At 73.1% G+C, this 57671-nt stretch carries 49 protein-coding genes, 1 pseudogene and 1 riboswitch (2 of these 51 cut by a window edge); of the genes and pseudogenes, 31 read left to right on the top strand and 19 right to left on the bottom strand.

What is annotated here, in order from left to right:
* Both IO29_RS14935 and IO29_RS14930 read left to right on the top strand, forming a co-directional pair.
* Positions 1-369, top strand: partial view of an S-adenosylmethionine:tRNA ribosyltransferase-isomerase gene (locus tag IO29_RS14935; protein WP_030378930.1) — the end only. 738 nt of this gene lie to the left of the window's left edge; the window shows 369 of its 1107 coding nt (coding positions 739-1107); its start codon lies off the left edge, out of view; its stop codon occupies positions 367-369.
* Between the two features lie 406 nt (positions 370-775).
* Positions 776-1531, top strand: coding sequence for a transglycosylase SLT domain-containing protein (locus IO29_RS14930; RefSeq protein WP_030378931.1), 756 nt, complete (start codon positions 776-778; stop codon positions 1529-1531).
* Between the two features lie 129 nt (positions 1532-1660).
* Here the strand turns inward: IO29_RS14930 and IO29_RS14925 are convergent, their stop codons facing one another.
* On the bottom strand, positions 1661-4210 hold the full coding sequence (locus IO29_RS14925) for an ABC transporter ATP-binding protein/permease (protein WP_030378932.1): 2550 nt from the start codon (positions 4208-4210) through the stop codon (positions 1661-1663).
* A gap of 438 nt (positions 4211-4648) precedes the next feature.
* Between IO29_RS14925 and IO29_RS14920 the strand changes: the two genes are divergently transcribed.
* Positions 4649-6598, top strand: a complete 1950-nt coding sequence (locus IO29_RS14920; RefSeq protein WP_030378933.1) for a streptophobe family protein — start codon at positions 4649-4651, stop codon at positions 6596-6598.
* Between the two features lie 114 nt (positions 6599-6712).
* Complete coding sequence (gene serB, locus IO29_RS14915; protein WP_030378934.1) at positions 6713-7924, top strand: phosphoserine phosphatase SerB; 1212 nt, start codon at positions 6713-6715, stop codon at positions 7922-7924.
* Positions 7925-8014: 90 nt separating this feature from the next.
* Here the strand turns inward: serB and IO29_RS14910 are convergent, their stop codons facing one another.
* The 4 genes from IO29_RS14910 to IO29_RS14900 form a co-directional block, all read right to left on the bottom strand.
* A complete protein-coding gene (locus tag IO29_RS14910) occupies positions 8015-8533 on the bottom strand; it encodes a SixA phosphatase family protein (RefSeq protein WP_030378935.1) in 519 nt (172 codons plus the stop codon).
* Positions 8534-8588: 55 nt separating this feature from the next.
* Positions 8589-8798 (bottom strand): hypothetical protein, encoded by a 210-nt coding sequence (locus IO29_RS14905; protein WP_030378936.1) that lies wholly within the window; start codon positions 8796-8798, stop codon positions 8589-8591.
* 159 nt (positions 8799-8957) lie between these two features.
* Positions 8958-9074: an SGM_5486 family transporter-associated protein gene (locus IO29_RS40035; RefSeq protein ID WP_106969796.1), complete on the bottom strand. Its 117-nt coding sequence runs from the start codon at positions 9072-9074 to the stop codon at positions 8958-8960.
* 154 nt (positions 9075-9228) lie between these two features.
* Complete coding sequence (locus tag IO29_RS14900; RefSeq protein ID WP_030378937.1) at positions 9229-10557, bottom strand: CynX/NimT family MFS transporter; 1329 nt, start codon at positions 10555-10557, stop codon at positions 9229-9231.
* An 88-nt stretch (positions 10558-10645) separates the two neighbouring features.
* Here IO29_RS14900 and IO29_RS14895 point away from each other — a divergent pair, with 88 nt between their 5' ends.
* Positions 10646-11338, top strand: a complete 693-nt coding sequence (locus IO29_RS14895) for a FadR/GntR family transcriptional regulator (RefSeq protein ID WP_030378938.1) — start codon at positions 10646-10648, stop codon at positions 11336-11338.
* A 78-nt stretch (positions 11339-11416) separates the two neighbouring features.
* Here IO29_RS14895 and fabI read toward each other — a convergent pair whose 3' ends face one another.
* The 3 genes from fabI to IO29_RS14880 all read right to left on the bottom strand — a co-directional run bounded on the left by fabI (position 11417) and on the right by IO29_RS14880 (position 13443).
* The gene (gene fabI, locus IO29_RS14890) at positions 11417-12184 is read right to left on the bottom strand and encodes an enoyl-ACP reductase FabI (RefSeq protein ID WP_030378939.1); all 768 of its coding nucleotides are present in this window, start codon (positions 12182-12184) and stop codon (positions 11417-11419) included.
* Positions 12185-12189: 5 nt separating this feature from the next.
* Positions 12190-12894, bottom strand: a complete 705-nt coding sequence (gene fabG, locus IO29_RS14885; protein WP_030378940.1) for a 3-oxoacyl-[acyl-carrier-protein] reductase — start codon at positions 12892-12894, stop codon at positions 12190-12192.
* Positions 12895-13110: 216 nt separating this feature from the next.
* Positions 13111-13443, bottom strand: coding sequence for a hypothetical protein (locus IO29_RS14880; protein ID WP_158709325.1), 333 nt, complete (start codon positions 13441-13443; stop codon positions 13111-13113).
* A gap of 202 nt (positions 13444-13645) precedes the next feature.
* On the opposite strand from IO29_RS14880, the gene IO29_RS14875 reads away from it, so the two are divergent.
* From IO29_RS14875 to tyrS, 3 genes are read left to right on the top strand one after another with little or no spacing between them, the layout of a single operon-like run.
* On the top strand, positions 13646-15169 hold the full coding sequence (locus tag IO29_RS14875) for a TldD/PmbA family protein (RefSeq protein WP_030378942.1): 1524 nt from the start codon (positions 13646-13648) through the stop codon (positions 15167-15169).
* A complete protein-coding gene (locus IO29_RS14870; protein ID WP_030378943.1) occupies positions 15166-16560 on the top strand; it encodes a TldD/PmbA family protein in 1395 nt (464 codons plus the stop codon). Before IO29_RS14875 ends, IO29_RS14870 begins: the two co-directional genes overlap by 4 nt.
* Before the next feature lie 57 nt (positions 16561-16617).
* Positions 16618-17889 (top strand): tyrosine--tRNA ligase, encoded by a 1272-nt coding sequence (gene tyrS, locus IO29_RS14865; RefSeq protein ID WP_030378944.1) that lies wholly within the window; start codon positions 16618-16620, stop codon positions 17887-17889.
* 96 nt (positions 17890-17985) lie between these two features.
* Here the strand turns inward: tyrS and IO29_RS14860 are convergent, their stop codons facing one another.
* On the bottom strand, positions 17986-18270 hold the full coding sequence (locus IO29_RS14860) for a GlsB/YeaQ/YmgE family stress response membrane protein (protein ID WP_030378945.1): 285 nt from the start codon (positions 18268-18270) through the stop codon (positions 17986-17988).
* A gap of 252 nt (positions 18271-18522) precedes the next feature.
* Between IO29_RS14860 and IO29_RS14855 the strand changes: the two genes are divergently transcribed.
* Positions 18523-18918 carry a DUF3099 domain-containing protein gene (locus tag IO29_RS14855; protein ID WP_030378946.1) on the top strand — a complete coding sequence of 132 codons (396 nt, stop codon included), beginning with the start codon at positions 18523-18525 and terminating at the stop codon, positions 18916-18918.
* A gap of 224 nt (positions 18919-19142) precedes the next feature.
* Positions 19143-19445: a hypothetical protein gene (locus IO29_RS14850; RefSeq protein ID WP_234307465.1), complete on the top strand. Its 303-nt coding sequence runs from the start codon at positions 19143-19145 to the stop codon at positions 19443-19445.
* Here IO29_RS14850 and moaA read toward each other — a convergent pair.
* From moaA to IO29_RS14835, 3 genes are all read right to left on the bottom strand, one after another.
* Positions 19428-20417 (bottom strand): GTP 3',8-cyclase MoaA, encoded by a 990-nt coding sequence (gene moaA / locus IO29_RS14845; protein ID WP_030378948.1) that lies wholly within the window; start codon positions 20415-20417, stop codon positions 19428-19430. The genes IO29_RS14850 and moaA overlap by 18 nt on opposite strands.
* A gap of 189 nt (positions 20418-20606) precedes the next feature.
* Positions 20607-22244, bottom strand: a complete 1638-nt coding sequence (locus IO29_RS14840; RefSeq protein WP_030378949.1) for a solute symporter family protein — start codon at positions 22242-22244, stop codon at positions 20607-20609.
* On the bottom strand, positions 22241-22597 hold the full coding sequence (locus IO29_RS14835; protein ID WP_030378950.1) for a DUF485 domain-containing protein: 357 nt from the start codon (positions 22595-22597) through the stop codon (positions 22241-22243). Before IO29_RS14835 ends, IO29_RS14840 begins: the two co-directional genes overlap by 4 nt.
* 334 nt (positions 22598-22931) lie before the next feature.
* On the opposite strand from IO29_RS14835, the gene IO29_RS14830 reads away from it, so the two are divergent.
* The 7 genes from IO29_RS14830 to IO29_RS14800 all read left to right on the top strand — a co-directional run bounded on the left by IO29_RS14830 (position 22932) and on the right by IO29_RS14800 (position 30919).
* Positions 22932-24446, top strand: a complete 1515-nt coding sequence (locus IO29_RS14830) for a S8 family peptidase (RefSeq protein WP_030378951.1) — start codon at positions 22932-22934, stop codon at positions 24444-24446.
* A gap of 83 nt (positions 24447-24529) precedes the next feature.
* A complete protein-coding gene (locus IO29_RS14825) occupies positions 24530-25951 on the top strand; it encodes a CoA transferase (protein WP_030378952.1) in 1422 nt (473 codons plus the stop codon).
* Positions 25952-26029: 78 nt separating this feature from the next.
* Positions 26030-27043, top strand: a complete 1014-nt coding sequence (locus IO29_RS14820) for a DEDDh family exonuclease (RefSeq protein ID WP_030378953.1) — start codon at positions 26030-26032, stop codon at positions 27041-27043.
* Between the two features lie 113 nt (positions 27044-27156).
* The gene (locus tag IO29_RS14815; RefSeq protein ID WP_078618191.1) at positions 27157-27390 is read left to right on the top strand and encodes a hypothetical protein; all 234 of its coding nucleotides are present in this window, start codon (positions 27157-27159) and stop codon (positions 27388-27390) included.
* Between the two features lie 54 nt (positions 27391-27444).
* Positions 27445-28260 (top strand): SURF1 family cytochrome oxidase biogenesis protein, encoded by an 816-nt coding sequence (locus IO29_RS14810; RefSeq protein ID WP_030378955.1) that lies wholly within the window; start codon positions 27445-27447, stop codon positions 28258-28260.
* Positions 28261-28345: 85 nt separating this feature from the next.
* Positions 28346-30148: a glycoside hydrolase family 15 protein gene (locus IO29_RS14805; protein WP_030378956.1), complete on the top strand. Its 1803-nt coding sequence runs from the start codon at positions 28346-28348 to the stop codon at positions 30146-30148.
* Between the two features lie 15 nt (positions 30149-30163).
* Positions 30164-30919: an SDR family oxidoreductase gene (locus tag IO29_RS14800; RefSeq protein WP_030378957.1), complete on the top strand. Its 756-nt coding sequence runs from the start codon at positions 30164-30166 to the stop codon at positions 30917-30919.
* Positions 30920-31070: 151 nt separating this feature from the next.
* On the opposite strand, the gene IO29_RS14795 is transcribed toward IO29_RS14800, so the two are convergent.
* The 3 genes from IO29_RS14795 to IO29_RS14785 all read right to left on the bottom strand — a co-directional run bounded on the left by IO29_RS14795 (position 31071) and on the right by IO29_RS14785 (position 34249).
* Positions 31071-31874 (bottom strand): enoyl-CoA hydratase/isomerase family protein, encoded by an 804-nt coding sequence (locus IO29_RS14795; protein ID WP_030378958.1) that lies wholly within the window; start codon positions 31872-31874, stop codon positions 31071-31073.
* 141 nt (positions 31875-32015) lie between these two features.
* On the bottom strand, positions 32016-32237 hold the full coding sequence (locus tag IO29_RS14790) for a helix-turn-helix domain-containing protein (protein WP_030378959.1): 222 nt from the start codon (positions 32235-32237) through the stop codon (positions 32016-32018).
* Positions 32238-32650: 413 nt separating this feature from the next.
* On the bottom strand, positions 32651-34249 hold the full coding sequence (locus IO29_RS14785) for an ABC-F family ATP-binding cassette domain-containing protein (protein ID WP_030378960.1): 1599 nt from the start codon (positions 34247-34249) through the stop codon (positions 32651-32653).
* A 303-nt stretch (positions 34250-34552) separates the two neighbouring features.
* Between IO29_RS14785 and IO29_RS14780 the strand changes: the two genes are divergently transcribed.
* Positions 34553-34966, top strand: a complete 414-nt coding sequence (locus tag IO29_RS14780) for a VOC family protein (protein WP_030378961.1) — start codon at positions 34553-34555, stop codon at positions 34964-34966.
* Between the two features lie 82 nt (positions 34967-35048).
* Here the strand turns inward: IO29_RS14780 and IO29_RS14775 are convergent, their stop codons facing one another.
* The 3 genes from IO29_RS14775 to IO29_RS14765 all read right to left on the bottom strand — a co-directional run bounded on the left by IO29_RS14775 (position 35049) and on the right by IO29_RS14765 (position 39016).
* On the bottom strand, positions 35049-36518 hold the full coding sequence (locus IO29_RS14775; RefSeq protein WP_199806858.1) for a hypothetical protein: 1470 nt from the start codon (positions 36516-36518) through the stop codon (positions 35049-35051).
* A 379-nt stretch (positions 36519-36897) separates the two neighbouring features.
* On the bottom strand, positions 36898-38040 hold the full coding sequence (locus IO29_RS14770) for an alpha/beta hydrolase (RefSeq protein ID WP_030378963.1): 1143 nt from the start codon (positions 38038-38040) through the stop codon (positions 36898-36900).
* A 256-nt stretch (positions 38041-38296) separates the two neighbouring features.
* Positions 38297-39016: a class II aldolase/adducin family protein gene (locus IO29_RS14765; RefSeq protein ID WP_030378964.1), complete on the bottom strand. Its 720-nt coding sequence runs from the start codon at positions 39014-39016 to the stop codon at positions 38297-38299.
* A gap of 197 nt (positions 39017-39213) precedes the next feature.
* On the opposite strand from IO29_RS14765, the gene IO29_RS14760 reads away from it, so the two are divergent.
* From IO29_RS14760 to cobI, 10 genes and pseudogenes are all read left to right on the top strand, one after another.
* Entirely contained in the window at positions 39214-39942 is a 729-nt protein-coding gene (locus tag IO29_RS14760; RefSeq protein WP_030378965.1) for a lysozyme, read from the top strand.
* Between the two features lie 150 nt (positions 39943-40092).
* The gene (locus IO29_RS14755) at positions 40093-41373 is read left to right on the top strand and encodes an inorganic phosphate transporter (RefSeq protein WP_030378966.1); all 1281 of its coding nucleotides are present in this window, start codon (positions 40093-40095) and stop codon (positions 41371-41373) included.
* Between the two features lie 12 nt (positions 41374-41385).
* Positions 41386-41601, top strand: a complete 216-nt coding sequence (locus IO29_RS14750) for a hypothetical protein (RefSeq protein ID WP_030378967.1) — start codon at positions 41386-41388, stop codon at positions 41599-41601.
* A gap of 131 nt (positions 41602-41732) precedes the next feature.
* A riboswitch (cobalamin riboswitch) is annotated at positions 41733-41875 on the top strand.
* A gap of 98 nt (positions 41876-41973) precedes the next feature.
* A complete protein-coding gene (locus tag IO29_RS14745; RefSeq protein ID WP_030378968.1) occupies positions 41974-42954 on the top strand; it encodes a cobalamin biosynthesis protein in 981 nt (326 codons plus the stop codon).
* Complete coding sequence (locus IO29_RS14740; RefSeq protein WP_030378969.1) at positions 42951-44477, top strand: cobyric acid synthase; 1527 nt, start codon at positions 42951-42953, stop codon at positions 44475-44477. The genes IO29_RS14745 and IO29_RS14740 overlap by 4 nt, the downstream gene beginning before the upstream one ends.
* A complete protein-coding gene (gene cobN, locus IO29_RS14735) occupies positions 44474-48130 on the top strand; it encodes a cobaltochelatase subunit CobN (protein ID WP_030378970.1) in 3657 nt (1218 codons plus the stop codon). The genes IO29_RS14740 and cobN overlap by 4 nt, the downstream gene beginning before the upstream one ends.
* The gene (locus IO29_RS14730) at positions 48127-50166 is read left to right on the top strand and encodes a putative cobaltochelatase (protein ID WP_030378971.1); all 2040 of its coding nucleotides are present in this window, start codon (positions 48127-48129) and stop codon (positions 50164-50166) included. The genes cobN and IO29_RS14730 overlap by 4 nt, the downstream gene beginning before the upstream one ends.
* Positions 50166-50765: a cob(I)yrinic acid a,c-diamide adenosyltransferase gene (gene cobO / locus IO29_RS14725; protein WP_030378972.1), complete on the top strand. Its 600-nt coding sequence runs from the start codon at positions 50166-50168 to the stop codon at positions 50763-50765. The genes IO29_RS14730 and cobO overlap by 1 nt, the downstream gene beginning before the upstream one ends.
* Positions 50766-50767: 2 nt before the next feature.
* Positions 50768-52414: pseudogene (locus IO29_RS36620) on the top strand (cobyrinate a,c-diamide synthase); the annotation flags it as partial.
* Positions 52411-53151 carry a precorrin-2 C(20)-methyltransferase gene (cobI, locus tag IO29_RS14715; protein WP_030378974.1) on the top strand — a complete coding sequence of 247 codons (741 nt, stop codon included), beginning with the start codon at positions 52411-52413 and terminating at the stop codon, positions 53149-53151. The pseudogene IO29_RS36620 and the gene cobI, both read left to right, overlap by 4 nt.
* Before the next feature lie 20 nt (positions 53152-53171).
* Here cobI and IO29_RS14710 read toward each other — a convergent pair whose 3' ends face one another.
* Positions 53172-53900 carry a ZIP family metal transporter gene (locus IO29_RS14710; RefSeq protein WP_030378975.1) on the bottom strand — a complete coding sequence of 243 codons (729 nt, stop codon included), beginning with the start codon at positions 53898-53900 and terminating at the stop codon, positions 53172-53174.
* Between the two features lie 182 nt (positions 53901-54082).
* On the opposite strand from IO29_RS14710, the gene cobM reads away from it, so the two are divergent.
* The 3 genes in view from cobM to cobJ are tightly spaced (each overlapping or abutting the next) and all read left to right on the top strand, a layout consistent with a single transcriptional unit that may run on beyond the window.
* On the top strand, positions 54083-54901 hold the full coding sequence (gene cobM, locus IO29_RS14705) for a precorrin-4 C(11)-methyltransferase (RefSeq protein WP_030378976.1): 819 nt from the start codon (positions 54083-54085) through the stop codon (positions 54899-54901).
* Positions 54898-56181, top strand: a complete 1284-nt coding sequence (gene cbiE / locus IO29_RS14700; protein WP_234307464.1) for a precorrin-6y C5,15-methyltransferase (decarboxylating) subunit CbiE — start codon at positions 54898-54900, stop codon at positions 56179-56181. The genes cobM and cbiE overlap by 4 nt, the downstream gene beginning before the upstream one ends.
* Positions 56178-57671, top strand: the 5' portion of a protein-coding gene (cobJ, locus tag IO29_RS14695) for a precorrin-3B C(17)-methyltransferase (RefSeq protein WP_030378978.1). Its footprint extends 189 nt past the window's final position; only the first 1494 of its 1683 coding nucleotides appear in the window; it begins with the start codon at positions 56178-56180; the stop codon falls past the right edge of the window. The genes cbiE and cobJ overlap by 4 nt, the downstream gene beginning before the upstream one ends.

Genomic DNA, 57671 nt, shown 5'->3' with positions numbered 1-57671 from the left:
CACGAGCCGCCGTACCCGGAGCGGTTCGCGGTGCCGGAGGCCTCGGCGCGGCTGATCAACGCGGCCCGGGCGGGGGGCGGCCGGGTGGTGGCGGTGGGGACGACCGCGGTGCGGGCGGTGGAGTCCGCCGCCGGCGTGGACGGGGTCGTGCGCGCGCGTGCCGGGTGGACGGACCTGGTGGTGACGCCCGGGCGGGGGGTGCGGGTGGTGGACGGGCTGCTGACCGGGCTGCACGAGCCGGAGGCCTCGCACCTGCTGATGCTGGAGGCGGTCGCGGGCCGGGAAGCGGTCGAGCGGGGGTACGAGGCGGCCCTGGCGGGCCGCTACCTGTGGCACGAGTTCGGGGACACCCACCTCCTGCTGAGGTAGCGGAGGGGCGGGTCCCGGTCCTCGCGGAAAGGGCGGATCCCGGTCCGCACGAAAAGGGCGGGTCCCGACCCTCACGGAGCGCATTGCTCTCGCAACCAACTGTGAGAGAAGGGTGGAGCCCGTGTGAGCCCGCACATAGGGCACACATCACGTACGAAGCGGATTAGGAGGAACGGAAAGGGCTCTTGAGCGGGGCGGATCGGGCGATCTACCCCGCTTTGCCGTTCCTGTGTCCACTACCCGGGATCGTACGTCACACCTTTGCCTGGCGTTTTTGCGGCAGCTAAGAATTGCTCCCGTCGCTCGGCGCCGCCCGTTCTACCCACGGCGTCCGGACCGGAAACATCCCTTGTCCGTCCCCGGCCCGGGAGCGACCTCCGCGCTATTCGAAGAGGTCCATCCACCCATGCCCAAGTACACCGCCTTGCTTCGCGGCCGCGCCCTGGCCACGTCCCATCGCGCCGGCATCGCCGGTGTCGCCGCGCTCGGTGCAGCCGCCCTCGCGATCTCCGCCGCCCCGAGCAGCGCGCAGACCACCACCACGACCGACGAGGCCGCCACCTCCGCCCCGGTGAGCTACAGCACCCACCGGATCGAGGACGTCAAGGTCCGCGTCACCGACCAGCTGGCGGGCCAGCGGCTGAAGGCCGAGGCCATCGAGGCGAGGAAGCAGGCCGACGACGACGCGGCCGCCAAGAAGCGGGACGCGGCCGAGGCCCGGCAGGACGCGGCCCGCAAGGCCGGGGAGCAGGCGGCGGCCAAGGCCGCGCGGAGCCGCGGCGGCGACGACTCGGCGAGCCGTTCCGCGCACCGCCCCTCGGCCCCCGCCGGGAAGTCGTACGCGAACAACCTGGACGGCTGGATCCGCCAGTCGCTGGACATCATGCACAAGCACGGCATCCCGGGTTCCTACAGCGGTCTGCACCGCAACATCATGCGGGAGTCCTCGGGCAACCCGCACGCCATCAACGACTGGGACATCAACGCCATCAACGGCATCCCCTCCAAGGGGCTGCTCCAGGTCATCCCGCCGACCTTCGAGGCGTACCACGTGGCCGGCACGTCGTGGAACATCTACGACCCGGTCGCCAACATCACGGCCGCCTGCAACTACGCGGCGCACCGCTACGGCTCGATGGACAACGTCGACAGCGCGTACTGAGGCCGACCCCGGCTCCGCGAGGAGACAGGGCGAAGGGCGGCACCCCACCGACGGGGGTGCCGCCCTTCGCCGTACGCGCGTGAACGGGCGTACGTGCCGGACGCGCGGGCGTGCGCGCCGGAGCGGACGCTACTTGCGCATGACCTCCGGCTCGTGGCGGCGCAGGAAGCGGGCCACGAAGAAGCCGCAGATCACGCCGAGGACGATCAGCGCGGCCATGTCCATGCCCCAGGCGGAGACGTCGTGGTTCCACAGCGGGTCGGTGCTGGTCGGGTCGTCGCTGTTGGGCGCGATGTTGTTGAAGTCCAGCGTCGTGCCGGCGGCGGCCACCGCCCAGCGGGACGGCATCAGGTACGAGAACTCGTTGACGCCGACCGTGCCGTGCAGGGTGAACAGGCAGCCGGTGAACACCACCTGGACGATGGCGAACATGACCAGCAGCGGCATGGTCTTCTCGGCCGTCTTCACCAGGGAGGAGATGACCAGGCCGAACATCATGGAGGCGAAGCCGAGCGCCATGATCGGCAGGCACAGCTCGAACAGGGTGTTGCTCTTGAGGACGAGGCCCTGCCCGGGGATCTCACGGCTGGAGAAGCCGATCAGGCCGACCAGCAGGCCCTGCAACACCGTGACGGCGCCGAGGACGACCACCTTGGACATCAGGTACGCCGACCGGGACAGCCCCGTCGCGCGTTCCCGCTCGTAGATGACCCGTTCCTTGATCAGCTCGCGGACGGAGTTGGCGGCGCCCGCGAAACAGGCGCCGACGGCGAGGATCAGCAGGACCGTGGTCGCCGTGCCGTTCGGGAAGGGCACGCCGGTCTGCGGATTGACCCGGTTGACCAGCAGCCCCTTGTCCGCGTCGATCAGCAGGCTGACCGCGCCGAGCACCGCGGGCAGGATCACCGTCAGCGCGAGGAAGCCCTTGTCGGAGGCGATGACCGAGACATAGCGCCGGATCAGGGTGACGAGCTGGGACATCCAGCCCTGCGGCTTGGGCGGCCTGATCGCCTGCGGAGGCGGCATGTGCACCGACTGCGGCGCCACCGCGTCGATGTCGGCCGCGTACATCTGGTAGTGCTGCGAGCCCTTCCAGCGGCCCGCCCAGTCGTAGTCGCGGTAGTTCTCGAAGGCGGAGAAGACGTCGGCCCAGGAGTCGTAGCCGAAGAAGTTCAGCGCCTCCTCGGGCGGCCCGAAGTAGGCGACCGAGCCGCCGGGCGCCATCACCAGGAGCTTGTCGCAGATCGCCAGCTCGGCCACCGAGTGGGTGACGACGAGGACCGTGCGGCCGTCGTCGGCGAGGCCGCGCAGCAGCTGCATGACGTCGCGGTCCATGCCCGGGTCGAGGCCGGAGGTCGGCTCGTCCAGGAAGATCAGCGACGGCTTGGTGAGCAGCTCCAGGGCGACGGAGACGCGCTTGCGCTGGCCGCCGGAGAGGGAGCTGACCTTCTTGTCCTTGTGGATGTCGAGCTTGAGCTCGCGCAGCACCTCGTCGATGCGGGCCTGGCGCTCGGCGCGCGTGGTGTCGGCGGGGAAGCGCAGCTTGGCCGCGTACTTCAGGGCCCGCTTGACGGACAGCTCCTTGTGCAGGATGTCGTCCTGCGGCACGAGTCCGATGCGCTGGCGCAGCTCGGCGAACTGCTTGTAGAGGTTCCGGTTGTCGTAGAGGACGTCGCCCTGGTTGGCGGGGCGGTAGCCGGTCAGCGCCTTGAGCAGCGTCGACTTGCCGGAACCGGAGGGGCCGATCACCGCGATCAGCGACTTCTCGGGAACGCCGAAGGAGACGTCCCGCAGGATCTGCTTGCCGCCGTCGACCGTGACGGTCAGGTGCCGGGCGGAGAAGGAGACCTCACCGGTGTCGACGAACTCCTCGAGCCGGTCGCCGACGATCCGGAACGTCGAGTGGCCGACGCCGACGATGTCGGCCGGGCCGAGCTGGACCGAGCCGCCCTTGGGGACCGGATGGCCGTTGACGAACGTGCCGTTGTGCGAGCCGAGGTCGCGGATCTCCAGGCGGCCGTCGGGCGTGGCGTGGAACTCGGCGTGGTTGCGGGAGACCTGGAGGTCGGAGACGACCAGGTCGTTCTCCAGGGCACGGCCGATGCGCATCACACGGCCTATCGAGAACTGGTGGAACGTGGTCGGGCTGCGGTCGCCGTAGTGCGACGCCGCCCCCGCGCCGTCGCCCGGGCCCGGCTGCGCGGGGCTCCCGGCGGGGCCGTGGTTCTGCTGCTGCGGAATCTGTGGCTGCTGCGATTGCGGCGGGACGGGCGGGGCGGCCTGCTGCGCGTGGCCGCCGGGCGCCTGTTGTCCCCAGCCGGGGCCCGCGCCCTGGGCGGCGTACGGCTGCTGCTGGGGCCCCGCCTGCGGGGCGGCGACGGCGGCCTCGGCGGCGGACAGGGTCAGCCGCGGCCCGTCGGTCGCGTTGCCCAGGTTGACGGCCGTGCCGGAGGCGAGCTCCACGCGGTCCACCCGTTGCCCCTGCGCGAACGTGCCGTTGGTGCTGCCGTGGTCCTCCAGCACCCAACTGCGGCCGTCGAAGGCGATCGTGCCGTGCCGCCAGGAGACCCTGGCGTCGTCGAACACGATGTCCCCCTGCGGATCACGGCCGAGGGTGTATGACCTGGACGGGTCGAGCGTCCAGGTCCGTCCATTTGTTTCCAGTACGAGTTCTGGCACTCCATGCCCCACTGAGTTGTCCCCCGAATTACCCCCGTCGCGGGGAGTCTAGGGATGTCGAACATCGTGGGGAACTATTTCAGGCGGGCACCCCTGACCGAAAGTCGGGCCTTGTGAAGACCGTGTACGACGGCGTAGGGCGGCGTACGGCGGCGGCTTCGCACGTGCGGGTGTCTTTGCCGCCGCCGGGGGTTGGAACCGGGCCGGAAAGTGGTAAACCACGCGAGGGGGACATCCGCCGGGCCGGCCCGTACCGGGGCACGTGACGGCGGGTGCGCCGCGACGCGAAGGACGCGGATCGGGGGATCTGCCATGGGTGCTGGGCCGGCCGAACGGGCCGGGGACGGAGCGGGGGCCGGGGCGCGTGGCCCCGGGGGCGGTACGGGTGGCCCGGGAAGCGGTACGGGTGGCCCGGGGGCCGGGGTGCGTGGCCGGCGGGTGCCGTGGCGGGATGTGCTGCTCGCCGCGCTCGCGTGCGTCGGCTGGGCGGTCGTCGGGATGGCGGGCACGGCCGCGCTCGGACTGCATCTGCTGGAGGCGGACTCGACGGCCTCGCTGGGGCCGATGACCGCGGCGGTGGTGGCGCTCGGCGCGGGTGGATCGGTCGAACCCGCCGGTGACGTCTCGGTGTTCGGGCTGAAGGGGACCGAGGCGACGACCGCATTGCAGATCACGCCGCTGGGTGTCGGGCTGGTCGGTGCGCTGCTGCTGTCCTGGTTCTTCCTGCGGTCCCTGCGCGCGGCGGGAGTTGTGCCGGCGCCGGGTGAACTCCTCGCGCGGGCCGGGGCGGTCGTCGCGCTGTTCGTGGCGGTGCTGGGCGGGCTGGCCTGGGCGGGACACGACGTCATCACGATGGACGGGGGTGCGCTGGGGCTCGATGCGCTGCCGGGCATGGGGGCGGGGGGTTCGGGGACGGGGTCAGGGGGTCCGGGGGACGGTGGGCTGGAGATACCTGGGTGGAGCGGCCTGGGGGATCTCGGGGACCTGGGGGATCTCGGCGGGTCGCTGCCGGACCGGATCGGCGACCTCGTGCGCGCCAGGGCCGCGGTCGGCTTCACCGTCGACACCGGGCCCACGCTGCTGGGCGGTGCCGTGTGGGCGGCCGGGGTGCTGCTGATCGCGCTGCTCGCCTCCCGCCGGACCCCACTGCCGCGCGGCTGGGACGTCGTGCACCGGGTGGTGCGGCCGGCCGTGTCCGCGCTGGTGACGGTGTCGCTGACGGCGGTGGCGGCGGGCCTCGCGGCGGCGGCGTACGCGGCGGTCGGCGACCCGCACCCGAGGCGGATCGCGGGCGCGGCACTGCTGGGCGCGCCCAACGGGGTGTGGATGGGTGTGCCGATCGGCCTGTTCGTCCCGTGGGACGGCAGGGCGACGGGGGCGCTCGCGCGGCTCCTGCCCGACCCCGTGAACCGCCTGCTGAGCACGGGGTCCGACGAGCCCGTCACCCTGCGGCGGCTGGCCGAACTGGACGGGCGGGTGTGGCTGTTGGGGGTGGCGGCGGCCCTGATGATGCTGCTGGCCGGGGTGTTGACGGCGGTACGGACGCCACCTTCGACGGCGTACACCGTGCCGTCGGCCGGGATGGCGGGTACGGCGGCTGTGGGAGGGGGCGCTGCCGGGCGTGGCCCGGGGAGGGGTGGTTCGGTCGTACGGGAGCAGGGTCCGTTCGGCTTCGCGGGGCGCTGCGCACTGCGGCTGGGGGTCGTGACGGCGCTTGCACTGCCCTTGCTGGCCCGGCTGACGGACGTGTCGGTGGACGCCTCGCTGTCGGTGCTCGGCTTCGACGCCTTCGGGGCGGGCATAGTGCTGCACGGACACCTCGGTACGGCACTGCTGCTGGGCGCCGCGTGGGGCGCGGGAGCCGGGGCGGCGGGTGCGCTGCTGGCGTGGGGGTTCGGGGCGGCGGGGCGGGGGGCTGTGCCCGGGGGTGCGCCGCCGGGGGCCGCGCTGTCCGGGGAGGGGGCGCCGCCTGGCGGGGCAGTGCCGCCGGGCGGGACCGTACCGCTGGGCGGGGCCGCCGGCCCCCACCGGCCGGCCGTGTCCCCTCGGGCACCGGCCCCCGGCACCGGTCCGTATGCGCGAAAGCCGGACGGCGCGGGCGGTGCGTGGGAACCGGAGGACGCGCGGCCGCCCGGGTTCGAGGAGCCGGCACCGGGTGTGCACGGGGCACCCACGGTCGTGGGACCCCTGCCGCCCCCTTCCCCGGCCCGCTCACCGGGGCCGGGGGTGCCCCCGCGGCCGACGGTGCCGCCCCGGCCCGTCGCACCCCCGCCACCGCCGGGACGTCCTCCGGAGGCACCACCCGGGCCACCGCCGGGACGTCCTCCGGGGGCACCGCCCGAGCCACCCCCGGAACCGCCCCGCGGACGGCGGACCGAGCGGGGGTGAGAGTGTTCGCCTCTGGTCAACGGCCGGTTCAGCCGGCCGTCGCGTACTGTTCCGTGTCCGTCAGGCGGACCGCGCGGGCGCGGGGCACTGCGTGCCGGATACGGTGGAAACACCATGAGCGCATCGCACACCACCGACACGCCCACTCTCCTTGTCAAGATCTTCGGCAAGGACCGCCCCGGCATGACGGCCGGGCTGTTCGACACCCTCGCCGCCTACTCCGTCGACGTGGTCGACATCGAGCAGGTCGTCACCCGTGGCCGCATGGTGCTCTGCGCGCTCGTGACGCAGCCCACCGCCGGGACGGAGGGTGACCTGCGGGCCACCGTCCACAGCTGGGCGGAGTCGATGAAGATGCAGGCGGAGATCATCTCCGGCACCGGCGACAACCGTCCGCGCGGCTCGGGGCGCTCCCTGGTCACGGTGCTCGGCCATCCGCTCACCGCGGAGGCCACGGCGGCGATCGCCGCGTGGATCTCCGGCACGGGCGGCAACATCGACCGTATCTTCCGGCTCGCCAAGTACCCGGTGACGGCGGTGGAGTTCGCCGTCTCCGGTGTCGAGACCGAGCCCCTGCGGACCGCGCTGGCGACCGGAGCCGCGGCACTCGGTGTCGACGTCGCCGTCGTCTCGGCCGGGCTGCACCGGCGGGCGCAGCGGCTGGTGGTCATGGACGTGGACTCCACGCTCATCCAGGACGAGGTCATCGAGCTCTTCGCCGCGCACGCGGGGTGCGAGGCGGAGGTCGCCGAGGTCACCGCCGCCGCGATGCGGGGCGAGCTCGACTTCGCGCAGTCGCTGCACGCGCGGGTCGCGCTGCTGAAGGGGCTCGACGCGTCCGTGGTGGACAAGGTGCGCAGCGAGGTGCGGCTCACCCCGGGGGCGCGCACGCTGATCCGTACGCTGAAGCGGCTCGGCTACCAGGTCGGGGTCGTCTCCGGCGGCTTCACCCAGGTCACCGACGATCTGCGGGAGCGGCTCGGGCTGGACTTCGCCCAGGCCAACACCCTGGAGATCGTCGACGGCAGACTGACCGGGCGGGTCACCGGGGAGATAGTCGACCGGGCGGGCAAGGCGCGGCTGCTGCGCCGGTTCGCGGCGGAGGCGGGGGTGCCGCTGGCACAGACGGTGGCGATCGGCGACGGGGCGAATGATCTGGACATGTTGAACGCGGCGGGCCTGGGCGTGGCGTTCAACGCGAAGCCGGTGGTGCGGGAGGCCGCGCACACGGCGGTGAACTTTCCCTTCCTGGACACGGTGCTGTATCTGCTGGGGGTCACCCGGGAAGAGGTCGAGGCGGCGGACACGCAGGACGACTCCCTGTAACCGCGGGCGCCGGCCACCGGGCAGGGCCATGGACCGGGGGTGGGCCATGGCCCCTCCCGCGGAGGACCAGGGACGGGACAGCGGGGGCCGTTACTCGGTGGGGGCCCAGTAGTCGTCGAGCACAGCCGCGCCGGGCTCCAGGGTCTTCCAGGGGCCGTCGAAGGTGAGGACGGCGAACGCGGCGGCGGGGAAGCCACGGCGGGTCATGCGGTCGCGGGCCTCGGGGTCGGACCGGCCCGAGAGCACCTCGGCGGCGCCCTGGACCCCGGGGTTGTGGCCGATGAGGACGAGGTTGCGGACGTCGTCGGGGGTTTCGTTGAGCACGGCGATCAGTTCGCCGGGCGAGGCATCGTAGACCCGCTCCTCGTAGACGGTTTTCGGCCGGTGCGGCAGCTCGTGGACGGCGAGCTTCCAGGTCTCCCGGGTCCGGGTCGAGGTGGAGCAGAGGGCCAGGTCGAAGGCGATGCCCGAGTCGGCCAGCCGGCGGCCGGCGACGGGGGCGTCCTTGCGTCCCCGGTCGGCGAGCGGGCGCTCGTGGTCGGCGACCGGGGGCCAGTCGGCCTTCGCATGGCGGAGGAGGACGATCCTGCGGGGTTCTGCGACGCTCATGTGTCCCAGCTTCGCACGAAACAGGCCAGTGGGCTCAGGGAGTTGGCCGAGCCGCCTACGAGTGGTGGATCAGCTGCGCCGCGTGTTCGACGACGTGGGTGAGACCCGTGTCCGCACCGGCCGTGCCCGCGTGGGCGGGGTTGAGTATGAGGGTCAGCAGCGTGAGGAAGGCGAGCACCGGCAGGGCCAGCGCCCACCAGGGGAGCCGGATGTCGATGCCACCCGTGGACGCCGGGCGGGGCGGGGTGTGCGCGCGGGCCGGCATGACGCCTCCAGGGTCTCCGTGCCGTCGTGGCCGCGGTGTGCGGTCACGATTCGAAGGTACGGAGTCGGAGGGGCCGGGCCCATCCGGTGATCCACCCACTTGACCCTGACACTCGCCCCCTAGGGGACAGGGGGGACAGCCCCACCACGCAGGGTGGGGTCAGGGCGCGGCGATGGTCGCGATGACGGCGATGACCACGAGGATGGCGAGGAACGCGCCGAAGACGAGCAGCATCTTCTTCTGGCCGTTCTGCGGGTTCGGTTCGAGGACGGGCATGGGGACAAGTCTCGCACTTCCCCCGCGCCCGCCCTCGTGCGGGGGCGTCAGTCGTGCCCGTCCTCGCGCCGGGGCGCCGGCCGTGCCCCGTACCCGCCCTCGCGCGGGGGCCGCGCCGGCAGTGCCGTACCCGCCCCCGTGCGGGGGGGGCGCGTCAGCGCGCCGCCGCTTCGTCCTCCACGGTGCGGTCGCGGCCCGCCAGGATGCCGACGAGGATCTGCGGGACCATCAGGACGGCCATCAGCGCCAGCGGCTGCCCCCAGCCGCCGGAGTGCTGGTAGAGGACGCCGACCAGGAGCGGCCCGGGGATCGAGATGAGGTACCCGGTGCTCTGCGCGAAGGCGGACAGCTGGGCCACGCCCGCGCCGGTGCGGGCCCGCATGCCGACCATGGTCAGCGCGAGCGGGAACGCGCAGTTGGAGATGCCGAGCAGGAACGCCCAGGCCCAGGCGCCGCCCGCGGGGGCGAGGTAGAGCCCCGCGTACCCGGCGAGGCCGCAGATGCCGAGGACGACGGCGATGGGCCCCTGGTGGGGCAGCCGGGTGGCCACCCGGGGGATGACGAAGGCGAGGGGGACGCCCATCACCATGGTGAGGGCGAGCAGCAGTCCCGCCGTGCCGGCGGAGAGGCCGGCGTCGCGGTAGATCTGCGCCATCCACCCCATCGTGATGTACGCGGCGGTCGACTGGAGCCCGAAGAAGACGGCCAGCGCCCAGGCGATGCGGCTGCGGGTGATGCGCAGGCCGCTCCCCCCGATGCGGGGCGCGGCGGGGGCGGGCTCGGACGGTTCGGCGCCGCGGGCGCGCAGCAGCGCCAGCCAGGGCAGGACGGCGACCGCGGCGAGCCCCGCCCACACGGCGAGCCCGGAGTGCCAGTCGCCGCCCAGGGCGTCGGTCACGGGGACGGTGACGGCGGCGGCCAGGGAGGTGCCGAGCGCGAGGGCCATCGAGTACAGGCCGGTCATGGGGCCGACCCGGTCGGGGAACCAGCGCTTGACGATGACCGGCATCAGGACGTTGCTGACGGCGATGCCCATGAGGGCGAGGGCGGTGGCGGCCAGGAAGCCCACCGTGTTCCCGGCGTAGGGCCGGACGAGCAGTCCCGCGGTGATCGCGACCATGCCGGTGCAGACCACGGCGGAGAGCCCGAAGCGGCGGGCCAGCCGGGGTGCCATGACGCCGAAGACGGCGAAGCACAGGGAGGGCACGGAGGTCAGCAGTCCCGCGACGCTGCCGCTCATGCCGAGGCCGTCGCGGACCTCCTCCAGGAGGGCGCCGAGGCTGGTGACGGCGGGGCGGAGGTTGAGGGCGGCCAGGACGATGCCTATAGGGAGGAGCCGCATCGCCCACGCGCGCGTGGAGGACGATTTCGGGCCGGCCGGGGTCCCGTCGGCCGCCGCGGTCGCGCCGCTGCCGGCCACGGAGCCGGTCTCCGTGCCGGATATGGGGCGGGGTGTCGTCGTGCGGGAGTTGTCGCTGGCCATGTCCCCCATCATAGAATCATGGGATGATTGGTTGTCCACTCTTGTCCCGGGCCCCCGGGGTGACCAGGCGCCCGCCCGGAGGTCCCCCATGCCACTGAGTCATCCCCGCCGTTCGGCGCTCTCCGAGCAGGTCATCGCGGCGCTGCGGGCGCAGATCACCTCGGGCGAGTGGCCGGTGGGCTCCCGCATCCCGGCCGAACCGGAGCTGGTCGAGCAGCTCGGCGTCGCGCGCAACACGGTGCGGGAGGCCGTGCGCGCGCTCGCGCACAACGGACTGCTGGACATCCGCCAGGGCTCGGGCACGTACGTCGTGGCCACCAGCGAGCTGGCGGGGGTGATGCACCGCCGGTTCGCCGGTGCGGACGCCGGTCACATCGCGGAGCTGCGCTCGGCGCTGGAGTCGGCGGCGGCCCGGCTGGCCGCCGAGCGGCGCACGGAACGCGATCTGAAGCAGCTGGAGACGCTGCTGGTGCGCCGGGAGGAGGCGTGGCGGTCCGGGGACCCGGAGGCGTTCGTGGCGGCCGACGCGACGTTCCACCTGGGGGTCGTGGCCGCGTCCGGCAACGAGGTCATGACGGCGATGTACGCGGACCTCAGCGAGGTGCTGCGGGACTGGCTGCGCGGCGACGTGGGCACGGAGCTCACGCCGGAGACGTACATGGACCACGACACGCTGCTCGACGCGCTGCGGGACGGGGACGCGGCGGCCGCGGCGGCCGCTGCCGCGAGCTACCCGGTGATGTGCCGCCCGGGGCGGGCCACGCTGCCGTCCGCCGGCTGACACCCTCCGCACGCGCGGATGTCCCGCCCCCGGAGCGAGCAGGGGGCGGGACATCCGTGCGGCGTGCGGAGCGGGCGGTCAGGCGCCGATCGCGTGCAGCCCGCCGTCGACGTGGACGATCTCGCCGGTGGTCTTCGGGAACCAGTCGCTCAGCAGGGCGACGATGCCCTTGCCGGCCGGCTCCGGGTCCTTGAGGTCCCACTCCAGCGGGGAGCGGCTGTCCCAGACGGCGGCCAGGTCGCTGAAGCCCGGGATGGACTTGGCGGCCATGGAGCCGATCGGGCCGGCGGAGACCAGGTTGCAGCGGATGTTCTGCTTGCCCAGGTCGCGCGCCAGGTAGCGGCTGGTGGCCTCCAGGGCGGCCTTGGCCGGGCCCATCCAGTCGTACTGCGGCCAGGCGTACTGCGCGTCGAAGGTGAGGCCGACGACGGAGCCGCCGTTCTGCATCAGCGGCAGGCAGGCCATGGTCAGCGACTTCAGGGAGTACGCCGAGACGTGCATGGCGGTGGCGACGGACTCGAACGGGGTGTTGAGGAAGTTGCCGCCGAGGGCGTCCTGCGGGGCGAATCCGATGGAGTGCACGACGCCGTCGAGGCCGCCCAGCTCCTCGCCGACGATGTCGGCGAGCCGCCCCAGGTGCTCGTCGTTGGTGACGTCGAGCTCGACCACCTTGGTGGGCTTCGGCAGCTTCTTGGCGATGCGCTCGGTCAGCGTGGGGCGCGGGAAGGCGGTCAGGATGATCTCCGCACCCTGCTCCTGGGCCAGCTTGGCGGCGTGGAAGGCGATGGAGGACTCCATCAGCACACCGGTGATCAGGACGCGCTTGCCCTCGAGAATTCCGCTCATGGTGATCAGTGACCCATTCCCAGTCCGCCGTCAACGGGGATGACGGCTCCAGTGATGTACGAGGCGTCGTCCGAGGCGAGGAAGCGCACCGTCGCGGCGATCTCCTCCGTCCGCGCGTACCGGCCGAGCGGCACCTGCGCGAGGATCTTCGCCTGCTGGTCCTCGGTGAGCTCCCGGGTCATGTCGGTGTCGACGAAACCGGGCGCGACGACGTTGAAGGTGATGTTGCGCGAGCCCAGCTCACGGGCGAGGGAGCGCGCGAAGCCGACCATCGCGGCCTTGGAGGCGGCGTAGTTCGCCTGCCCCGCGGAGCCGAGCAGGCCGACGACGGAGGAGATCAGGACGACCCGCCCCTTCTTGGCCCGCAGCATGCCGCGGTTGGCGCGCTTGACGACCCGGAAGGTACCGGTGAGGTTGGTGTCGACGACGGACGTGAAGTCCTCCTCCGACATCCGCATCAGCAGCTGGTCCTTGTTGACGCCGGCGTTGGCGATCAGGACCTCGACGGGACCGTGCGTCTCCTCGATCTCCTTGTAGGCCTGCTCCACCTGCTCGGGGTCGGTGATGTCGCACTTGACGGCCAGGAACCCCTGGGGCGGCTCACCCGAGCGGTATGTGATCGCGACCTTGTCGCCGGCGTCGGCGAAAGCGCGGGCGATGGCGAGGCCGATGCCCCGGTTGCCTCCGGTGACGAGAACCGAGCGGCTCAACGGATCACCCTTTCGATAGCGGTCTGGAGCCCCTGCGAGACAGGCGCCTTCACCCGGAAACCTATCGGTCCGCCCTCGTACGCGAGGAATCGGGCACCGACAGTGGCGCGGGGCACGTCCTGTCGGGTCCCTACAGTCGACGCGGCGCACGGGGCGACCGACGCCGACGGGCGGGCACGGGAGTCGCTCCCGTACCCGCCCGCCTCACCGCTCGGCTCAGTACACGTCGCGGGGGTACCAGGACCGGCTGTCGAAGAAGAAGTGGTCCACGGCGAGCCAGTGCCCACCGTCGTAGTAGGCGTACACCACGGCCTCCTCGTTGGCCTGGCCGTTGTCCAGGCTCGTGCTCAGGCAGGTGCCGGGGTTGATGATGAAGGTGGTGAAGCCGCCCCGCCGCGGGAACTCCACGTCGATGGCCTGCGCGCGGTGGTTGCAGGCCGACAGCCCGCCGCTGGTGATGGGCCCGGAGGCCATCGCGGCGGGGGCGGACAGGGCCGTGAGGAGACCAGCGGTCGCGGCCGCCAGGGCGGCCACACGACGCATACGCATACGCACTCCTTGGGTCGGGCGGTCCGGTGGTCGTCCGGACCGGCGCGTCCGACCGTACGGGATCTCCGTACGCGATCAGTTACGGAACGTATAACATTTGGTCAACAGTCACCCCCCGCGGCCCGTCACGCCCCCGGGACACTGCATGGTTCACTGCTCACGAATGAGCACATCTCGCGATGGTGACAAGGGGAGGCCGCTCGTGGCCCACGAGGTCGATCAGTCATTCCTGGCGCTGCCGTTGCGCGCGCTCGCCGACGCCGCGCTCGCCCGGGCGCGGGCGCTCGGGGCCGAGCACGCGGACTTCCGGTTCGAACGGGTGCGCAACGCGGCCTGGCGGCTGCGGGACGCACGGCCCGCCGGGGCCTCGGACACCACCGACCTCGGGTACGCGGTCCGGGTGGTGCACGGCGGGACCTGGGGGTTCGCCTCCGGGGTGGACCTGACCATGGACGCCGCCGCGAAGGTCGCCTCGCAGGCCGTCGCCATGGCGAAGCTGTCGGCGCGGGTGAGCGCGGCCGCGGGGTCGGACGAGAGGGTGGAGCTCGCCGACGAGCCCGTGCACGCCGAGCGGACGTGGGTGTCGTCGTACGGGATCGATCCCTTCTCCGTGCCCGACGAGGAGAAGGCCGGGCTGCTCGCCGAGTGGAGCGCGCGGCTGCTGGCGGCCGACGGTGTCAGCCACGTGGACGCCTCGCTGCTCACGGTGCACGAGAACAAGTTCTACGCCGACACCGCGGGGACCGTGACCACCCAGCAGCGGGTGCGGCTGCACCCGCAGTTCACCGCCGTCGCCGTCGACGAGTCGACCGGGGAGTTCGACTCGATGCGCACCCTCGCGCCCCCGGTGGGACGCGGCTGGGAGTATCTGACGGGCACCGGCTGGGACTGGGAGAGCGAGCTGGCCGGGATTCCGGAGCTGCTCGCCGAGAAGATGCGGGCGCCGAGCGTCGAGGGCGGGGTGTACGACCTCGTCGTCGACCCGTCGAACCTGTGGCTGACCATCCACGAGTCGATCGGGCACGCCACCGAACTCGACCGCGCGCTGGGCTACGAGGCCGCCTACGCCGGCACCTCCTTCGCCACCTTCGACCAGCTCGGCAAGCTCAGGTACGGCTCGGAGCTGATGAACGTCACCGGCGACCGCACCGCCGAGCACGGGCTCGCCACGATCGGGTACGACGACGAGGGCGTCGAGGCGCAGTCCTGGGACCTGGTGAAGGACGGCACCCTGGTCGGCTACCAGCTCGACCGGCGGATCGCGAGGCTGACCGGCTTCGAGCGGTCGAACGGATGCGCGTACGCCGACTCCCCCGGCCATGTGCCCGTGCAGCGCATGGCCAACGTGTCGCTGCGGCCGGACCCCGCCGGGATGTCGACGGAGGACCTGATCGGGGGCGTGGACCGGGGGATCTACGTGGTCGGCGACCGGTCCTGGTCGATCGACATGCAGCGGTACAACTTCCAGTTCACCGGACAGCGCTTCTTCCGGATCGAGAACGGGCGGATCACCGGGCAGCTGCGGGACGTCGCCTACCAGGCGACGACCACCGACTTCTGGGGCTCCATGGCGGCTGTCGGCGGCCCGTCCACCTATGTGCTCGGCGGCGCGTTCAACTGCGGCAAGGCCCAGCCCGGCCAGGTCGCCTCGGTGTCGCACGGCTGCCCGTCCGCCCTCTTCAGGGGAGTCAACATCTTGAACACCACTCAGGAGGCCGGTCGATGAGCGCCCGCACCAACAAGCCGCACGAGATCGTCGAGCGGGCCCTGGAGCTGTCCCGGGCGGACGGCTGCGTCGTCGTCGCGGACGAGCACTCGACCGCCAATCTGCGCTGGGCGGGCAACGCGCTGACCACCAACGGCGTCACGCGCGGGCGCACGGTCACCGTCGTCGCCGTCGTCGACGGCAAGGAGGGCACGGCGTCCGGCGTGGTCTCCCGCTCGGCGGTGACCGCGGACGAGCTGGAGCCGCTGGTGCGGGCCGCCGAGGACGCCGCGCGCGGCGCCGGACCGGCCGAGGACGCGCAGCCGCTGGTCGCGGACGTGCCGGTCTCGCCCGACTTCACCGAGGTGCCCGCCGAGACCTCCTCGGCCGTCTTCGACGGCTTCGCGCCGGCCCTGGGCGACGCGTTCGCCCGCGCCCGGGCCGGCGGCCGGGAGCTGTACGGTTTCGCCAACCACGAACTGGTCTCCAGCTACCTGGGCAGCTCGACCGGGCTGCGGCTGCGGCACGACCAGCCCACGGGCACCCTGGAGCTCAACGCCAAGTCACCGGACCGCACGCGCTCGGCGTGGGCCGGCCGCGCCACCCGGGACTTCACCGACGTGGACCCGGCGGCACTCGACGCCGAACTCGCCGTACGCCTGGGCTGGGCGGAGCGACGGGTGGAGCTGCCCGCGGGCCGCTACGAGACGCTGCTGCCCCCGACGGCCGTGGCGGACCTGCTGATCTACCAGCTGTGGTCGGCGGCGGCCCGGGACGCCGCCGAGGGCCGTACGGTCTTCAGCCGGACCGGCGGCGGCACCCGTGTCGGCGAGAAGCTCGCGGAACTGCCGCTGACGCTGCGCAGCGACCCGCACGAGCCGGGCCTGGAGTGCGCCCCGTTCGTCCTCGCCCACTCCTCGGGGGACGACCGCTCGGTGTTCGACAACGGGCTGCCGCTGACCGCCACCGAGTGGCTCTCCGACGGCGCGCTGAAACACCTGACGACCACCCGGCACAGCGCCGGGCTGACCGGGCTGCCGGTCGCCCCGGCGATCGGGAACCTGATCCTGGACGGGGGCACCGACCGTTCCCTGGAGGAGATGGTCGCGGACACGGAGCGAGGGCTTCTGCTGACCTGCCTGTGGTACATCCGCGAGGTCGACCCGGCGACGCTGCTGCTGACCGGGCTGACCCGGGACGGCGTCTACCTGGTCGAGAACGGCCAGGTCACCGGCGAGGTCAACAACTTCCGCTTCAACGAGTCGCCGGTGGACCTGCTGGGCCGGGCGACCGAGGCGGGGCGCACGGAGAAGACCCTGCCGCGGGAGTGGAGCGACTGGTTCACCAGGGCCGCGATGCCTCCGCTGCGGGTGCCGGACTTCAATATGAGCTCTGTCAGTCAGGGCGTATAACCTCGTAGCCGACCTCACCCATGAGCACCACCGCATCACCAAGGAGACGCGAGAACCGTGACGGACATCGTCGACGAGCTGAAGTGGCGTGGGCTGTTCGCCCAGTCCACTGACGAGGACGCTTTGCGCAAGGCGCTCGCGGACGGTCCCGTCACGTTCTATTGCGGCTTCGACCCGACCGCCCCGTCCCTGCACGTGGGGCACCTGGTCCAGGTGCTCACCGTGCGCCGGCTCCAGCAGGCGGGGCACCGGCCGCTGGCGCTGGTCGGCGGGGCCACGGGCCAGATCGGCGACCCGCGGCCGACGGCGGAGCGCACGCTGAACCCGCCGGAGACCGTCGCGGGCTGGGTCGAGCGGCTGCGTGGCCAGATCGAGCCGTTCCTGTCCTTCGAGGGCGAGAACGCGGCCGTCATGGTCAACAACCTGGACTGGACCGCGGGGCTGTCCGCGATCGAGTTCCTGCGGGACATCGGCAAGCACTTCCGCGTCAACAAAATGCTGACCAAGGACTCCGTCGCCCGGCGCCTGGAGTCCTCCGAGGGCATCAGCTACACCGAGTTCAGCTACCAGCTCCTCCAGGCGATGGACTTCCTGGAGCTGTACCGGCGCTACGGCTGCACGATGCAGCAGGGCGGCAGCGACCAGTGGGGCAACCTCACGGCCGGCCTCGACCTGCTGCACCGGCTGGAGCCGGACGCCGGCGTGCACGCCTACGCCACGCCGCTGATGACCAAGGCGGACGGCACCAAGTTCGGCAAGACCGAGGGCGGCGCGGTCTGGCTGGACCCGGAGATGACGACGCCGTACGCGTTCTACCAGTTCTGGCTGAACGTGGACGACCGGGACATCTCGGGCTACATGCGGATCCTGTCCTTCAAGTCCCGCGAGGAACTGGAGGAGCTGGAGCGGCAGACCGCGGAGCGGCCGCAGGCGCGGGCGGCGCAGCGGGCGCTGGCCGAGGAGCTGACGGCGCTGGTGCACGGCCCGGAGCAGGCGGCCGCGGTGATCGCCGCGTCGAAGGCGCTGTTCGGGCAGGGCGAGCTGGACGGTCTCGACGAGGCCACGCTGGCGGCGGCCCTCTCCGAGCTGCCGCATGTGAAGGTCGCCGAACTCGCCCCGGTCGTGGACCTGTTCGCGGAGGTCGGCCTTGTCGCCAGCAAGTCCGCCGCGCGACGCACGGTGAAGGAGGGCGGCGCGTACGTGAACAACGCCAAGGTCACGGCGGAGGACGCGGTCCCCGCCACGGAGGACCTGCTGCACGGCCGGTGGCTGGTGCTGCGGCGCGGGAAGCGCAACCTGGCGGCGGTAGAGTTCACGGCCGGAGTCTGACGGCGGCGGAGTGCACGGCCGGGGCCCGATGCCCCCGTAGGCCGCGGCCGCGGGCCGGCAGGGGCGGCGTGAGCGGCAGGGGCGGCGTGGGCGGAGTCAGATCCGCTCGCGCTGCCTGCGCCTGCCCCGCATGGCCATGTAGAGCATCTCGCCGAAGAAGACGAGGACGACCGCCGCGGCGAGCTGGAGGAAGTGGCGGCCCCAGTCGATGCCGCGGGTCGAGCCGATGCCGATGCCCCGGGCGATCGCGTTGCCGACGATGCCGCCGATGATGCCCATGACGGTCGTCAGCCAGAGCGGGCTGTGCTGCTTGCCCGGAAGGATCAGCTTGGCGAGCAGTCCGAGCACGAATCCGACGATGATCGCCCACAACCAGCCCATGATGTCCTCCTTGTACGGCCCGCCCCGAGCAGTACGACCAGGTTGAGGTGGTCCCCCGGACGGTGCACGCGGGACGGGGCCGACCGTGTGACGGCTTCGCGACGGCACTCCCCCGTTCCGCCCGGCCTGCGCCGACCCCCTCTCGTGGCCTGGGCGGACGGGGCGTACCGTTGAGATGTTCGGAGCGGGGCCCGACCGGGTTCGCACCGGTACGGGCCGGGCGGGCAGTGGGGCAGGTGGGCGGTGGAAGTGATGGCGAAGCGGAACGGCGGCGGCAATGCCCAGGTGTTCCGGATCACCGGCGCCCGGCAGGGTCTTGCCGACGATGTGCGCGGGCGGCAGCGGCGGTACGTCATCTCCATGGGGCTGCGCACCGTCGCGGTGATCCTCGCCGCCTCTCTGTGGAACGTGGAGCGGTACGTCGCGATTGTCGCCCTGGTGCTCGGTGCGGTGCTGCCCTACGTCGCCGTGGTGATCGCCAACGCGGGCCGGGAGAACGCTCCGGGGCTGCCGTCCACGTTCGTGCGGATGCCCACGCGTCCGATGATCCCGCCGCCGGCCGCCGACCGTGCCACGGGTTCGGGCGCCGACGATCCGCTGCCCGGGGCGGCCGCGGGACCGCGCGGCGAGTCGCGCGAACGGGCCTGACCACGGCGGATCCGCGGAACCGGAACCACCCCTTGCGCAGCCCCCGCGGGGGAGCCGAAGAATCCTCAGATCAATCGTGCTGTTCCGGTGCCGGGCGACGGGCTACCCGTGACATACTTCGTACGCGCTCCGCATCCCCCGTCGGAGCGACAGACCGACGCCGGGCAGCTCCCCCCGTGGCTGCTCGGCGTCGCCTTGTGACCGGCCGGTATTGTCGCGGTGTGATGGTCCCCGATGATCCCGCCACCCCGATCTGCTCCGCCAAGGGCTGCCGTGCCGCCGCCGTATGGGTCCTGGCCTGGAACAACCCCAAGCTGCACACCCCCGAGCGCCGCAAGACCTGGCTGGCCTGCGGCGAACACCGGGAGCATCTTTCCCAGTTCCTGGGCGTGCGGGGGTTCCTGAAGGACGTCGTACGGCTGGAGGAATGGGAACCGGCCGACGAAACCCCGCACCCCGGCGGCGACGCCCCGCACCCCGGCGGACCGGCCGCCGGGCAGGGTGACGGTTCAGCCGCCGATCGCTGACATCGGGCGGTCCGGCTGGAGGAACGTGGGGTCGTCCAGACCGGATCCGGCCTTCTTTCCCCACATCGCCACGCGCCAGATGCGGGCGATCTCCTCGTCGGGCGCGCCCGAGCGCAGCGCCTCGCGCAGATCCGTCTCCTCCCGCGCGAACAGACACGTCCGTATCTGCCCGTCGGCCGTCAGCCGCGTACGGTCGCAGGCGGCGCAGAACGGGCGGGTGACGGAGGCGATCACGCCCACGCGGTGCGGGCCGCCGTCCACGATCCACCGCTCGGCGGGGGCGGCGCCGCGTTCCTCCGCGCCCTCCGGGGTCAGTGTGAAGCGGGTGCGCAGCGCGGTGAGGATGTCCCCGGCGGTGACCATGCCCTCGCGCTTCCAGCCGTGCTGGGCGTCGAGCGGCATCTGTTCGATGAAGCGCAGCTCGTAGTCGTGCTCCACGGCCCAGGCGAGGAGGTCGGGGGCCTCGTCCTCGTTGAGGCCGGGCATCAGCACGGTGTTGACCTTGACGGGGGTCAGTCCGGCGGTGCGGGCGGCGTCGAGACCTTCGAGGACGTCCTTGTGGCGGTCCCGGCGGGTGAGGGTCTTGAAGACCTCGGGGCGCAGCGTGTCCAGCGAGACGTTGACCCGGTCCAGGCCCGCCGCCTTCAGGGCCGTCGCGGTGCGCTTGAGGCCGATGCCGTTGGTGGTGAGGGACATCCGGGGGCGCGATTCGAGGGCCGCGACCCGTTCGACGATGCCGACGAGCCCGGGGCGCAGCAGGGGCTCGCCGCCGGTGAAGCGGACCTCGGTGATGCCGAGGGTGCCGGTCGCGATGTCGATGAGGCGGACGATCTCGTCGTCCGTGAGCAGGTCCGGCTTGGCCAGCCACTGCAAGCCCTCCTCGGGCATGCAGTAGGTGCACCGCAGATTGCAGCGGTCGGTCAGCGAGACGCGCAGGTCGGTGGCCACCCGGCCGTAGGTGTCGATGAGCACGTGGGCCCCCTCCCTCGGGTCACTGCGTAATTCTTCCCGACAACTGCGAGCCTACGTGACGCCACCGACAACGGCCGAGGCGTCTCTGCCGCGAATCCGCGAATCCTGTACGTCCCCCAGCGCCCCCGCACACACCGGGGCCGCGCCGTGCGGTGCACGACGCGGCCCCGGCGGGGGTCGATCAGGTGCTCAGTGCGCTCCCGTGCCGGTCAGGGACCGCACCTCCAGCTCCGCGTACTTGCCCTCGTCCGGCTTCTCCTTCGACAGCAGCGTGCCGATCACGCCCAGCAGGAAGCCGACCGGGATGGAGATGAGCCCCGGGTTCTCCAGCGGGAACCAGTGGAAGTCGACGTCCGGGAACATCGACGACGGCTTGCCGGAGACCACCGGCGAGAACAGCACGAGTCCGACCGCGGTGACCAGGCCGCCGTAGATCGACCACAGCGCCCCGGAGGTGGTGAACCGCTTCCAGAACAGGCTGTAGAGGATGGTCGGCAGGTTGGCGGAGGCGGCGACCGCGAAGGCGAGCGCGACGAGGCCGGCCACGTTGAGGTCACGGGCGAGGGCGCCCAGCACGATGGAGACGGCGCCGATGCCGACGGTCGCCCAGCGGGCCGCGCGCAGCTCCTCCTTCTCGCCCGCCTTCCCCTTCTTGATGACGTTGGCGTAGATGTCGTGCGCGAACGACGAGGAGGAGGCCAGGGTGAGCCCCGCGACGACCGCGAGGATCGTGGCGAAGGCGACCGCGGAGATGGAGGCGAGCAGGACCGCACCCCAGGTGGAATCCACGCCGCCCAGATGAAGGGCGAGCAGCGGGGCCGCGGTGTTGCCCGCCTTGTTGGAGGCGATGATCTCGTCCGGTTTGATCAGCGCGGCGGCGCCGAAGCCGAGGGCGAGGGTCATCAGGTAGAAGCCGCCGATGAGGCCGATGGCCCAGTTGACGGACTTCCGGGCGGTCTTGGCGGTGGGCACCGTGTAGAAGCGGATCAGGATGTGCGGCAGTCCGGCGGTGCCGAGGACCAGGGCGACGCCCAGGGAGATGAAGTCCAGCTTGGTGGTGCCGGTGGCACCGTACTTCAGTCCGGGTTCGAGGAAGGCGGAGCCCTTGCCGCTGTTCTCGGCGGCCTTGCCGAGCAGGTCGGAGATGTTGAAGTCGAACTTCAGCAGCACCAGGAAGGTCAGCAGGATGGCGCCGATGATCAGCAGCACGGCCTTGACCATCTGCACCCAGGTGGTGCCCTTCATGCCGCCGATGGTGACGTACACGATCATCAGGAGGCCGACCAGGGCGACGATCGCGATCTTGCCGCCGTCGCTGGTGATGCCGAGCAGCAGCGAGACGAGGACGCCGGCGCCGGCCATCTGCGCCAGCAGGTAGAAGATCGACACGACGATCGTGGAGGTACCCGCGGCGGTGCGCACCGGGCGCTGCCGCATGCGGTACGCCAGCACGTCGCCCATGGTGTAACGGCCGGAGTTGCGCAGGGGTTCGGCGACCAGGAGGAGGGCGACGAGCCAGGCGACCAGGAAGCCGATGGAGTACAGGAAGCCGTCGTAGCCGGCCAGGGCGATGGCGCCGGCGATGCCGAGGAAGGAGGCGGCGGACATGTAGTCGCCGGAGACTGCGAGGCCGTTCTGGAAGCCGCTGAACTGGCGGCCGCCGGCGTAGAAGTCGGCGGCGTCCTTGGTCTGCCGGCCCGCCCAGACGGTGATGACGAGCGTGGCGGCGACGAACACCGCGAACAGGGTGATGATCAGCGTGCGGTGCTCGCCGGCCTCTCCGGCGGCGAGCAGGGTGGTGTGTGCTGCGGGGTGTGCGGGGCTCATGCGCCGCCCTCCATCCGGGCCTTGATGGCGTCCGCCTTGGGGTCGAGCTTGGCGGCGGCGTGCCGCGAGTACCACCAGGCGATGAGGAACGTGGTGAGGAACTGGGCGAGGCCGAGCACCAGGGCGACGTTGATGTTGCCGAAGAGCTTGGTGCCCATGAAGTCGCCCGCGTAGTTGGACAGCAGGACGTAGAGCAGGTACCAGGCGGCGAAGGCGATGGTCAGCGGGAAGGCGAACGACCGGTGGGCGCGGCGCAGTTCACCGAACTCGGCGCTCTGCTGCACCGCGGTGAACTCCTCGGTCGACGGGAGCCGGGGTTCGGCCTTCGAAGGGGGAGGTGCGTCGGTGGCCACGAAGTCTCCTCGCGTTGCTGGTGCGTACGGGTGGTGACGACGGTGAACGAGGAGGGTGTGTTCCCGGTCACTCTCCCGTTCCCTGCACAAGGTCACGGACCGGCCCGCCGACCGGTTCAACATCCGCGGCGGCTTTCCGGGGACGTCTTCCGTACCCGCTTCGGCACCCGCTTCGGCGCTCCGCCGAGACATCATCAATCCGGGTGATTTTGCGAACTCATTGCTGACCAGCGAGGACGCGGGATAGCGTCACCCTGCACCACCCGTCATGTACCTGCCCGGGCCGTCCACCCGCGTCCCGGGCTTTCACGCTTACGGATGATGTGGAGATCCCATGCCTCGTCTGCGCTCGCGCCGCGTCATAGCCCTTCCGCTCGGAATGGCCATGGCCTCCGCCCTCGCCTTCCTGCCGAACACCGGCGCCTTCGCCGCCGAGGGGACGCCGGGGGCCGCCACGGCCGACGGCACCCCGCTCAGCTACGTCGTCAACGTCACCCCGGGGCACGGCAGTTCGGCCCGGGTGCAGCGGGCCATCAGCAGGGCCGGCGGCACGGTCGTCACCTCGTACGACAAGATAGGCGTCATCGTCGTCCACTCCTCGAACGCCGACTTCGCGAGAACCGTCCGCCGGGTGCCCGGCGTCCAGTCGGCCGGTGCGACCCGTACCGCCCCGCTGCCCGCGCAGTCCACCACCGACGTCGGCACCCCCAAGGCGCTCTCGGCGCAGGAGGTGGCGGGCGCCCAGGCCGTCGACGGCCAGGACCCGCTGGAGCCGTTGCAGTGGGACCTGCCCGCCATCAAAGCGGACAAGGCGCACGAGAAGACGCTCGGCAGCCGCAAGGTGACGGTCGCCGTCATCGACACCGGCGTCGACGACACCCACCCGGACATCGCGCCCAACTTCGACCGCCAGGCCTCCGCCAACTGCGTCTCCGGCAAGGCGAACACGGCCGACGGCGCCTGGCGGCCCACCGCCGAGGAGAGCCCGCACGGCACGCACGTGGCGGGCGAGATCGCGGGCGCCAAGAACGGCGTCGGCATCACCGGTGTCGCGCCGGGCGTGAAGGTGGCCGGCATCAAGGTCGCCACGACGGCCGGCTTCTTCTACACCGAGGCGGTGGTGTGCGGCTTCATGTGGGCCGCCGACCACGGCGTCGACGTCACCAACAACAGCTATTACACCGACCCCTGGTACTTCAACTGCACCGACGACCCGGACCAGAAGGCGCTCGTCACGGCCCTGACCCGGGCCACCCGGTACGCGGAGCACAAGGGCACGGTCAACGTCGCCGCCGCCGGCAACGAGAGCTACGACCTGGCCGCGGACGAGATCACCGACCCCTCCTCCCCCAACGACACCACCCCCGGGGACCGGGTGATCGACACCTCCAAGTGCTACGACATCCCGACCCAGCTGCCGGGTGTCGTCACCGTCGCCGCGACCGGCGCCAAGGGCATCAAGTCGTCGTTCTCCAACTACGGCCTCGGCCAGATCGACGTCGCCGCGCCCGGCGGTGACTCGACGGCCTACCAGACCCCGGCCCCGCCCGCCAACAGTGGCCTGATCCTCGGCCCACTGCCGGGCGGCGGCTGGGGCTACATGGCCGGTACGTCGATGGCGAGCCCGCACGTCGCCGGTGTGGCCGCGCTCATCAAGTCGACGCACCCGCACGCTTCCGCCGCGCTGGTGAAGGCCCTGCTGTACGCCGAGGCCGACGCCACGCCGTGCACCAAGCCGTACGACATCGACTCGGACGGCAAGGTCGACGCGGTGTGCGAGGGCTCGAAGAACCGCAACGGGTTCTACGGGTGGGGCACCGTGAACGCGCTCAAGGCGGTCACGCGGTAGTCCCGTTCGGCAGGTGAGGGGCCGGGCGCGCCTGTGGCGCACCCGGCCCTCTCGTGCGCCGCGCGCCCGCGCATACTGCGGTCATGACCGACATCGACATGGCGTGGGCGGCGCTGGGCGGGGACGCGTCGCTGGTCCCCCGGGTCTCGGCCGTCGTACGGGAGGGGGCGCTCGCGGCTCGGCTGCCCGTGCGGGAGCTGGCGCGGGCGTGCGTGGGGGCGTGCGCGCTGGCCGGCGCCGAGTGGCAAGCGCGGCGGGCCGGGCTCGTACAGGTGCCCGAGGTGCGGGTGGACGACGGGGCCGTCGCGACCGCCTTCCACAGCGAACGGCAGCTGCGGGTCGAGGGGCGCGCGCCGGAGACGTTCGCGCCGCTGTCGCGCTTCTGGCGCACCACGGACGGCTGGGTGCGCACGCACGCCAACTACCCGCACCACCGGGCACGCTTGCTCGGCGCGCTGGAACTGACGGCCGACGCCACCGCGGAGACGGTCGAGGCGGTACTCGCCGAACGGTCCGCCGCCGAGGTGGAGGAGGCGGTGTACGCGGCCGGGGGGCTCGCGGTGGCGATGCGCACGCCCGAGGAGTGGGCGGCGCACGCGCAGGGCAGGGCGCTCGTCACGCACCCCCTGGTGGAGCGCGAGCGCCTGGACGACGCGCCGGCGCGCACGCCCGTGCCGCTCACGGGTGCGCCCCTGCTCCCGATGGCGGGGCTGCGGGTCCTGGACCTCACCCGGGTCGTCGCCGGACCCGTGGCCACCCGCACGCTCGCCCTGCTCGGCGCCGACGTGCTGCGGATCGACAGCCCCGGGCTCCCCGAACTCCCGGACCAGCACCTCGACATGGACTTCGGCAAGCGGTCCACGGCGCTCGACCTGATGGCGCCGGGCGACCGCAAGGCGTTCGAGGAGCTGCTGACCGGCGCCGACGTGGTCGTGACGGGGTACCGGCCCGGCGCGCTGGACCGCTTCGGGCTCTCCGCCCGGGCGCTCGCCGAGCGGCGGCCGGGGCTGGTCGTGGCGCAGTTGTCGGCGTGGGGCGCGTACGGCCCCTGGGGCGGGCGCCGAGGCTTCGACAGCCTGGTGCAGGTCGCCACCGGCATCGCGGTGACCGAGGGGGCGGCGGGCCGGCCTGGGGTGCTGCCGGCGCAGGCCCTGGACCACGGCACGGGCTATCTGCTGGCGGCGGCGGTCCTGCGGTCCCTCACCGAGCAGACGGAACGGGGCGGCTCCCGCGTCGTACGGCTCGCCCTGGCGCGGACGGCGGCGTGGCTGACGGGGGCGGGGCTGACGGAGGCGGGGCTGACGGAGGCGGGGACGCCGGGTACCGGGACGGCCCCGTCGGCGCCGGGGGCGCCGTACGAGGACGCCTCGCCCTGGCTGGCGGAGACGGGCAGCGGGGCGGGCCGGCTGCGGTACGCCCTGTCGCCGGTCCGCTTCGCGGACTCCCCGGTGACCTGGGAGCGGCCGCCGGGGGCGTGGGGCGCCGACGCGGCCCGGTGGCGGTGAGGGGGCGTCAGCCCTCGTGGGGCCAGGTCCGGACGGGGCCGTCGGCGCTGTCAGTAGGAGGCCGTATTCTCATTGACCATGCTCGAAGACCCTACGATCGCAGCGCCCCCGGCATCCTGGCCGGCCGCGTATCCGCAGGGGTACGCGGTCGTCGACGTGGAGACCACAGGTCTGGCCCGGGACGACCGCATCATCTCGGCGGCCGTCTACCGGCTGGACGCGCGCGGTGAGGTCGAGGACCACTGGTACACGACGGTCAACCCGGAGCGCGATCCCGGCCCCGTGTGGATACACGGTCTGACGAGCGAGGCGCTCGAGGGGGCGCCCCTGTTCCAGGAGGTGGCCGAGGAGTTCGCGGCCCGGCTGGCGGGCCGGGTGCTCGTCGCGCACAACGCGGTCTTCGACTGGTCGATGATCGCCCGGGAGTACGCGCGCGTGGGCCACGAGCCGCCGGTCCGTCAGCGGCTGTGCACCATCGCGCTCTCCAAGGCGCTCGCGCTGCCGCTGCCCAACCACAAGCTGGAGACGCTGGCCGCCCACTTCGGCGTCGTCCAGCAGCGGGCGCACCACGCGCTGGACGACGCGCGCGTGCTGGCCGAGGCGTTCCGGCCGAGCCTGCACGCGGCGGCGCGGGACAACGTCCGGCTGCCGCTCCTGGAGTGCCTGCCGCTCACCGAGTGGTCCGCCACGCCGCGCATCGGCCGCCAGGCCACGCCCGCCGGGGGCTACCGGCCCGGGAGTTGGCGCCAGTCCCGCAAGCTGCCGCCGTGCCCCTACCCCAACCCCGGCAGGTACGAGGAGGGCCGGCCGCTGAAGCAGGGGATGCGGGTGGCGTTCTCCGGGGACACCTCGGTCGACCGCGAACTGCTGGAGGACCGCGCGGTCGACGCCGGGCTGCACGTGGCGACGAGCCTGTCCCGGCTCACCAGCCTGCTCGTCACCAACGATCCCGACTCGGGCACCTCCAAGGTGGTCAAGGCCCGGCAGTTCGGCACGCCGGTGGTCGACGAGGCGGCCTTCGGCCAGCTCCTCCAGAACGTGGCACCGGCGACGGCGACGGGCGAAGCGAAGGGCGCAAGCAGCCGCAAATGACCACAAGAGGAAACAGACAGACTTGGAACGCATACCGGACGTACGGGTGACGGTGCGGCGACGCGCCCGGCGGTCGCTCGCCCGGCGCGGGGCGGCACCGCACCCTGTCCCCCATGGCACGTTGCGAGGTCTGCGGAAACGACTACGGCATGACGTTCGAGGTGCACGCCCAGGGTGCGGTGCACGTCTTCGACTGCTTCTCCTGCGCGATCCACCGGATGGCCCCGATCTGCGAGCACTGCCGCGTGCAGATCATCGGCCAGGGCGTCGATGTGGACGGCCACTGGTACTGCGGGGCGCACTGCGCCCGCGCGGAGGGGAGGGTGGGCATCACGGACCGGGTCTGACGCCGGGGGACCCCTACGCGTCGGGCGCCCGCGCGCAGGAGGTACCGTCATCGGGTGTACCGCTTCCTGTTGTCCCGGCAGTGGGTGATCCTCACCCTCATCGCACTCGTGCTCATCCCGACGATGATCGAGCTGGGCTTCTGGCAGCTGCACCGGCACGAGCACAAGGTGGCGCTGAACAAGGTGATAGGCGACTCGCTGGCCGCGAAGCCGGTGCCCGCCGAGTCGCTCACCTCCCCGGGCGGCCAGGTCAAACACGTCGACCTGTACCGCAGGGTGACCGCGGAGGGCCGCTTCGACACCGCGCACGAGGTCGTCGTCCGGCGCCGTACGAACACCGACGGCGAGGTCGGCTATCACGTGCTGACCCCGTTCGTCCTGGACGACGGCAAGGTACTGCTGGTCAACCGGGGCTGGGTCCCGGCGGACGGCGCGCAGACCGAGTTCCCGAAGATCCCGGCGCCCGCGCACGGTGAGATCACCGTCACCGGGCGGCTGATGCCGGACCAGACGACCGCCGACAGCGGCATCAAGAACGTCAAGGGCCTCCCCGACCGCCAGGTCATGCTGATCAACAGCAAGGAGGAGGCCGACCGGCTCGGCAAGCAGGTCCTCGGCGGCTATGTGGAGCTGACGGCGCCGGAGCCGAAGGGCGGCAGCCCGGAGCTGATCCCGGACCCCAACCACAGCGACATCGGCCCCCACATGGCGTACGCCGTCCAGTGGTGGCTGTTCTCGGCAGGCGTTCCGGTGGGCTGGGTCGTCCTGGCCCGGCGGGAGGCCCGCGACCGGGCGGGCGCGGAGCGCGAGAACGGCGAGAACGACGGGAACGGCGACACGGCGGAGTCGCGGGAACCCGCCACGGCGTAAGGCCCGTCCCGGGGGGCTTTCGATGCCTCCGTGCGCCCCGGGCCTGCGTGATTGCGCCGGTCCCGTTCCGGGAACCCGCAGCCGCATGGAGTTGCGCATCGAGGACTACGCCCTCATCGGTGACGAACAGACCGCCGCGCTGGTCAGCAGAGCCGGTTCCCTCGACTGGCTCTGTCTGCCCCGCTTCGATTCCGGGGCCTGCTTCGCCGCACTCCTCGGCGACAGACAGAACGGCCACTGGCGCCTCGCGCCCAAGGGGGCCGAGACCTGCGCCCGGCGGGCCTACCGGCCCGACTCCCTGATCCTGGACACCGAGTGGGACACCCCGGAGGGATCGGTCCGCGTCACCGACCTGATGCCGCAGCGCGACCGCGCCCCCGACGTCGTCCGCATCGTCGAAGGGCTGTCCGGTGCCGTCACCATGCGCGGCGCGCTCCGGCTGCGTTTCGACTACGGCTCGATCGTCCCCTGGATGCGGCGCACCGACGGCCACCGCGTGGCGGTCGCGGGGCCCGACGCCGTCTGGCTGCGCAGCGAGCCGCATGTGCGCACCTGGGGCGAGGACTTCTGCACACACTCGGAGTTCACCGTGCGGGAGGGCGAGAAGGTCGCCTTCGTCCTCACCTGGCACCCCTCGCACGAACCGCGCCCCCCGCTCGTCGACCCGTACACCGCCCTGCGCACCAGCCTCGCGGACTGGCAGGACTGGGCGGCCAAGTGCCGCTACGACGGGCCGCACCGGGACGCCGTCGTGCGCTCCCTGATCACCCTCAAGGCGCTCACGTACCGGCCGACCGGCGGCATCGTCGCCGCGCCGACCACCTCACTGCCCGAACAGCTGGGCGGGGTCCGCAACTGGGACTACCGCTACTCCTGGCTGCGCGACTCCACGCTCACCCTGAACGCGCTGCTCGGCGCCGGCTATCTGGACGAGGCCGAGGCGTGGCGGGACTGGCTGCTGCGCGCGGTCGCCGGCGACCCCGCCGACCTCCAGATCATGTACGGCCTCTCGGGCGAGCGGCGGCTGCGCGAGGTGGAGCTGCCCTGGCTCTCCGGCTACGCCGGCTCCTCCCCCGTACGGATCGGCAACGACGCGGTGACCCAGCTCCAGCTGGACGTGTACGGCGAGGTCATCGACTCCCTCTCGCTCGGGCTCAGCGCCGGGCTGCCCGCCAAGCCGCACATGTGGCAGGTGCAGCGGGCCCTGATGGACTTCCTGCGCACCGCCTGGAAGCAGCCCGACGAGGGGCTGTGGGAGGTGCGCGGCGGCCGCCGGCACTTCGTCTACTCCAAGGTGATGGCGTGGGTGGCCGCCGACCGCGCGGTGCGCGCGCTGGAGGAGAATCCCGAGCTCGACGGCGATCTCGACGGCTGGCGGGCGATGCGGGACGAGGTGCACCGGGAGGTGTGCGAACGGGGGTACGACCCGAAGCGGAACACGTTCACCCAGTTCTACGGCTCGCAGGAGCTGGACGCCTCGCTGCTGCTCATCCCCCGGGTCGGCTTCCTGCCGCCGGAGGATCCCCGGGTGGTCGGCACGGTCGACGCGGTCCGCGCGGAGCTGGGCCACGAGGGCTTCGTACGCCGCTACAGCACGGCCGGCCCCAACGTCGACGGGCTGCCCGGCGACGAGGGGACGTTCCTGGTCTGCTCCTTCTGGCTCGCGGAGGCGCTGCATCTGACGGGCCGCACGGAGGAGGCCAGGGAACTGTTCGAACGGATCGTCGCCCTCGCCAACGACGTCGGGCTGCTCGCCGAGGAGTACGACCCGGTCGACGGCCGTCAGCTCGGCAACTTCCCGCAGGCGTTCAGCCATCTGGGCCTGGTCAACACGGCGCTGTGCCTGTACGGCGGCAAGGGGGCCAGCCCCGCGTTCCCGCAGCAGTGAGGGCAGGATAGGCGTATGGATCTTGGACTGAAGGACCGTGTGTACGTGGTCACCGGGGCGACCCGGGGGCTGGGCAACGCCGCCGCGCGGGAGCTGGTGGCCGACGGGGCCAAGGTGGTGCTCACCGGCCGGGACGAGAAGGCCGTGGCCGAGGCCGCGGCGGAGCTCGGGCCGAACGCGGTGGGGGTGGCCGCGGACAATGCCGACCCGGAGACGCCGGCCCGGCTGATCGCCGCCGCGCGTGAGCACTTCGGCGGCTTCCACGGGGTGCTGGTGAGTGTGGGCGGGCCGCCGCCGGGGTTCGTCGCCGACACCACGGACGAGCAGTGGGGGGCCGCGTTCGAATCCGTGTTCCTGGGGGCGGTGCGGATGGCGCGGGCGGCCGCGGCGGAGCTGGCGGAGGGCGGGGTGATCGGGTTCGTGCTGTCGGGGTCGGTGTACGAGCCGGTGCCGGGGCTCACGATTTCGAACGGGCTGCGGCCGGGGCTGGCGGGGTTCGCGAAGTCGCTGGCGGACGAGTTGGGGCCGCGGGGGATCCGCGTGGTGGGGTTGTTGCCGGTACGGATCGATACGGACCGGGTGCGGGAGCTGGACGCGTTGTCCGCGGATCCGGAGGCGACGCGGCGGGCGCAGGAGTCGCGGATTCCGTTGCGGCGGTACGGGTTGCCCGAGGAGTTCGGGCGGGTGGCGGCGTTCGTGCTGTCGCCGGGGGCGTCGTATCTGACGGGTGTGATGCTGCCGGTGGACGGGGGCGCGCTGCGGGGGTTCTGAGGGGCTGCGCCGGCGGGCCCCCTGAAGATGCGCAGTTCCCCGCGCCCCTCGAAGGGGCGCGGGGAACTGCGCGAGCAGCCATGAACCCACCCGCAGTCGCCCGACGACACGCACTCCCGAGCTGTGAGGCTCCCCGCCCCGGAGGGCCGAGTCAGTCGGACAGGCCCGCCAGGTCGCGGAGGCGGCGGGCCTGGGCGGCGCGTTCGGCCGCGCGCTGCGCGTCGTACGTGCGGTCGGCCGCCCCCCGCAGCAGCGCCTTCGTCTCGACGACGGCGTCCCTCGGGGCCGCAAGCAGCGCGTCCACGAGGTCCCGCACCGCGTCGTCGAGCTGCGCGCCGGGCACCGCCGCGTTGGCCAGACCGGTGCTCACCGCCTCCTCCGCGTGGACGAAGCGGCCCGTCGCGCAGATCTCCAGGGCGCGGGCGTAGCCGACCAGGCCGACGAGCGGGTACGTACCCGTGAGGTCCGGCACCAGGCCGAGGCTGGTCTCACGCATGGCGAACCGCACGTCGTCCGCGACGACGCGCAGGTCACAGGCGAGCGCCAGCTGGAATCCGGCACCGATGGCATGGCCCTGAACGGTGGCGATCGACACGAGGTCGTTCCGCCGCCACCAGGTGAACGCCTCCTGGTACGCGGCGATCGTCGCGTCCAGCTCGGCGTCGTCGCTGCGCGCGAGACCGAGGAACGAGGGCTCGCCGGGGATTCCCTCGGGCGTGAGCATCTGCTGGTCGAGCCCCGCCGAGAAGGACTTGCCCTCGCCGCGCAGCACGACCACCCGCACCGAACCCGGCAGCAGCCGGCCGACCTCGATCAGCGCGCGCCACAGAGCGGGGCCCTGGGGGTTGCGCTTGGCGGGGTTGGTCAGCGTCACCGTGGCGACCGCGTCGTCCACGGTGAGACGTACGCCGTCCTTGTCGAATACCGGTTCGAGGTCCAGTCCGAGCGAAGCCATGGGGTACCTCCGAGGGGTGCGGTCGTCGGGGACGCCGTACGCCGGCATCCCAAGTGACTGCACAGTAACCACCCGGTCGGTCACCCGACCGCCCGGGTGGTCACCATCGGAGAACCGATGGCCGCCCAGGGCTCGAGGGCCTCAGGCGGAGGTGGACTTCTTTCCCCGGGTCGCTCCGCCGCGTCCACGCAGCGTGACGCCCGACTCGCTGAGCATCCGGTGCACGAAGCCATACGAGCGGCCGGTCTCCTCGGCCAGCGCCCGGATGCTCGCACCGGAGTCGTACTTCTTCTTCAGGTCTGCCGCGAGCTTGTCGCGCGCGGCGCCGGTCACCCGGCTGCCCTTCTTCAGAGTCTCGGCCACCCGTGCCTCCTCATGGGAAGTGCGCTCTGGTCCTCTCATGATCACCCCTCCGGGGCGGGTTGGCCACCCATTCGGCAAGGTCGATGAGAGACGGTTTTGACGACAGGAGCGGGTCCCCACAAGCGGAAGGATGTATTCCGATCGGTGGCGTTCCGTACGTCCGAACGAGTGCTTCCGCGAAGCAGCAGGTCACGGACGTGCGACGGCCGGGCCCCCGCGGAAGGGGGGCCCGGCCGGAAGAGCGGCGTGCGACGCACCGCGGTACGAGGAGATCTCACACAGATGGTGGATCACTGATGGGCCGAATGATCCATGAGTAATGGATCATCGCCTCGGACCGGCGTCGGCATCGACGCCGGTTTCCCTGTCGACCCGGGGTCGGTCTCCACGCCGACCCGGGTGCCGGGACCGGCTCAGGCGAGGGCGACGAGGTCCGCGTAGTCGGAACCCCACAGGTCCTCGACGCCGTCCGGGAGCAGGATGATCCGCTCCGGCTGCAACGCCTCCACCGCGCCCTCGTCGTGGGTGACCAGGACGACCGCGCCCTTGTACGTGCGCAGGGCGCCGAGGATCTCCTCGCGGCTGGCCGGGTCGAGGTTGTTGGTGGGCTCGTCCAGGAGCAGCACGTTGGCGGAGGAGACGACGAGGGTGGCCAGCGCGAGCCGGGTCTTCTCACCGCCGGAGAGGACCCCGGCGGGCTTGTCGACGTCGTCGCCGGAGAAGAGGAACGAGCCGAGCACCTTGCGGACCTCGACGAGGTCCATGTCGGGCGCGGCCGAACGCATGTTCTCCAGCACAGTGCGGTCGGCGTCGAGGGTCTCGTGCTCCTGCGCGTAGTAGCCGAGCTTGAGGCCGTGGCCGGGGACGACCGCGCCGGTGTCGGGCTGCTCGACGCCGCCGAGCAGCCGCAGCAGCGTGGTCTTGCCGGCGCCGTTGAGGCCGAGGATGACGACCCGGGAGCCCTTGTCGACGGCCAGGTCGACGTCGGTGAAGATCTCCAGGGAGCCGTACGACTTCGACAGTCCCTCGGCCATGAGCGGGGTCTTGCCGCAGGGGGCCGGCTCGGGGAAGCGGAGCTTGGCGACCTTGTCGGACTGACGGACCGCCTCCAGACCGGCGAGCAGCTTGTCGGCGCGGCGGGCCATGTTCTGCGCGGCGACCGTCTTGGTGGCCTTGGCGCGCATCTTGTCGGCCTGCGAGTGGAGCGCGGCGGCCTTCTTCTCGGCGTTCTGCCGCTCCCGCTTGCGGCGCTTCTCGTCCGCCTCGCGCTGCTGCTGGTACAGCTTCCAGCCCATGTTGTAGACGTCGATCTGGGAGCGGTTGGCGTCCAGATAGAACACCTTGTTGACGACCGTCTCGACCAGGTCCACATCGTGGGAGATGACGATGAAGCCGCCGCGGTAGGTCCTGAGGTAGTCGCGCAGCCAGATGATCGAGTCGGCGTCGAGGTGGTTGGTGGGCTCGTCGAGCAGCAGGGTGTCCGCGTCGGAGAACAGGATGCGGGCCAGCTCGATACGGCGGCGCTGACCGCCGGAGAGCGTGTGCAGGGGCTGGCCGAGCACGCGGTCGGGCAGGTTGAGCGCGGCGGCGATGGTGGCGGCCTCGGCCTCGGCGGCGTACCCGCCCTTGGTGAGGAACTCGGTCTCCTGGCGCTCGTACTGCTTCAGCGCCTTCTCCCGGGTGGCGCCCTGGCCGTTGGCGATGCGCTGCTCGTTCTCGCGCATCTTGCGCAGCAGTACGTCGAGGCCGCGCGCGGAGAGGACGCGGTCGCGGGCGAGCACGTCGAGGTCGCCGGTACGGGGGTCCTGCGGGAGGTAGCCGACCTCGCCGGAGCGGGTGACCGTGCCGGCGGCGGGGATGCCCTCGCCGGCCAGGACCTTGGTGAGGGTGGTCTTGCCGGCGCCGTTGCGCCCGACCAGCCCGATGCGGTCGCCCTTGGCGACGCGGAAGGTGGCGGACTCGATGAGGATGCGGGCACCGGCGCGCAGCTCGATGCCGGAAGCGGAAATCACGGACAGACTCCAGTAAGCGGGAGAGGGCGGGACGGGCGGCTGGGGGCGTTCCCGCTGTCTAATGCGCGAGGAGAATGGCCATGGGCCAAGTCTAACGGGGGTGCGCAAGCGGTTTTGCCCCGTGCGAAGCCCTGCGGGCGCGCTTCCCACCGCGTCCCGTGCGCGCCGCCGGCGTACTCCTCCTGGGTAGGGCCCTGCCGGTTCCGGCCGCGTTGTCAGTGGGGGGTGCAAGACTGTGAAGCAGGCCACATTCCGGCCGTGGAGGGCGCGGGATGCGAAGGCCGTGAAGGGAGCGTGATCGGCATGGCAGGCACGGGCGGCGGACGTCCGAGCGTCTTCCCGACGCTGTTGTACGCGGACGCGTCGGCGGCGTTCCGCCAGCTGACCGCGGCGTTCGGCTTCTCGGAACGCGCGGTGTACGAGGGCGAGGACGGCAAGGTGGTCCACGCCGAACTGGTGCAGGGCAACGGCGCGGTGATGCTCGGCTCCAAGGGCCGGGGCGGCCGGTTCGACGAGGCGATGAAGGGCGGGGGCCCGTCGGGCGTCTACGTGGTGGTGGACGACGTCGACGCGCACCACCGCAGAGCCGTGGAGCACGGCGCGGAGATCCTCATGCCCCCGACGGACCAGGACTACGGCTCGCGGGACTACATGGCCCGGGACGTGGAGGGCAACATCTGGAGCTTCGGGACGTACGCGCCGGAGACCGGTTCCTGAGCGGGGACCAGTACCGGGACCAGTACCTGACCGGGGCCCGGTCGCCGGGCCGGGCGGCCGGGCCGGGGGATGGCTCGTGGGGTCAGCCGCCGGTGTGGACCTGGAAGGCGGCTCTGCGGACGGCTCTGGCCAGCGCCGGGTCGGGGTGCGCGGCGGCGAGGGCGACGAGCACCTGCACCGTGCGCGGATGGCCGACGGCGCGCACCTCGTCCAGGAGCGCGGGCACGGTGGGCTGCACGGCGGACTCCAGGTGGCGTACGAGGAGCGGCGCCTCCCCGTGGTCGGCGACGGCGGCGGCGGTGTCGACCCACAGCCAGGTGGCCTCCTCGCGGGTGAGCACCTCGTGGGCGTCCTCGGGGTCGACGCCCTCCTGCTCGGCGAGCCAGAGCAGGGCGTAGGGGCGCAGTCCGGCCTCCTCGGCGGCGCTGCGCACCTCGGGTTCGGCGGGGGCGCCGACGACGCGCAGCGCCTCGAAGGCCAGGCCGCGCAGCAGGGCGTCCTCGCCGCGGGCGGCCTCGAGGAGTTCGGTGACGGCGGCGCCGACGGGGCGGGCGGCGAGCCAGGCGCGGTACTCGGCGCGGGCGGCGTTGGGGCGGAGCTGGGCGCAGCCGCGGAGCATGTCCTCGGCGGCGACCTCGATGTTGCCGGCGGGGCTCTGCGCGGCCACGCAGATCTGCTCCAGCTTGACCCACACCGCCCAGTTGCCGAGCGGGGTGAGGGTGGCCTGGCCGTCGCCGTAGGTCAGCGCCCCGACGGAGGCGAGCGCCCGCAGCGCCCAGTCGAGGAGGGGGGCGAGGGTGCCGGCGTCGGCGGGTTCGGGAGGGGCGGGAGGAACGACGGGGGAAGGAGGTTCGACGGCCCTCAGGCCGCCCTGGGAGCCGCCGTTCGACGGGGCGAGGGGCTCGGGCGCGGGGCCGTAGGGGACCTCGCAGCGTTCGGTGCGCAGCTCGGTGACGCGCTGGCGCAGCAGGTCCAGGAGCTGTTCCACGGGCACGGGGCCGGCGGAGAGCTGGAGGAAGGAGAGGAGCTGGGGCATCGCGGAGACGACCTCGGCGACGTCGGCGTGCTCCCGGTCCGACGGCTCCGGTGAGGCGAGCGACCAGGCGTCGAACAGGGCGACCCAGCCGCGCAGGACGGCGCTGTCGTCACGGTCCCAGGCGCGCAGCCGCCAGCCGGAGCGGGCGCTGTTGCCGTGCACCTCGACGAGGCCGGCGAGCCGGGCGGTGTCCCAGTCGGCGCGCACCTGAGCGACGGTCAGCCGCAGTTCGTCCGCCGCGTGTTCGGCGGTCCGGTCGGACAGGGTGCCTCCGCCGTCGGAGCCCGCGCCGTCACGGCCCGGGCGCAGTGCGGTGTCGGCCCACCGGGCGATCGTGGCGGCCCCGGCCAGCCGGGCGCGGGCCATGCGGGCCAGTTCCGCCGGTGGCGGGGTGCCCTCCGGCGGCCGGGGCGCGGGGCGGCGCGTGCGGTGCTGGTTCACCGCCCGGGGAGCGGCGGCCAGGGGCCGCGGGCGGACGAGTCGGAGCCTGGAGTCGCGCGGGGTACGGGACGTCACAGGTGCAGTCTTCCGGTTGACGGTCCGAAAACCCAAACGGAATGCGGACGCCGGGCCCTCTCGATACGGCGGGGGCAGCGCAACCGCCACTCACCACGCCACGAACCGGAACGAACCCGCGCCCCGTAAGGGGCACGGGGCCGTACTGGATCCGCGGCTCCGCCGCGCGGGCGTGGGCGACCGCGCCCGCTCGGGGGCGTGGGACCGTGCGAATCCGCGGTGAGCGCCACGCGAGCGCGAGAAGTTCCCCCACCCGCCCCGCAACCGCCCCCTGGCCCCGCCTGCCCCCGAGCTCTCCCGCGCCCGGGGGGGCCTGGGAGCAGAGCCCCCAGGTGAAGGACGGGAGGACAGGGGCGGCGGGGGCGAGAGAACCCCCAGGTCACACCAGCGGCGTCAAGAAGCGCCCCAGTGCCTCCTCGTACCCCTCGGGGTCCGCGTTCCACATCGCCCCGTGCACCCCCTCCCGCACCTCGTGCAACGCCACCAAACCCTCTTTCGCCTCCGCCAAGCGCCGCGACGCCCCCCACGGCGCGACGGCGTCCCGCGGCCCATGAAAGATCAGCGTCGGCTTCGTGAGCCGCCCTGGATCCACCACCCGCCGCAACCGCTCCGCGTCCCACCGCGCCTTCCCCTGCGCCGCCCGCACCGCCAACGGCAGCAACACCCCCGGTGTGTGCCGCGCCGCCGCCAGCGCCCGCACCGTCGCCTCCCGGTCGAGCACCGGCGAGTCGAGCACCAGCCCCACGACACGATCCCGCAGCTCGGAGCGGACCGCGGCGGTCAGCGCCATGGTCGCGCCGGTCGACCAGCCGTGCAGCACCACCTGCCGGGCACCATGGCGCACGGCGTACTGGATCGCCGCGTCCACGTCCCGCCACTCGGTGTCCCCGAGGTGGTTGAGGCCGTCCGGCGAACGGGGCGCGCCGGCGTCGCCCCGGTGGGAGAGGGCGAGCACGGTGAGGTGGTTGCGGTTCCAGAACCGCATCAGGTTCATCGCGTGCTCGCGGGTCGCGCCGAGCCCGTGCACGGCGATCACCCACATGTCGCGCACGCCCGGCACGAACCACGCCGGCAGCGGGCCGAGTTCGCCGGGCACGTCCACGTCGGTGTAGTCGAGGCCGAGGGCGGTGCCCGGGTCGCCGATGTGGAGGCTGGGGGTGAGCCAGACCCTGTCGCCGGTCTCCAGGGTGCCGTGGGTGACACGTTCGAGCCGGCGGACGACCGTGTCGGCGGAGTGCGGGGTTCCGGTGAGGACCTGGCCGACGACCGCGTGGGAGCCGTGGCCGGCGAGACCGTAGGTGCCGGGGCGCCGGGAGGCGAGGGCGCGGGTGAGGGTGATGCGGCCGGCGGCCGTGGCGTGGACGGTGAGGCGGGGTTCGGTGGGGAGGGGGCGGCCGGGGGGCGCCTTGAGGGCGGCGTCGGCGGCGAGGCGGCCGGCGGCCAGGCCGGTGGCGCCGGCGAGGCCGGCGGCGAGGGCCAGGGCTGTGGTGACGGTGGTGGGGGTCGGCCTGACGGTACGCACCGGTCCAGTGTCGTGGGTGCGGGGGGCTTCGGCCAGCGGGCCTCCTGATTGGGGTGGGGTGCTGTGGTTTGTCTCGCCCCCGCCGCCCCTGCCCTTCCCCTCCCTTTCAAGGGGCTCCGCCCCTTGAACCCCGTGGGGTGCGTCGTCGGCCGACCGCCGGTGGGGCTTCTCGCGCAGTTCCCCGCGCCCCTTCCGGGGCACGGAGAGTACTCGCGCCCCGGCGGCGGAGCCGCGCACCCGACTCAGCCCCGCGCCCCTACCTAGCGCTTCGCTGGCCGTATGCCCTCAATTGGGTCCGCACCTCGTTCAGTTGGTCGGGTGTCAGGAGGGTGGGTGGGCCTGCCGACGTCGATGTCGCTGTGAGCCAGACGTGGCACATCCATTCGAGTTGGGCGGTGTGGTCGTAGGCCTGGTCGAGGGTGGTGCCGTAGGCGAGGGTGCCGTGGTTCTGGAGGAGGCAGGCGGTGCGGTCGGTGAGGGCGTGGAGCACGTTGTCGGCCAGTTCGGGTGTGCCGTACGTGGCGTAGGGGGCGACCCGGACGGGGCCGCCCATGGCCGCGGCCATGTAGTGGATCAGCGGGAGCTCCCGGACGAGCGTGGAGACCGCCGTCGAGTGCACCGCGTGGGTGTGCACGACCGCGCGTGCGCCGGTGGCGCGGTACACCGCGAGGTGCATGGGTAGTTCGCTGGTCGGCCGCAGCGTGCCGAGCACCTGGCGGCCGTCGAGGGCGACGCCGACCACGTCGTCGGGGCTCAGCCTGTCGTACGGCACTCCGGTGGGGGTGACCAGCACCGTGTCCCCGACCCGTACCGACACGTTGCCGGAGGTGCCGACGACCAGTCCGTCGGCGACCGTCCGGCGGGCGGTGGCGACGAGCGCCTCCCAGGCGCCGGCCACCCCGTCCCCGGCCGTCTCCCGCTCCCGCGCCCGCTGCCGCTGTCGCTCCCGTTCCGGGTTCTGCCGCTGCTCAGCCATGGCGCGATCATGCCAGGTACGCCGTGCGCGCCCGGCGCTCGCACCGGCGCATAAGCCCGCGAACGCGCCCATATGAGCCGATTGGATGATGATTGGCAGTTTTCCTCCGGTCTTCTACTACTCTCTGGGGCTCCTGCGGGACCGTCCGTGCGCGGCGGTTCCCGCGCCCACGTGTCCACCGTCCCCCGGGGGGATCCATGACCTCACGTCACGCCGCCCGCACCCTGACGCTCGCGCTCTGTGGCGCGCTGCTCGCCACGGGCGCGGCGGCGCCCGCCCGGGCCGTCGCCGCGGGCAAGCCGAAGGGGCACGACGTCTCCTCGCACCAGGGCGGCGTCGACTGGGCGAAGGCCAGGGCGGACGGGGCGGCGTTCGTCTACGTCAAGGCGACCGAGTCCACCGACTACCGCAGCCCCACCTTCACGAAGCAGTACGACGGGGCGCGCGCCGCCGGGATCCTGCGCGGCGCGTACCACTTCGCCGTGCCGGACCGGTCCTCCGGCACCACGCAGGCGGCGTACTTCGTGCGCAACGGCGGCGCCTGGCGCGCGGACGGCCGGACCCTGCCGCCCGCGCTGGACATGGAGTACAACCCCTACGGCTCGCACAAGTGCTACGGGCTGGGCAAGGCCGCCATGGTGCGCTGGATCAGGGCGTTCAGCGACGAGGTGCTGCGGCTGACCGGGCGCCGGCCCGTGCTGTACACCACGGCCAACTGGTGGCGGCTGTGCACCGGCGACAGCACCGCCTTCGCCGCGGACCACGCGCTGTGGATCGCCCGGCACGGTGCCTCCGGCGCGGGCGCGCTGCCGGGCGGCTGGAGCGCCTGGACGTTCTGGCAGTACGCCACCGCCGGCACCCTGCCCGGCGACCAGAACCGCTTCAACGGCTCCCTCGCCGGGTTGAAACGGCTCGCGCGGGGGTGACGGGGAGGGCGGCGGGGGCACGGACACCGCCGGAAAGCGGAATCGCGGCACCCCGTTCGGGTCACCGCACCGCCCGCCCTCGTTCATCTGCCGTTCACCCAGGTTGCTTACGGTCCAGGTGACACTGACGTCCAACAGAAGCCTGGGTAAATGGAACACATCACGCTCCTCCTGGGTATCGTGATTGTCACCGCACTCGTGTTCGATTTCACGAACGGTTTCCACGACACAGCCAACGCGATGGCCACCACCATCTCGACCGGCGCCCTGAGGCCCAAGACGGCGGTGGCCATGTCCGCCGTGCTGAACCTCGTCGGCGCGTTCCTCTCCGTGGAGGTCGCCAAGACGATCTCCGGCGGCATCATCAACGAAGAGGGTCTGCGGACCGAAGTGATCTTCGCCGCCCTCGTCGGCGCGATCCTGTGGAACCTGCTGACCTGGCTGCTGGGTCTGCCCTCCAGTTCCTCCCACGCACTGTTCGGCGGTCTGATCGGCGCGGCGGTCATGTCGGCCGGCTGGTCGTCGGTGAACGGCTCGACCGTCGTCACCAAGGTCCTCATCCCGGCGGTCGCCGCGCCCGTCGTGGCCGGGCTGGCCGCGATGCTCGCGACCCGGCTGACGTACGCGATCGGCAACCGGGCCGACGAGAAGGCCACCTCGAAGGGGTACCGGGCCGGGCAGATCGCCTCTGCCGGGCTGGTCTCGCTCGCGCACGGCACCAACGACGCGCAGAAGACCATGGGCATCATCACCCTCGCCCTGGTCACCGGGGGCGTCCTCGCGCCCGGCTCCAACCCGCCGCTGTGGGTCATCTTCTCGGCCGGCACGGCGATAGCGCTCGGCACGTATCTGGGCGGCTGGCGGATCATCCGGACCCTCGGCAAGGGGCTGACGGATCTGGCGCCGCCGCAGGGGTTCGCCGCGCAGACCAGTGCGGCGACGGCGATCCTCGCCTCCTCGCACATCGGTTTCTCCCTCTCCACCACCCAGGTCTGTTCCGGTGCCGTGATGGGCTCCGGGCTCGGGCGGCGGGGCGGCGTGGTCCGCTGGTCCACCGCGACCCGGATGTTCGTCGCCTGGTGTCTGACGCTGCCGGCGGCGGGGCTGGTCGGGGCGGGGGCGGAGTTCCTCACGAAGCAGGGGACGTGGGGGACGGTTGTCACGGGCGCGCTGTTGGTGGCGGGGGCCGGGACGATCTGGGTGCTGTCGCGGCGGACGCCGGTGACTGTGGACAACGTCAATGAACTCGACGCGGCCGAAGCCGGATCCGGTGTCGTCGAGTCGCCGGGGGTGGTGACCGCGGCGATCGCCGCGGTGGCGCCGCCGCCGGTGGGGGTGCCGCCCGTGGGGGCGGGGTTGCAGACGACCATTCCCGCGCCGGCCGCGGATGCGGGGCCGGCCGCGGAACCCAACCGTGCGGCCACGGTGTAAGGAGCGGACGGCATGAAGATCGACTGGGTTGCGCTGGGTTCCGTGTTCGGGGTCTCGCTCGTGGTGACCGTGGGACTGGTGGGGCTGTTCACGCTCGGGATCGTCGGGCTCACGAAGAGGGAGTCCGGCCGGGGCGGAGGGGCCGTGCTCGCCACGACGGGGGCGTACGTGTGCTTCGCCGGGTGTGCGGCGGCCGTGGCGTACGGGATTCATCTGATCGTGGCGTAGTCGGAGCCGGAGCCGTAGTCGCAGTGCGGCACAGACGCCACACCCCGACAACGAACCCCGCGTCCCACAGGGGACGCGGGGTTCGTTGTCGGGGTGTGGGACTTCGCACAGCAGGTCAGGGGCAGGTTGACCTGTTGTGCGGGGGCGTGGTGGACTGCCGGGGCCAATACGGCGGCAGGAGAGGAAGCCGGTGGAAATCCGGCGCGGTCCCGCCACTGTCACCGGGGTAGGAATCCCGGGAGCCAGGAACTCTCACCGCCGGTCTCGTCGAACCAGGGCGTGGACACCCTGAGTGAGGACATATCGCCATGCGCGGCTGCCGACCGAGGTTCACCAGCGACACCCTGACCGATCCCACGGCCGGCTGACCCCGTGGGTGCCGAACGCTTCGCGTACGGCGCCACCGCCGGCCTCCTCGGCGACCTGCTCCTCGGCGATCCGCGCCGCGGGCATCCGGTCGCCGTGTTCGGCCGTGCCGCGGCCGCCGTGGAGCGAGGGCTCTGGCGCGACCACCGCGGCTGGGGCGCGCTGCACACCGTCGTGTGCGCCGGTGGCGCCACGGCGCTCGGAGCCGTCGCCGCGCGCGCCGTACGCCGCTCCCCCACCGCCTCCGTCGCCCTGACCGCGGCCGCCACCTGGGCCGTCGTCGGCGGCACCTCGCTCGTCCGCGAGGCGCGGGCCGTCGGGCGGGCGCTGGAGGCCGGTGACGTGGACGCCGCCCGGGCGCGGCTGCCGCATCTGTGCGGGCGCGACCCGCAGGCGCTGGACGCTGACGGGATCGCGCGGGCGGTCGTCGAGTCCGTCGCCGAGAACACCTCCGACGCGGTCGTCGGCGCCCTGGTGTGGGGCGCCGTCGCCGGTGTGCCGGGGCTGCTCGGCTTCCGGGCCGTCAACACGCTGGACGCCATGGTGGGGCACCGCTCCCCGCGTCATCTGCGCTACGGCTGGGCCTCCGCACGCCTGGACGACCTCGCCGGTGCGCCGGGGGCGCGGCTCACCGCCGTCCTCGCGGCCGTCGCCGGTCCGGACCTCCGGGGTGCGGTCCGGACCTGGCGGGCGGACGCCGGGCGGCATCCGAGCCCCAACGCCGGTCCCGTGGAGGCGTCCTTCGCGGGGGCGCTCGGGGTGCGGCTCGGCGGCACGTTGTCGTACGGGGGGCGCGTGGAGCACCGTCCGGTCCTCAATGGCGCCGGGCGCGCCGTGCGGACGGGCGACATCGAGCGCGCGGCGCGGCTCTCCCGGCGCGTGGGCTGGCTGGCGCTGGGCGTGTGCGCGGGCGTGCGGCTCGCCTACGGGCGCTACGGGCACCACCGGACCCACACGAAAGCGAACACGAAGGGGCGTGCCTCATGAGCGGCGGGGCCCGGACCGGTGGCGGGCTGCTCGTCGCCGGGACCACCTCCGACGCCGGGAAGAGCGTCGTCACCGCCGGGATCTGCCGGTGGCTGGCGCGGCAGGGCGTCAAGGTCGCGCCGTTCAAGGCGCAGAACATGTCCCTCAACTCGTTCGTCACCCGCGAGGGCGCCGAGATCGGGCGCGCGCAGGCCATGCAGGCCCAGGCGTGCCGGATCGAGCCGACCGCGCTGATGAACCCGGTGCTGCTCAAGCCGGGCGGCGAGCGCAGCAGCCAGGTCGTGCTGCTCGGCCGGCCCGTCGGTGAGATGAGCGCCCGCGGCTACCACGGCGGCCGGCAGCGGCAGTTGCTCGGCACCGTGCTCGACGCCCTGGCCGAGCTGCGGAGCACGTACGACGCGGTGATCTGCGAGGGCGCGGGCAGCCCCGCCGAGATCAATCTGCGCCGCACCGACATCGTCAACATGGGGATCGCGCGCAACGCGAAGCTCCCCGTGGTCGTCGTCGGGGACATCGACCGGGGCGGCGTCTTCGCCTCCTTCTTCGGCACCGTCGCCCTGCTCTCCCGCGCGGACCAGGAGCTGGTGGCCGGGTTCCTCGTCAACAAGTTCCGGGGCGACGTCTCGCTGCTCGAACCCGGCCTCGACATGCTGCACGGCCTCACCGGCCGCTCCACGTACGGCGTCCTGCCGTTCCGGCACGGGCTCGGCATCGACGAGGAGGACGGACTCAGGGTCTCGCTGCGCGGCACCGTACGGGAGTCGAACACCGCGCCGCCGGTCGGCGAGGACGTGCTGCGGGTCGCCGTGTGCGCGGTCCCGCTGATGTCCAACTTCACGGACGTGGACGCGCTCGCCGCCGAACCGGGCGTCGTCGTGCGGTTCGTGGACCGGCCGGAGGAGCTGGCCGACGCCGATCTCGTCGTGGTTCCGGGAACCCGGGGGACGGTCCGGGCGCTGGAGTGGCTGCGGGAGCGGGGGCTCGCCGGCGCGCTGCGGCGCAGGGCGGCCGAGGGACGGCCGGTGCTCGGCATCTGCGGCGGCTTCCAGATCCTCGGCGAACGCATCGAGGACGAGGTCGAGTCGCGCGCCGGGCGGGTGGACGGCCTCGGGGTGCTGCCCGTACGGGTCCGGTTCGCCCCCGGGAAGACCCTCGCCCGGCCCGTCGGCGAGGCCCTCGGCGAGCCCGTCGAGGGGTACGAGATCCACCACGGGGTCGCCCACGTCACCGGCGGGGAGCCCTTCTTGGACGGCTGCCGGGTCGGCGCGACCTGGGGCACGCACTGGCACGGCTCGCTGGAGTCGGACGGTTTCCGGCGCGCCTTCCTGCGCGAGGTGGCCGCCGCCGCGGGCCGCCGCTTCGTCCCCGCACCGGACACGTCGTTCGCCGCGCTGCGCGAGGAGCAGCTCGACCGGCTCGGCGACCTGATCGAACAGCACGCGGACACGGACGCGCTGTGGCGGCTCATCGAGTCCGGCGCGCCGCAAGGACTGCCCTTCATCCCACCGGGAGCGCCCGCATGAGCACAGTGTTGTTGTTGTCGACCGCCGACACGGACCTGCTGGCGGCCCGGGCCGCCTCCGGTGCCTCGTACCGGATCGGCAACCCCACCCGCGTGGACGTCGCCGAGGAGCTGCCCGCGCTGCTCGACGGCGCCGGCCTCGCCGTCGTACGGCTGCTGGGCGGCAAGCGGGCCTGGGAGGACGGGCTCGCCGCGCTGAAGGCGTCCGGTGTGCCGACCGTGCTGCTCGGCGGGGAGAGCGTGCCGGACGCCGAGTTGATGGCCGAGTCGTCGGTGCCGGCGGGCGTGGTGGCCGAGGCGCTGCGCTACCTGGTCGAGGGCGGCCCCGACAACCTCACCCAGCTCGCCCGGTTCCTGTCGGACACCGTGCTGCTGACCGGCGAGGGCTTCGACGAGCCGCGGAAGATGCCCGAGTACGGCGTGCACGGCGCACGCGCCCGCGTGGACGGCCGCCCGACCGTCGGCGTGCTCTTCTACCGCGCCCACGAACTCAGCGGCAACACCGGCTTCGTCGACACCCTGTGCGACGCGATCGAGGCGCGCGGCGCCAACGCGCTCCCGGTGTACTGCGGTTCGCTGCGCGGCGCGGGCCCCGGGCTGTACGAGCTGCTGGCGGGGGCCGACGCGCTCGTCGCCACCGTGCTCGCCGCCGGCGGCACCCACGCCTCGCAGGCGTCGGCGGGCGGCGCGGAGGAGGCGTGGGACGTGGGAGCCCTCGCCGACCTGAACGTCCCCGTGCTGCAAGGTCTTTGCCTGACCTCCTCGCGCGCCCAGTGGGAGGCGTCCGACGCCGCGCTGGCCCCCATGGACGCGGCGATGCAGGTCGCCATCCCCGAGTTCGACGGCCGGCTCGTCACCGTTCCCTTCTCCTTCAAGGAACAGGGACCCGACGACGTGCCGGTGTACGTCGCCGACCCCGAGCGGGCCGCGCGGGTCGCCGGGATCGCCGTGCGGCACGCGGCGCTCGGGCACAAGCCGAACGCGGAGAAGCGGATCGCGCTCGTCTTCACCGCCTACCCCACCAAGCACTCCCGGGTCGGCAACGCCGTCGGCCTGGACACGCCCGCCTCGGCCGTACGGGTGCTGGACGCGCTGCGCGACGCCGGGTACGGGGTGCACGGATACCCGTCCGGCGGCGACGAGCTGATCCACCGGCTCATCGAGGCCGGCGGCCACGACGTGGAGTGGCTGACGGAGGACCAGCTCGCCGCCGCCCCCGCGCGCGTGCCGCTCGCCGACTACCGGGAGTGGTTCGACACGCTCGACCCCGAGCTGCGCGACGGCATGCTGGAGGCGTGGGGCGAGCCGCCGGGCTCGCTGTACGTCGACGGCGACGACATCGTGCTCGCGTCGCTGCGGTTCGGGAACGTCGTGGTGATGATCCAGCCGCCGCGCGGCTTCGGCGAGAACCCCATCGCGATCTACCACGACCCCGACATGCCGCCCTCCCACCACTACCTGGCCGCCTACCGCTGGCTGGACAACAGCTTCGGTGCCGACGCCATCGTGCACATGGGCAAGCACGGCACGATGGAGTGGCTGCCGGGCAAGGGCCTCGGGCTGAGCGCGGGCTGCGCGCCGGACGCGGTCCTGGGCGACCTGCCGCTGGTCTACCCGTTCATCGTCAACGACCCCGGCGAGGGCACCCAGGCCAAACGGCGCGGGCACGCGACGGTGGTCGATCACCTGGTGCCGCCGATGGCCCGGGCCGACACCTACGGCGACCTCGCCAAGCTGGAGCAACTCCTCGACGAGTACGCGCTGGTGAGCGATCTCGACCCGACGAAGGCCCCGGCCGTGCGGGCGCAGATCTGGACCTTGGTCAAGGCCGCCGAGCTCCATCACGACCTGCATGTGGACGACCAGCCGGACGACGAGGAGTTCGACTCGTTCGTCATGCACATCGACGGCTATCTGTGCGAGATCAAGGACGTGCAGATCCGCGACGGCCTGCACATCCTCGGCGGCGGCCCGGTCGGCGAACCCCGCGTGAACCTCGTGCTCGCCGTGCTGCGCGCCTCGCAGGTGTGGGGCGGGCGGGCCAACGCGCTGCCGGGGCTGCGGGCCTCGCTCGCCGCCCACTTCGGGCTGGTGGAGAAGGAATTGCTGGCCGAGCCGGGCGCCGGGGTGAAGGTGCCGGTGGAACTCACCGACCTGGTCGACGGCCCGGCCCGTACCGCGTCCGACGCGATCGACCTGCTGGAGCAGCTCTGCCGCCGCCTCGCCGAGGGCATGGAGGCGCGCGACTGGGCGGTGGAGGCCGGGGAGGACCTGGTCCGCGAGGTGCTGGGCACCCCGCTCCCGGACGCGGTGGCCGTGCTGCGGTTCGCGAGCGAGGAGGTCGTGCCCCGGCTGGCCCGTACGACGGACGAGATCGGGCACATCCTGCGTGCCCTGGACGGCGGTTACGTCCCGGCGGGCCCTTCCGGCTCGCCGACACGCGGACTGGTCAACGTCCTGCCGACCGGCCGGAACTTCTACTCCGTGGACCCCAAGGCGATCCCGTCCCGGCTGAGCTGGGAGGTCGGGCAGTCGCTGGCGGACTCGCTGGTGCAGCGGTACCTCACCGACACCGGCGAGTACCCGAAGTCCGTCGGTCTGACGGTGTGGGGCACGTCCGCGATGCGCACGCAGGGCGACGACATCGCCGAGATCCTCGCGCTGCTGGGCTGCCGTCCGGTCTGGGACGACGCCTCGCGCCGGGTGACCGGCTTCGAGGTGGTCGGCCTGGAGGAGCTGGGCCGGCCGCGCATCGACGTCACGGTCCGCATCTCCGGCTTCTTCCGGGACGCGTTCCCGCACGTGGTGGGCCTGATCGACGACGCGGTACGGGCGGTGGCGGAGCTGGACGAGCCGGCCGAGTCCAACTTCGTGAAGGCGCACGCCGACGAGGACACCGCCGGGCACGGCGACCGGCGCCGGGCCACCTCCCGCATCTTCGGCTCCAAGCCGGGCGCGTACGGTGCGGGCCTGCTGCCGCTGATCGACGCCCGCAACTGGCGCTCCGACGCGGACCTCGCCGAGGTGTACGCGGTGTGGGGCGGCTACGCGTACGGCCGCGGGCTCGACGGGCGGGCGGCGCGCGGGGACATGGAGACGGCGTTCCGGCGGATCGCGGTGGCGGCGAAGAACGTGGACACGAGGGAACACGATCTCGTCGACGCCGACGACTACTTCCAATACCACGGCGGCATGGTGGCGATGGTCCGCCATCTGACGGGCGAGAGCCCCGAGGCGTACGTGGGTGACTCGGCTACGCCGGACCAGGTGAAGACCCGCACGCTGGGCGAGGAGACGCACCGGGTGTTCCGGGCGCGGGTGGTCAACCCGCGCTGGATGGCGGCCATGCGGCGCCACGGCTACAAGGGCGCGTTCGAGATGGCCGCGACGGTGGACTACCTGTTCGGGTACGACGCCACGGCCGGCGTCGTGGACGACTGGATGTACGAGAAGTTGTCGGCCGAGTACGTGTTCGACGCGGAGAACCAGGACTTCATGCGGAAGTCCAACCCGTGGGCGCTGCGCGGCATCACCGAGCGCCTGCTGGAGGCGGCGGACCGCGGGCTGTGGGCGGAGCCGGACGCGGAGACGCTGGAGCGGCTGCGCGCCACGTATCTGGAACTCGAAGGCGATCTGGAGGGCGACGAGAAGTGAGTACCCCCTTTCCGTTCACGGCCGTTGTCGGCCAGGACGACCTGCGGCTCGCGCTGCTGCTGAACGCGGTGTCCCCGGCGGTCGGCGGCGTGCTGGTGCGCGGCGAGAAGGGCACCGCCAAGAGCACCGCCGTGCGGGCTCTCTCGGCGCTGCTGCCGGGCGTGGACGTCGTCTCCGGGTGCCGGTTCTCGTGCGATCCCGCCGCGCCGGATCCCGCGTGCCCGGACGGACCGCACGAGGGCGGGGCCTTCGAGTCCCGCGCGGCCCGCATGGTCGAGCTGCCCGTGGGGGCCTCCGAGGACCGGCTGGTGGGCGCACTCGACATCGAGCGGGCGCTCGCGGAGGGCGTGAAGGCCTTCGAGCCGGGGCTGCTCGCCGACGCCCACCGGGGGATCCTCTACGTCGACGAGGTCAACCTCCTCCACGACCACCTCGTGGACCTCCTGCTCGACGCCGCCGCGATGGGCGCCTCGTACGTCGAGCGCGAGGGCGTCTCCGTACGGCATGCCGCACGGTTCCTGCTCGTCGGGACGATGAATCCCGAAGAGGGCGAGCTGCGGCCGCAGTTGCTCGACCGGTTCGGGCTGACGGTCGAGGTCGCCGCCTCGCGCGAGCCCGATCAGCGGGTGGAGGTCGTACGGCGGCGGCTCGCGTACGACGACGACCCCGAGGGGTTCGCCGTGCGGTGGGCGGACGAGGAGGCCGCCGTACGGCAACGGATCGTCGCCGCACGGAAGTTGCTGTCCTCGGTGCGGCTCGGCGACGGGGCGCTGCGGCAGATCGCGGCGACGTGCGCGGCGTTCGAGGTGGACGGCATGCGGGCCGACATCGTGATGGCCCGGACGGCGACCGCGCTGGCGGCCTGGGCCGGGCGGACCGACGTACTCGCCGAGGACGTACGGCAGGCCGCGCTGCTGGCCCTCCCCCACCGGCGCCGCCGCAACCCGTTCGACGCGCCCGGGCTCGACGAGGACAAGCTCGACGAGACGCTGGAGGAGTTCGGCGGGTCGGACGAGCAGGGCGAGGACGGGGACGACGATCCCGACCCCGGCCCCGGCGGCGGTCCCGGCGGCGGTCCCGGCGGCGGTCCCGGCGGGCAGCCCGAACCCGATGACGCGCCGCAGGGCGACGGGGAGACCGCCGCGCGGCCCGAGGCGGGCGAGGGTGGCGAGCCGCAGCCGTCCGGTGCGGGCGCCGGTGAACAGCAGCCGGTGCGGGCCGCCGAACCGTTCCGTACGAAGGTGCTCAGCGTCCCCGGCCTCGGCGAGGGTGCCGCCGGGCGGCGTTCGCGGGCGCGGACCGAGCACGGGCGGACCACGGGCGCCCGCCGACCGCGAGGTGCGCTGACCAAGCTGCACCTGGCGGCGACGGTGCAGGCCGCCGCCCCGCACCAGCGGGCGCGGGGCCGCAGCGGGCCGGGGCTCGTGGTGCGCCGGGACGATCTGCGGCAGGCGACGCGCGAGGGGCGTGAGGGCAACCTCGTGCTGTTCGTCGTCGACGCCTCCGGGTCGATGGCGGCGCGGCAGCGGATGAGTGCCGTGAAGGGTGCGGTGGTCTCGCTGCTCCTCGACGCCTATCAGCGGCGGGACAAGGTGGGGCTGGTGACCTTCCGCGGCAAGGAGGCCCAGGTCGCCCTCCCGCCGACCTCCTCCGTGGACGCGGCGGCGGCCCGGCTGGAGTCGCTGCCGACGGGCGGGCGCACCCCGCTCGCGGCCGGGCTGCTGCGCGCCCACGAGGTGCTGCGGGTGGAGCGGCTGCGGGACCCGGCACGGCGGGCGCTGGTCGTGGTGGTGACGGACGGGCGGGCCACCGGTGGCCCGGAGCCGGTCGCGCTGGCGGGGCGGGCGGCGCGGTTGTTCGCGGCCGAGGGCACCGCCTGTGTGGTGGTGGACTGCGAGGCGGGGCCCGTGCGGCTCGGGCTCGCGGGGCAGTTGGCGAGCGAGCTGGGCGGTACGGCGGTGACGCTGGACGAGCTGCGGGCGGACTCCATCGCCGGGCTGGTCAAGGATGTTCAGGGCAGCAGGAGGGCCGCGTAATGCCGCAGGGACAGCCGAGTGTCGTACCGGACGACGGTCTGACGACCCGTCAGCGGCGCAACCGTCCGCTGGTGGTCGTGCACACGGGCGTCGGGAAGGGCAAGTCGACCGCCGCGTTCGGGCTGGCGCTGCGCGCCTGGAACCAGGGGTGGCCGATCGGGGTGTTCCAGTTCGTCAAGTCGGCGAAGTGGAAGGTCGGCGAGGAGAACGCGCTGCGGGTGCTGGGGGCGTCCGGCGAGGGCGGCTCCGTGGCCTGGCACAAGATGGGCGAGGGCTGGTCGTGGGTCCAGCGGGACGCCCAACTGGACAACGAGGAGAAGGCGCGGGAGGGCTGGGAGCAGGTCAAGCGGGACCTGGCGGCCGAGACGTACAAGCTCTACGTCCTGGACGAGTTCGCCTATCCGATGCACTGGGGGTGGGTCGACACCGACGAGGTGGTGTCCGTGCTGCGTGAGCGGCCCGGGACGCAGCACGTCGTGATCACCGGGCGGAACGCGCCCGCCGCGCTGGTCGAGTGTGCCGACCTCGTCACCGACATGTCCAAGGTCAAGCACCCGATGGACGCCGGCCAGAAGGGCCAGAGGGGCATCGAGTGGTGACGTCGTCCACCGTGCTGCCCCGGCTGGTCGTCGCCGCGCCGGCCTCCGGCAGCGGCAAGACCACCGTGGCGACGGGGCTCATGGCCGCGCTCACCGCGCGGGGGCTGGCCGTGTCGCCGCACAAGGTCGGGCCCGACTACATCGACCCCGGGTACCACGCGCTCGCCACGGGGCGGGTGGGGCGGAACCTCGACGCGTATCTGTGCGGTCCCGAGCTGGTGGCTCCGCTGTTCCTGCACGGGGCGCGGGGGTGCGACCTCGCGGTCGTCGAGGGCGTGATGGGGCTGTTCGACGGGGCGGCGGGGGAGGGTGAGCTGGCGTCGACCGCGCAGGTGGCGAAGGTGTTGGGGGCACCGGTGGTGCTGGTGGTCGACGCGTCGGCGCAGTCGCGGTCGGTGGCGGCGCTGGTGCACGGGTTCGTGACGTGGGATCCGGAGGTGCGGATCGGCGGCGTGATCCTCAACAAGGTCGGCTCGGAGCGGCACGAGGTGTTGCTGCGGGAGGCGTTGGACTCCGTCGGGGTGCCGGTGCTGGGGGTGCTGCGGCGGGCTCCGCAGGTGGATGTGCCGTCGCGGCATCTGGGGTTGGTGCCGGTTGCCGAGCGGCGGGCTTCAGCGGTGGAAGCTGTTGCCGCGATGGGGGCGCAGGTGGCTGCCGGGTGTGATCTTGAGGCGGTTGTCGCGCTGGCGCGCTCGGCGGGGCCTGTGTCGGGTGCGGCTTGGGATGCGGCTGAGGCGCTGGTTTCCTCGCCCCCGCCGCCCCTTCCCGTCCCGACCCCGGGGGGCTCCGCCCCCCATGCCCCCCGGGGTGCATTGTCATCTGACGGTGCGTCTGGGCTGAGCGCGCAGTTCCCCGCGCCCCTTACGGGGCGCGGCCCCGTCTTCAGGGGCGCGGGGAACTGCGCGAGCGACCATGAACCACCCGCACCCGCCAACGCACCAGAACCCCCCGAGCTGGAAGGCACCCGACCGGGGTCGAAGGGGCAGAGCCCCTGGAGGTCGGGAAGGGACGGGGCGGCGGGGGCGACAACACCCCCCTCCTCCACCCCACCCGTCGTCGCCCTCGCCGCCGGACCCGCGTTCACGTTCTCCTACGCCGAGCACGCCGAACTGCTGCGCGCCGCCGGCGCGGACGTCGTGCCGTTCGACCCGCTCCGGGACGAACGGCTCCCCGACCGCACCGCCGGCATCGTCGTCGGCGGTGGTTTCCCCGAGGTGTACGCCGCCGAGCTGTCCGCCAACGAGCCGCTCCGCAAGGCCGTGGGCGAGCTCGCGCGGGCCGGGGGCCCCGTCGCCGCCGAGTGCGCGGGGCTGCTGTACCTGTGCCGGGAGCTGGACGGACTGCCGATGTGCGGCGTGCTCGACGCGACCGCACGCATGTCCGAGCGGCTCACCCTCGGCTACCGGGACGCGGTGGCCGTCACCGACAGTTCCCTCGCCCTCGCCGGCACCCGCATGCGCGGCCACGAGTTCCACCGCACGGTGGTGGAACCGCACGCCGGGGAGTCCCCCGCCTGGGGCGTCCGCGGCGCCGAACGCCGCCTCGAGGGTTTCGTACGGCGCGGTGTGCACGCCAGCTATCTGCACACGCACTGGGCCGCCACGCCCGGTGTCGCCCACAGGTTCGTCGAGAGGTGCCGGACGTCATGAGCAGCAGGCTGATCGGGATCGGGGTGGGCCCCGGCGACCCCGAGCTGGTGACCGTCAAGGGCGTGGGCGCGCTGCGCGCCGCCGACGTGGTCGTCGTCCCCGTCATGGACAGCGGCGAGCGGGGGCGCGCCGAGGCGACGGTGCTGCACTACGTGCCCGCGGAGAAGGTCGTACGGGTGGTGTTCGCGCTGAACGAGCGGACGGACCGGGCGCGGCGCGAGGCGGCGTGGGACGCGGCCGGTGAGCGGGTCGCCGCGCTGCTGCGCGCGCACCCGGAGGGTTCCGTCGCGTTCGCGACCATCGGTGACCCGAACGTGTACTCGACGTTCACCTACCTCGCGCACACCGTCACGGGACTGGTGCCGGGGACGGTGGTGGAGACCGTGCCGGGGATCACCGCCATGCAGGACCTGGCGGCCCGCTCCGGTGCGGTGCTGACCGAGGGCACCGAGCCGCTGACGCTGGTCCCGGTGACCGCCGGGGCGGCGGTGCTGAAGGAGGCGCTGAACGGTCCCGGCACGGTCGTCGCCTACAAGTTCGGGCGGCAGGCCGGCGAGGTCGCCGGGGCGCTGCGCGAGACGGGACGGCTGGCGGACGCGGTGTGGGGCTCGGCGTTGGGGCTGCCGGAGGAGTCGATCCGTCCGGCCGCCGAACTGGACGGGGACGGTCCGCTCCCCTACCTGTCGACCCTGATCGCGCCCGCCCGCCGCGACGGCACCCGGGGCGGCAAGCTGTGACCGTCCTGGTGGGGCGGCGCTCAGCCCGCCAGGCCCACCACCACCCAGATGAAGCCCACGCCCGCGACCGTGCACAGCAGCGTCGAGCGGGCGGGGTGCACGTGGTGTGCCTCGGGCAGGATCTCGGCGGCGGCCAGGTAGAGCAGTACGCCGCCGAAGAGGCCGAGATAGGCGCCGAGCACCTGCTCCGGGATGGTGAGGAACAGGGTGGAGGCCGCGCCGACCATCGGGGCGACGGCGTCCGCGAACAGCATGGTCAGCGCCTTGCGGCGGGCGTTCCCGTACAGGCTGGTGAGCGTGTACGTGTTGAAGCCGTCGGCGAAGTCGTGGGCGACGACGGCGAGGGCGACGGCCGCGCCCATGCCGCCGCCGACCTGGAAGGCGGCGCCGATCGCGACGCCGTCCATCGCGCTGTGCCCGACCATCGCCGCGGCGGCCGTCAGGCCCACCTCGGGCGCCCGGTGGTTGTGCTCGTCGGCGCCGTGGGAGGCACGGCGGGCGGCGAGCAGCCGTTCGACCAGGTGGGCCAGGAGGAAGCCGCCGACGAACAGCAGCAGGGCCTCGGGGACGCCGAAGACGTCCCCGCCGGCCGCCTCAAGTGCCTCGGGGAGCAGGTCGAGGCCGACCACGCCGAGCATCAGGCCGCCGGCCAGGCCCAGGACCAGGTGGCGGCGGTCGGTCACATGCTGTGCCGTCCAGCCGCCGGCCAGCGTCATCAGGAACGCGCCGAGCGCGACGAGTACCGCCATGGGCCCTTGCTATCCGATCAACCCCTGTTCGCGCACATCCGGGCCCCTCGCCGCCCCCGCACACCATGACATTCCGCACCACATCGACCACCGCTTCCGCCTCCGCGTCTCCCACCACATCCGTCACGACCTCGTCGTCCGCCGTCCCGCGGGCGACCTCCCGTACGAGAGGACCCGACCCCATGGCCGATGCCCCCACCGGCAAGGTGACCTTCGTCGGTGCCGGCCCCGGCGCCGCCGATCTGCTGACGTTCCGTGCCGCGCGCGCGATCGCGGAGGCGGACGTGGTGATCTGGGCGGCCAGCCTCGTCCAGGCCGAGGTCCTCGAACACGCGCGCGAGGACGCGGAGGTCCTGGACTCGGCGACGATGTCGCTGGAGGACGTCGTCGCCGTGTACGAGCGGGCGCGCGCCGAGGGGCTGAAGGTGGCGCGGATCCACTCCGGGGACCCGGCGCTGTGGGGCGGCACGCAGGAGCAGCTGGACCGGTGTACGGCTCTCGGCGTCGAGACGGAGATCGTGCCGGGCGTCTCGTCCTTCTCGGCCGTGGCCGCGCTGGCGCAGCGCGAGCTGACCATCCCGGAGGTGGCGCAGTCGGTGATCCTGACCCGGCTCGGCGGCGGCAAGACGCCGATGCCGCCGGGTGAGGAGGTCCGTGAGTTCGCCCGGCACGGCACCACGATGGCGCTGTTCCTGTCGGCGGCCCGCAGCGGCCAGCTGGTGCGGGAGCTGCTGGAGGGCGGCTATCCGACGGCGACGCCGGTCGTGGTGGCGTACCAGGCGACGTGGCCGGAGGAGCTGATCGTGCGCTGCACGATCGGCACGCTGGAGGAGACGGTCAAGGAGCACAAGCTCTGGAAGCACACGTTGTTCCTGGTCGGCCCGGCCCTGGACGCGCACGGCACCCGCTCGCACCTGTACCACCCGGGCCACTTCCACGGCTTCCGCAAGGCCGACCCGGAGGCCCGCCGGGCCCTGCGCGCCCGGAACACGACGCCATGAGCGAGACCATGAACGGGACGGTGAGGATCACCGTCGTCGGCACGGGCACCGGCGCCCCGCTGGACGAGGAGGCGCGGGCGGCGGTGGCCGGGGCCGGGCTGGTCGTGGGCGGGCGGCGGCATCTGGCGGCGGCGCCGGTGCCGGACACCGCCGAACGGGTGACGCTCGGGCCGCTGGCGCCGGCGCTGGAGGCGATCGCCCGGCATCTGGAGAAGGGCGGGGCGGGCCCGGTGGTCGTGCTCGCCTCCGGCGATCCCGGGTTCTTCGGGATCGTGCGGGCGCTGGCGGAACGGTTCGGCGGTGCCCGGCTCGACGTACGGCCGGGCGTGTCGTCGGTGGCGGCGGCGTGCGCGCGGGCCGGGCTGCCGTGGGACGACGCGGTGGTGGTGAGCGCGCACGGACGCGCCCTGCGCACGGCCGTGAACGTCTGCCGTGCGCATCCCAAGGTGGCGGTGCTGACCGGCCCCGGCGCGGGCCCGGCCGAGCTGGGCGCGGCGCTGGCGGACGGGCCGGACGGCCGGGTCCTGGTGGTGGCGCGGTCCCTGGGCGCCGACGAACGCATCGAACAGGTGTCCCCGGCCGAGGCGGCCGCCCGTGACTGGGGCGAGGCGGTGAACGTCGTCCTCTGTCTGGACCCGGCCCGCGTGCTGGGCCCCGTCCGCACGGTGGCCGGTCCGCCGGCCGGGCCCGCCGGGGGCTGGGCGCTGCCCGAGGACGCCTTCGCCCACCGCGACTCGATGATCACCAAGGCGGAGGTGCGGGCGCTGGCGCTGGCCCGGCTCGGGCCCCGGCTCGGCGAGCTGGTGTGGGACGTGGGCGCGGGCTCCGGCTCGGTGGCCGTGGAGTGCGCGCGGTTCGGCGCGGCGGTCGTGGCCGTCGAGAAGACGGCGGACGGCGTCGGACGGATCCGCGCCAACGCCGCCGCGCACGGGGTCGACGTGCGCGTGGTGCACGGTGTTGCGCCCGAGGCGCTGGCGGGCCTCACCGACGACCCCGACGCCGTGTTCGTCGGCGGGGGCGGCGCGGATCTGCCGGACGTGGTCGCCGTGTGTGCGCGGCGGGCCCGGCGGACGGTCGTGGTGGCGCTGGCCGCGCTCGACCGGGTCCCGGCGGCCCGCGCGGCGCTCGCCGGAGCCGGTCTCGGCGTGGACGGCGTGCTGTTGCAGTCCTCCCGGCTCGCGCCGCTGCCCGGGGACGTGACCCGGCTGGCGGCGGCCAATCCCGTTTTCCTGCTGTGGGGCGTACGGCCCCCGGCGACTGCTGAAGGAGTTGCCCTGTGATCGGCCTCATTTCCGCCACGGCGGCGGGCGCGGCCGCGCGTGACCGGCTGGCCGCGGCGTGGCCGGACCGTACGCGGGTGTACAAGGGTCCCGTCGGGGACGCCGTACGGCGGGCGTTCGCGGAGTGCGAGCGGCTCGTGTGCTTCCTGGCGACGGGCGCGACGGTACGTCTGCTCGCGCCGCTGCTCGGCGACAAGCACACCGACCCGGGCGTGGTCTGCGTCGACGAGGGCGGACGGTTCGCGGTGTCGCTGGTGGGCGGCCACGGCGGCGGGGCCAACGAGCTGGCGCGCGCGGTGGGCGAGGTGCTGGGTGCCGCGCCCGTGGTGACGACGGCGACGGACGCGACGGATCTGCCCGGCCTCGACACGCTCGGCCTGCCGGCCGAGGGCCCGGTGGCCGCCGTGTCGCGGGCCCTGCTCGACGGGGAGCCGGTGGCGCTGCGGGCGGAGGTGGCGTGGCCGCTGCCGCCGCTGCCGTTGGTGGCCGAGGGGGCGTACACGGTCCGGGTCACGGACCGGGTCGTGGAGCCGGGCGACCGGGAGGTGGTGCTCCGGCCGCCGACCCTGGTGGTGGGCGTGGGCGCCTCGAAGGGCGCGCCCGTGGCGGAGGTGCTCGGGCTGGTCGGGGACGCCCTGCGCGAGGCGGGCCTGTCCCCCGCGTCCGTCGCCGAGCTGGCCACCGTGGACGCGAAGGCGGCGGAGCCGGGTCTTGTGGAGGCGGCCGCGCGCCTTGGCGTGCCGTTGGTGACGTACTCCGCCGGGGAGCTGGCGGACGTGGACGTGCCGAACCCGTCCGAGGCCCCGCTCGCCGCCGTCGGCACCCCGTCGGTGGCGGAGGCGGCAGCGCTGGTGCGCGGGGGTGAACTCCTCGTGCCCAAGCGGAAGTCGGCGGCGCGGCCGGCCATGGCGACCTGTGCGGTCGTACGGCGTCCGGGGCGCGGGCGGCTCGCGGTGGTCGGGCTCGGCCCGGGCGCGCGCGATCTGCTGACCCCGCGTGCGAAGGCGGAGTTGCGCCGGGCGTCGGTGCTCGTCGGGCTCGACCAGTACGTCGACCAGATCCGCGATCTGCTGCGGCCGGGCACCCGGGTGCTGGAGTCGGGGCTCGGCGCGGAGGAGGAGCGGGCGCGGACGGCGGTGGCCGAGGCGCGGCGCGGGCACGCGGTCGCGCTGATCGGCAGCGGGGACGCCGGGGTGTACGCGATGGCCTCGCCCGCGCTGGCGGAGGCCTCCGACGACATCGACGTGGTCGGGGTGCCGGGGGTGACGGCGGCGCTGGCGGCCGGGGCGCTCCTGGGCGCGCCGCTGGGCCACGACCACGTGTCGATCAGCCTGTCCGACCTGCACACGCCGTGGGAGGTCATCGAGCGCCGGGTGCGGGCGGCGGCGGAGGCGGACCTCGTCGTGACGTTCTACAACCCGCGCAGCCGGGGCCGCGACTGGCAGTTGCCGAAGGCGCTGGCGATCCTCGCCGGGCACCGGGAACCGGGC

The organism is Streptomyces sp. NRRL F-6676, from assembly GCF_000725625.1.
GTDB lineage: Bacteria > Actinomycetota > Actinomycetes > Streptomycetales > Streptomycetaceae > Streptomyces.
The sequence above is the reverse complement of the archived record's forward strand: the minus strand, read 5'-3'. Positions and strand labels throughout refer to the sequence as shown.

Bases quoted from the DNA above. Each gene is read 5' to 3' on its own strand.
- IO29_RS14930 (WP_030378931.1), top strand. From the start codon at position 776: ATGCCCAAGTACACCGCCTTGCTTCGCGGCCGCGCCCTGGCCACGTCC.
- serB (WP_030378934.1), top strand. From the start codon at position 6,713: ATGAGCGCATCGCACACCACCGACACGCCCACTCTCCTTGTCAAGATC.
- IO29_RS14910 (WP_030378935.1), bottom strand. From the start codon at position 8,533: ATGAGCGTCGCAGAACCCCGCAGGATCGTCCTCCTCCGCCATGCGAAG.
- IO29_RS14905 (WP_030378936.1), bottom strand. From the start codon at position 8,798: ATGCCGGCCCGCGCGCACACCCCGCCCCGCCCGGCGTCCACGGGTGGC.
- IO29_RS40035 (WP_106969796.1), bottom strand. From the start codon at position 9,074: ATGCCCGTCCTCGAACCGAACCCGCAGAACGGCCAGAAGAAGATGCTG.
- IO29_RS14900 (WP_030378937.1), bottom strand. From the start codon at position 10,557: ATGGCCAGCGACAACTCCCGCACGACGACACCCCGCCCCATATCCGGC.
- IO29_RS14895 (WP_030378938.1), top strand. From the start codon at position 10,646: ATGCCACTGAGTCATCCCCGCCGTTCGGCGCTCTCCGAGCAGGTCATC.
- fabI (WP_030378939.1), bottom strand. From the start codon at position 12,184: ATGAGCGGAATTCTCGAGGGCAAGCGCGTCCTGATCACCGGTGTGCTG.
- IO29_RS14880 (WP_158709325.1), bottom strand. From the start codon at position 13,443: ATGCGTATGCGTCGTGTGGCCGCCCTGGCGGCCGCGACCGCTGGTCTC.
- IO29_RS14870 (WP_030378943.1), top strand. From the start codon at position 15,166: ATGAGCGCCCGCACCAACAAGCCGCACGAGATCGTCGAGCGGGCCCTG.
- IO29_RS14860 (WP_030378945.1), bottom strand. From the start codon at position 18,270: ATGGGCTGGTTGTGGGCGATCATCGTCGGATTCGTGCTCGGACTGCTC.
- IO29_RS14855 (WP_030378946.1), top strand. From the start codon at position 18,523: ATGGCGAAGCGGAACGGCGGCGGCAATGCCCAGGTGTTCCGGATCACC.
- IO29_RS14850 (WP_234307465.1), top strand. From the start codon at position 19,143: ATGGTCCCCGATGATCCCGCCACCCCGATCTGCTCCGCCAAGGGCTGC.
- IO29_RS14840 (WP_030378949.1), bottom strand. From the start codon at position 22,244: ATGAGCCCCGCACACCCCGCAGCACACACCACCCTGCTCGCCGCCGGA.
- IO29_RS14830 (WP_030378951.1), top strand. From the start codon at position 22,932: ATGCCTCGTCTGCGCTCGCGCCGCGTCATAGCCCTTCCGCTCGGAATG.
- IO29_RS14825 (WP_030378952.1), top strand. From the start codon at position 24,530: ATGACCGACATCGACATGGCGTGGGCGGCGCTGGGCGGGGACGCGTCG.
- IO29_RS14820 (WP_030378953.1), top strand. From the start codon at position 26,030: ATGCTCGAAGACCCTACGATCGCAGCGCCCCCGGCATCCTGGCCGGCC.
- IO29_RS14815 (WP_078618191.1), top strand. From the start codon at position 27,157: ATGGCACGTTGCGAGGTCTGCGGAAACGACTACGGCATGACGTTCGAG.
- IO29_RS14805 (WP_030378956.1), top strand. From the start codon at position 28,346: ATGGAGTTGCGCATCGAGGACTACGCCCTCATCGGTGACGAACAGACC.
- IO29_RS14800 (WP_030378957.1), top strand. From the start codon at position 30,164: ATGGATCTTGGACTGAAGGACCGTGTGTACGTGGTCACCGGGGCGACC.
- IO29_RS14795 (WP_030378958.1), bottom strand. From the start codon at position 31,874: ATGGCTTCGCTCGGACTGGACCTCGAACCGGTATTCGACAAGGACGGC.
- IO29_RS14780 (WP_030378961.1), top strand. From the start codon at position 34,553: ATGGCAGGCACGGGCGGCGGACGTCCGAGCGTCTTCCCGACGCTGTTG.
- IO29_RS14765 (WP_030378964.1), bottom strand. From the start codon at position 39,016: ATGGCTGAGCAGCGGCAGAACCCGGAACGGGAGCGACAGCGGCAGCGG.
- IO29_RS14760 (WP_030378965.1), top strand. From the start codon at position 39,214: ATGACCTCACGTCACGCCGCCCGCACCCTGACGCTCGCGCTCTGTGGC.
- IO29_RS14755 (WP_030378966.1), top strand. From the start codon at position 40,093: ATGGAACACATCACGCTCCTCCTGGGTATCGTGATTGTCACCGCACTC.
- IO29_RS14750 (WP_030378967.1), top strand. From the start codon at position 41,386: ATGAAGATCGACTGGGTTGCGCTGGGTTCCGTGTTCGGGGTCTCGCTC.
- IO29_RS14740 (WP_030378969.1), top strand. From the start codon at position 42,951: ATGAGCGGCGGGGCCCGGACCGGTGGCGGGCTGCTCGTCGCCGGGACC.
- cobN (WP_030378970.1), top strand. From the start codon at position 44,474: ATGAGCACAGTGTTGTTGTTGTCGACCGCCGACACGGACCTGCTGGCG.
- cobO (WP_030378972.1), top strand. From the start codon at position 50,166: ATGCCGCAGGGACAGCCGAGTGTCGTACCGGACGACGGTCTGACGACC.
- cobI (WP_030378974.1), top strand. From the start codon at position 52,411: ATGAGCAGCAGGCTGATCGGGATCGGGGTGGGCCCCGGCGACCCCGAG.
- IO29_RS14710 (WP_030378975.1), bottom strand. From the start codon at position 53,900: ATGGCGGTACTCGTCGCGCTCGGCGCGTTCCTGATGACGCTGGCCGGC.
- cobM (WP_030378976.1), top strand. From the start codon at position 54,083: ATGGCCGATGCCCCCACCGGCAAGGTGACCTTCGTCGGTGCCGGCCCC.
- cbiE (WP_234307464.1), top strand. From the start codon at position 54,898: ATGAGCGAGACCATGAACGGGACGGTGAGGATCACCGTCGTCGGCACG.